Annotated in this window: 55 protein-coding genes and 1 pseudogene (2 of these 56 cut by a window edge); 12 read left to right on the forward strand and 44 right to left on the reverse strand. The window is 39.7% G+C overall.

From position 1 onward, the window contains the following. From ACLNCS_RS05895 to rpsL, 15 genes and pseudogenes are all read right to left on the reverse strand, one after another. Positions 1-228: the beginning of a thiol-disulfide isomerase gene (locus tag ACLNCS_RS05895; protein ID WP_424847755.1), read on the reverse strand. The gene continues 306 nt to the left of window position 1, outside the view; the window shows 228 of its 534 coding nt (coding positions 1-228); its start codon is at positions 226-228; the stop codon falls past the left edge of the window. A 57-nt stretch (positions 229-285) separates the two neighbouring features. Then, positions 286-1,239: a hypothetical protein gene (locus ACLNCS_RS05900; protein WP_074324527.1), complete on the reverse strand. Its 954-nt coding sequence runs from the start codon at positions 1,237-1,239 to the stop codon at positions 286-288. Positions 1,240-1,245: 6 nt separating this feature from the next. Further along, a pseudogene (locus ACLNCS_RS05905) lies at positions 1,246-1,341 on the reverse strand (beta-carotene 15,15'-monooxygenase); the annotation flags it as partial. A gap of 48 nt (positions 1,342-1,389) precedes the next feature. Then, the gene (locus tag ACLNCS_RS05910) at positions 1,390-2,049 is read right to left on the reverse strand and encodes a hypothetical protein (RefSeq protein WP_424847757.1); all 660 of its coding nucleotides are present in this window, start codon (positions 2,047-2,049) and stop codon (positions 1,390-1,392) included. A 133-nt stretch (positions 2,050-2,182) separates the two neighbouring features. After that, positions 2,183-2,743 (reverse strand): hypothetical protein, encoded by a 561-nt coding sequence (locus ACLNCS_RS05915; protein ID WP_424847759.1) that lies wholly within the window; start codon positions 2,741-2,743, stop codon positions 2,183-2,185. Between the two features lie 68 nt (positions 2,744-2,811). Next, positions 2,812-3,375, reverse strand: coding sequence for an ABC transporter substrate-binding protein (locus tag ACLNCS_RS05920; protein WP_424847761.1), 564 nt, complete (start codon positions 3,373-3,375; stop codon positions 2,812-2,814). Positions 3,376-3,562: 187 nt separating this feature from the next. After that, entirely contained in the window at positions 3,563-4,600 is a 1,038-nt protein-coding gene (queA, locus tag ACLNCS_RS05925) for a tRNA preQ1(34) S-adenosylmethionine ribosyltransferase-isomerase QueA (RefSeq protein ID WP_254724850.1), read from the reverse strand. Between the two features lie 28 nt (positions 4,601-4,628). After that, positions 4,629-5,537 (reverse strand): LysR family transcriptional regulator, encoded by a 909-nt coding sequence (locus ACLNCS_RS05930; RefSeq protein ID WP_424847763.1) that lies wholly within the window; start codon positions 5,535-5,537, stop codon positions 4,629-4,631. Between the two features lie 143 nt (positions 5,538-5,680). Beyond that, positions 5,681-5,911: a GlsB/YeaQ/YmgE family stress response membrane protein gene (locus ACLNCS_RS05935; protein WP_006149365.1), complete on the reverse strand. Its 231-nt coding sequence runs from the start codon at positions 5,909-5,911 to the stop codon at positions 5,681-5,683. 9 nt (positions 5,912-5,920) lie between these two features. Further along, complete coding sequence (locus tag ACLNCS_RS05940) at positions 5,921-7,162, reverse strand: aminopeptidase (protein ID WP_424847766.1); 1,242 nt, start codon at positions 7,160-7,162, stop codon at positions 5,921-5,923. Positions 7,163-7,182: 20 nt separating this feature from the next. Continuing rightward, entirely contained in the window at positions 7,183-7,329 is a 147-nt protein-coding gene (locus ACLNCS_RS05945; RefSeq protein WP_223333906.1) for a hypothetical protein, read from the reverse strand. Positions 7,330-7,351: 22 nt separating this feature from the next. Beyond that, entirely contained in the window at positions 7,352-11,746 is a 4,395-nt protein-coding gene (locus tag ACLNCS_RS05950; RefSeq protein WP_424847768.1) for a PolC-type DNA polymerase III, read from the reverse strand. Between the two features lie 113 nt (positions 11,747-11,859). Then, on the reverse strand, positions 11,860-13,941 hold the full coding sequence (gene fusA, locus ACLNCS_RS05955; RefSeq protein WP_004250723.1) for an elongation factor G: 2,082 nt from the start codon (positions 13,939-13,941) through the stop codon (positions 11,860-11,862). Between the two features lie 277 nt (positions 13,942-14,218). Next, positions 14,219-14,689 (reverse strand): 30S ribosomal protein S7, encoded by a 471-nt coding sequence (rpsG, locus tag ACLNCS_RS05960; protein WP_004250722.1) that lies wholly within the window; start codon positions 14,687-14,689, stop codon positions 14,219-14,221. Positions 14,690-14,708: 19 nt separating this feature from the next. Beyond that, a complete protein-coding gene (gene rpsL / locus ACLNCS_RS05965; protein WP_001142332.1) occupies positions 14,709-15,122 on the reverse strand; it encodes a 30S ribosomal protein S12 in 414 nt (137 codons plus the stop codon). 342 nt (positions 15,123-15,464) lie between these two features. Here rpsL and ACLNCS_RS05970 point away from each other — a divergent pair, with 342 nt between their 5' ends. Both ACLNCS_RS05970 and ACLNCS_RS05975 read left to right on the forward strand, forming a co-directional pair. Further along, positions 15,465-15,905, forward strand: a complete 441-nt coding sequence (locus ACLNCS_RS05970; protein WP_004250720.1) for a LytTR family DNA-binding domain-containing protein — start codon at positions 15,465-15,467, stop codon at positions 15,903-15,905. Next, a complete protein-coding gene (locus ACLNCS_RS05975; RefSeq protein WP_004250718.1) occupies positions 15,902-16,360 on the forward strand; it encodes a DUF3021 domain-containing protein in 459 nt (152 codons plus the stop codon). Before ACLNCS_RS05970 ends, ACLNCS_RS05975 begins: the two co-directional genes overlap by 4 nt. Before the next feature lie 39 nt (positions 16,361-16,399). On the opposite strand, the gene mutS is transcribed toward ACLNCS_RS05975, so the two are convergent. Together mutS and argR are read right to left on the reverse strand one after the other, a co-directional pair. Beyond that, a complete protein-coding gene (gene mutS, locus ACLNCS_RS05980; RefSeq protein WP_424847772.1) occupies positions 16,400-18,934 on the reverse strand; it encodes a DNA mismatch repair protein MutS in 2,535 nt (844 codons plus the stop codon). A 46-nt stretch (positions 18,935-18,980) separates the two neighbouring features. Then, a complete protein-coding gene (gene argR, locus ACLNCS_RS05985; RefSeq protein WP_004250715.1) occupies positions 18,981-19,427 on the reverse strand; it encodes an arginine repressor in 447 nt (148 codons plus the stop codon). Between the two features lie 153 nt (positions 19,428-19,580). Between argR and argS the strand changes: the two genes are divergently transcribed. After that, on the forward strand, positions 19,581-21,272 hold the full coding sequence (gene argS / locus ACLNCS_RS05990; RefSeq protein ID WP_424847775.1) for an arginine--tRNA ligase: 1,692 nt from the start codon (positions 19,581-19,583) through the stop codon (positions 21,270-21,272). Positions 21,273-21,553: 281 nt separating this feature from the next. Next, positions 21,554-21,802: a MarR family transcriptional regulator gene (locus ACLNCS_RS05995; protein WP_424847777.1), complete on the forward strand. Its 249-nt coding sequence runs from the start codon at positions 21,554-21,556 to the stop codon at positions 21,800-21,802. A gap of 34 nt (positions 21,803-21,836) precedes the next feature. Here the strand turns inward: ACLNCS_RS05995 and ACLNCS_RS06000 are convergent, their stop codons facing one another. The 6 genes from ACLNCS_RS06000 to ACLNCS_RS06025 all read right to left on the reverse strand — a co-directional run bounded on the left by ACLNCS_RS06000 (position 21,837) and on the right by ACLNCS_RS06025 (position 26,806). Beyond that, a complete protein-coding gene (locus tag ACLNCS_RS06000) occupies positions 21,837-22,046 on the reverse strand; it encodes a hypothetical protein (protein ID WP_414266684.1) in 210 nt (69 codons plus the stop codon). Positions 22,047-22,116: 70 nt separating this feature from the next. Further along, positions 22,117-22,584, reverse strand: coding sequence for a class Ib ribonucleoside-diphosphate reductase assembly flavoprotein NrdI (gene nrdI / locus ACLNCS_RS06005; protein ID WP_070678690.1), 468 nt, complete (start codon positions 22,582-22,584; stop codon positions 22,117-22,119). 75 nt (positions 22,585-22,659) lie between these two features. Further along, positions 22,660-23,190, reverse strand: coding sequence for an ABC transporter permease (locus ACLNCS_RS06010; RefSeq protein WP_070678687.1), 531 nt, complete (start codon positions 23,188-23,190; stop codon positions 22,660-22,662). A gap of 61 nt (positions 23,191-23,251) precedes the next feature. Next, a complete protein-coding gene (locus tag ACLNCS_RS06015) occupies positions 23,252-24,538 on the reverse strand; it encodes a response regulator transcription factor (protein ID WP_424847780.1) in 1,287 nt (428 codons plus the stop codon). A 2-nt stretch (positions 24,539-24,540) separates the two neighbouring features. Continuing rightward, complete coding sequence (locus ACLNCS_RS06020) at positions 24,541-26,214, reverse strand: sensor histidine kinase (protein ID WP_424847782.1); 1,674 nt, start codon at positions 26,212-26,214, stop codon at positions 24,541-24,543. Then, positions 26,192-26,806, reverse strand: a complete 615-nt coding sequence (locus ACLNCS_RS06025) for a YesL family protein (RefSeq protein ID WP_004250700.1) — start codon at positions 26,804-26,806, stop codon at positions 26,192-26,194. Before ACLNCS_RS06025 ends, ACLNCS_RS06020 begins: the two co-directional genes overlap by 23 nt. A 284-nt stretch (positions 26,807-27,090) precedes the next feature. Here ACLNCS_RS06025 and ACLNCS_RS06030 point away from each other — a divergent pair, with 284 nt between their 5' ends. From ACLNCS_RS06030 to ACLNCS_RS06040, 3 genes are read left to right on the forward strand one after another with little or no spacing between them, the layout of a single operon-like run. Continuing rightward, the gene (locus tag ACLNCS_RS06030; protein ID WP_004250686.1) at positions 27,091-27,462 is read left to right on the forward strand and encodes a zinc ribbon domain-containing protein; all 372 of its coding nucleotides are present in this window, start codon (positions 27,091-27,093) and stop codon (positions 27,460-27,462) included. Between the two features lie 7 nt (positions 27,463-27,469). Further along, positions 27,470-29,062 carry an ATP-binding cassette domain-containing protein gene (locus tag ACLNCS_RS06035; RefSeq protein ID WP_424847785.1) on the forward strand — a complete coding sequence of 531 codons (1,593 nt, stop codon included), beginning with the start codon at positions 27,470-27,472 and terminating at the stop codon, positions 29,060-29,062. A gap of 1 nt (position 29,063) precedes the next feature. Then, complete coding sequence (locus ACLNCS_RS06040) at positions 29,064-29,876, forward strand: ABC transporter permease (protein WP_424847787.1); 813 nt, start codon at positions 29,064-29,066, stop codon at positions 29,874-29,876. An 871-nt stretch (positions 29,877-30,747) separates the two neighbouring features. On the opposite strand, the gene ACLNCS_RS06045 is transcribed toward ACLNCS_RS06040, so the two are convergent. From ACLNCS_RS06045 to rpmF, 7 genes are all read right to left on the reverse strand, one after another. Beyond that, complete coding sequence (locus ACLNCS_RS06045) at positions 30,748-30,954, reverse strand: CsbD family protein (protein WP_004250682.1); 207 nt, start codon at positions 30,952-30,954, stop codon at positions 30,748-30,750. A 36-nt stretch (positions 30,955-30,990) separates the two neighbouring features. Then, positions 30,991-31,611, reverse strand: a complete 621-nt coding sequence (locus tag ACLNCS_RS06050; RefSeq protein ID WP_004250680.1) for an Asp23/Gls24 family envelope stress response protein — start codon at positions 31,609-31,611, stop codon at positions 30,991-30,993. Between the two features lie 11 nt (positions 31,612-31,622). Next, positions 31,623-31,793, reverse strand: a complete 171-nt coding sequence (locus ACLNCS_RS06055; RefSeq protein ID WP_004250679.1) for a DUF2273 domain-containing protein — start codon at positions 31,791-31,793, stop codon at positions 31,623-31,625. An 11-nt stretch (positions 31,794-31,804) separates the two neighbouring features. Beyond that, positions 31,805-32,368: an alkaline shock response membrane anchor protein AmaP gene (gene amaP, locus ACLNCS_RS06060; RefSeq protein ID WP_004250677.1), complete on the reverse strand. Its 564-nt coding sequence runs from the start codon at positions 32,366-32,368 to the stop codon at positions 31,805-31,807. A gap of 85 nt (positions 32,369-32,453) precedes the next feature. Beyond that, the gene (locus ACLNCS_RS06065; RefSeq protein ID WP_004250675.1) at positions 32,454-32,693 is read right to left on the reverse strand and encodes a GlsB/YeaQ/YmgE family stress response membrane protein; all 240 of its coding nucleotides are present in this window, start codon (positions 32,691-32,693) and stop codon (positions 32,454-32,456) included. A gap of 293 nt (positions 32,694-32,986) precedes the next feature. Next, positions 32,987-33,136 carry a 50S ribosomal protein L33 gene (gene rpmG, locus ACLNCS_RS06070; RefSeq protein WP_001265622.1) on the reverse strand — a complete coding sequence of 50 codons (150 nt, stop codon included), beginning with the start codon at positions 33,134-33,136 and terminating at the stop codon, positions 32,987-32,989. 15 nt (positions 33,137-33,151) lie between these two features. Further along, complete coding sequence (gene rpmF / locus ACLNCS_RS06075; protein WP_000290417.1) at positions 33,152-33,334, reverse strand: 50S ribosomal protein L32; 183 nt, start codon at positions 33,332-33,334, stop codon at positions 33,152-33,154. Between the two features lie 218 nt (positions 33,335-33,552). On the opposite strand from rpmF, the gene ilvD reads away from it, so the two are divergent. Beyond that, positions 33,553-35,256 (forward strand): dihydroxy-acid dehydratase, encoded by a 1,704-nt coding sequence (ilvD, locus tag ACLNCS_RS06080; protein ID WP_424847791.1) that lies wholly within the window; start codon positions 33,553-33,555, stop codon positions 35,254-35,256. Between the two features lie 119 nt (positions 35,257-35,375). On the opposite strand, the gene ACLNCS_RS06085 is transcribed toward ilvD, so the two are convergent. The 6 genes from ACLNCS_RS06085 to tgt all read right to left on the reverse strand — a co-directional run bounded on the left by ACLNCS_RS06085 (position 35,376) and on the right by tgt (position 45,285). Further along, a complete protein-coding gene (locus tag ACLNCS_RS06085; protein WP_074324507.1) occupies positions 35,376-37,973 on the reverse strand; it encodes a YfhO family protein in 2,598 nt (865 codons plus the stop codon). Between the two features lie 20 nt (positions 37,974-37,993). Then, positions 37,994-40,612 carry a YfhO family protein gene (locus tag ACLNCS_RS06090; protein WP_254731280.1) on the reverse strand — a complete coding sequence of 873 codons (2,619 nt, stop codon included), beginning with the start codon at positions 40,610-40,612 and terminating at the stop codon, positions 37,994-37,996. Beyond that, positions 40,602-41,552 (reverse strand): glycosyltransferase PgfS, encoded by a 951-nt coding sequence (gene pgfS, locus ACLNCS_RS06095; protein WP_004250666.1) that lies wholly within the window; start codon positions 41,550-41,552, stop codon positions 40,602-40,604. The genes ACLNCS_RS06090 and pgfS overlap by 11 nt, the downstream gene beginning before the upstream one ends. A 180-nt stretch (positions 41,553-41,732) precedes the next feature. After that, positions 41,733-42,074, reverse strand: a complete 342-nt coding sequence (locus ACLNCS_RS06100) for a metal-sulfur cluster assembly factor (protein ID WP_004250665.1) — start codon at positions 42,072-42,074, stop codon at positions 41,733-41,735. Between the two features lie 117 nt (positions 42,075-42,191). After that, complete coding sequence (locus tag ACLNCS_RS06105; RefSeq protein ID WP_424847794.1) at positions 42,192-44,009, reverse strand: acyltransferase family protein; 1,818 nt, start codon at positions 44,007-44,009, stop codon at positions 42,192-42,194. Positions 44,010-44,142: 133 nt separating this feature from the next. Further along, the gene (gene tgt, locus ACLNCS_RS06110; protein WP_004250663.1) at positions 44,143-45,285 is read right to left on the reverse strand and encodes a tRNA guanosine(34) transglycosylase Tgt; all 1,143 of its coding nucleotides are present in this window, start codon (positions 45,283-45,285) and stop codon (positions 44,143-44,145) included. 116 nt (positions 45,286-45,401) lie between these two features. On the opposite strand from tgt, the gene ACLNCS_RS06115 reads away from it, so the two are divergent. Beyond that, complete coding sequence (locus tag ACLNCS_RS06115; protein ID WP_424847796.1) at positions 45,402-46,259, forward strand: DUF975 family protein; 858 nt, start codon at positions 45,402-45,404, stop codon at positions 46,257-46,259. A gap of 46 nt (positions 46,260-46,305) precedes the next feature. Here ACLNCS_RS06115 and ACLNCS_RS06120 read toward each other — a convergent pair whose 3' ends face one another. The 8 genes from ACLNCS_RS06120 to ACLNCS_RS06155 form a co-directional block, all read right to left on the reverse strand. Next, positions 46,306-46,668: a DUF1304 domain-containing protein gene (locus tag ACLNCS_RS06120; RefSeq protein WP_424847798.1), complete on the reverse strand. Its 363-nt coding sequence runs from the start codon at positions 46,666-46,668 to the stop codon at positions 46,306-46,308. A gap of 10 nt (positions 46,669-46,678) precedes the next feature. After that, positions 46,679-47,104 (reverse strand): MarR family winged helix-turn-helix transcriptional regulator, encoded by a 426-nt coding sequence (locus tag ACLNCS_RS06125; protein ID WP_424847800.1) that lies wholly within the window; start codon positions 47,102-47,104, stop codon positions 46,679-46,681. Positions 47,105-47,263: 159 nt separating this feature from the next. Further along, positions 47,264-48,127, reverse strand: coding sequence for a DUF2262 domain-containing protein (locus tag ACLNCS_RS06130; protein ID WP_424847802.1), 864 nt, complete (start codon positions 48,125-48,127; stop codon positions 47,264-47,266). Between the two features lie 150 nt (positions 48,128-48,277). After that, complete coding sequence (locus ACLNCS_RS06135; protein ID WP_424847804.1) at positions 48,278-49,471, reverse strand: LysM peptidoglycan-binding domain-containing protein; 1,194 nt, start codon at positions 49,469-49,471, stop codon at positions 48,278-48,280. Positions 49,472-49,648: 177 nt separating this feature from the next. After that, entirely contained in the window at positions 49,649-50,263 is a 615-nt protein-coding gene (locus tag ACLNCS_RS06140) for an HAD family hydrolase (RefSeq protein ID WP_424847806.1), read from the reverse strand. A 3-nt stretch (positions 50,264-50,266) separates the two neighbouring features. Further along, positions 50,267-51,547: an MATE family efflux transporter gene (locus ACLNCS_RS06145; RefSeq protein ID WP_424847808.1), complete on the reverse strand. Its 1,281-nt coding sequence runs from the start codon at positions 51,545-51,547 to the stop codon at positions 50,267-50,269. 60 nt (positions 51,548-51,607) lie between these two features. Beyond that, positions 51,608-53,092 (reverse strand): threonine synthase, encoded by a 1,485-nt coding sequence (gene thrC, locus ACLNCS_RS06150; protein WP_414312138.1) that lies wholly within the window; start codon positions 53,090-53,092, stop codon positions 51,608-51,610. A 74-nt stretch (positions 53,093-53,166) separates the two neighbouring features. Continuing rightward, positions 53,167-54,444 carry a gamma-glutamylcysteine synthetase gene (locus tag ACLNCS_RS06155; RefSeq protein WP_414312139.1) on the reverse strand — a complete coding sequence of 426 codons (1,278 nt, stop codon included), beginning with the start codon at positions 54,442-54,444 and terminating at the stop codon, positions 53,167-53,169. Between the two features lie 370 nt (positions 54,445-54,814). Here ACLNCS_RS06155 and adhP point away from each other — a divergent pair, with 370 nt between their 5' ends. The 3 genes from adhP to ACLNCS_RS06170 form a co-directional block, all read left to right on the forward strand. Continuing rightward, complete coding sequence (adhP, locus tag ACLNCS_RS06160) at positions 54,815-55,834, forward strand: alcohol dehydrogenase AdhP (RefSeq protein WP_049495231.1); 1,020 nt, start codon at positions 54,815-54,817, stop codon at positions 55,832-55,834. 434 nt (positions 55,835-56,268) lie between these two features. Beyond that, a complete protein-coding gene (locus tag ACLNCS_RS06165; RefSeq protein WP_070678630.1) occupies positions 56,269-57,258 on the forward strand; it encodes a PTS sugar transporter subunit IIB in 990 nt (329 codons plus the stop codon). Positions 57,259-57,287: 29 nt separating this feature from the next. Continuing rightward, positions 57,288-57,671 carry the 5' end (the start) of a PTS mannose/fructose/sorbose transporter subunit IIC gene (locus ACLNCS_RS06170; RefSeq protein ID WP_004250648.1) on the forward strand. It continues 429 nt past the right edge of the window, so the window shows 384 of its 813 coding nt (coding positions 1-384); its start codon is at positions 57,288-57,290; its stop codon lies beyond the right edge, outside the window.

Here is a 57,671-nt window from a genome sequence, read left to right on the forward strand (position 1 = left end):
ACGAATAGCACCATCAGATGGAATGATGTACCCCGCTTCACGTATTTGAGATGCGTACTTTTCCGACCTCATTAAATAATGAAGAGCTTCAATTCTATCCTGTTTTTCAAAAGCTGTTTTTAGAGTACTAGATTCTTGAAAATTTTTATTAGTGAGATAAAAAGAAATGACTAATAAGATAAAAGATACTATTATCAACCACTTAAACTGTTTCATTTTATCTAACATTATTCTTACCACCTCTTTCTAAATAGTCAAAGAAGGCTTTCTGATTCTTCTTTCTCTCTATCTCTTCTTTTTAATCTGATAATAAATAAAACTAATAGTGGTATCCAAAAGAATTGAATAACCAAAAGTTCTTATTGTCCATATAAGCCAAATCGGGCTATTTTCAACATTTATCTTAAGTATCTTCAAACTTACTGCAAGAGTCAAAAATAAGACAACTTCTGTAGTTAAGCGGTGCTTGGCCTTTTTAAGGTCTATGGTTTTCAAAAAGGACTGACTCTTGGTTTCCTTAGGTACTTCTTCCCAATAGGTCTTATCCTTACTTCTTAGATAAAGTAGATAACCAACTTCGACGATTAATCTTGAAAAAGCTGAAATAAACACTATATTGCTCACAATCCCAAATGTTTGCACATAATACCCGGATAAACTAGCCAATCCCCCGCCTAGCAAAGTAACTCCTAGAATAATCCAAAGGGATGGTTTACTGTAAACACTTGAAAAGGCTATATAGTTAGCAGTTGTTCGTTTTTCTGAAAATCCTTTTCTTAGTTGCTTTTTTAACCAACTGGCATTATAAACAATTAACCCCATGAATAAACCAATGGAACTTAACCAATAAATCAGCGAGTAGATCAGCGAATTTTTTAGAACCTCATTCGTTAAAATAGTGAGGATATAATCCATTAAAACCAATGAAAGATGAATCCCATTGATTAGTACAAAGAGCATCGCAGTACTAAAGAGTTGATGTTTATAGATGAATGTCTTGCTGAATGACATAATCTGACAGCCCAGCATGAGCAATAGAAGGAGACATAGAAAAAGAAAAGGGACATTAGAAAAGGGATCTACTGTGAACTGCTCCTTGATAAAAAAGTATACATGAGTCAGGTCGATGCTCAATACAAACAAACCAGCCCAGGCCAAACTCAACATTCTAACAGAAGCTCGCGTGGAACCCAGCGCTTGAAAATATTCCTTATTTAATGCTTCTGACTGACGGTTCATATCCCACTACTCCTCTTCTAGTTGACTGCTTTTGTTCAACTTCTTATAATAGCGTTTGCTGTACCATTCGCGGTCGCTAATTCCCAGATATTCTTTGTATTCCAGACGACGTCCTAAAAAAAACATCTTTACCTCTTTCTATTTCCTTTGTTATATTTCCTTCTTAACTCTACTATTTCTGTACCGTTCAACTGCCTTCAGCCATCGAATCATATTATTTTGCCACAGCAATAGAGCTGCGACAGCCGGCAAAATCCCCATCAGGCTTAAAGGGAATAGCTCACTGCCGATTGGTGTTCCCATCATCTTTAAAACGAGCATGGAGAAGATAGAAATCGGACCAGCTAAGCCCATGACAGCCATAAAGACTGTGAAAACCCAAGCAATTAGCTTCTTGCCAAGGGTAACCTTCTTATCTGAAAAATTATTCCAAAAGAGATTGCTATCGACGGCTCTTCTGAAGTTTTCCTTGCTGGTAGGTTGCGCTAAGGCAACATTTTTGTAGAGTGCTCGCTCCACGATCACCAATAGTAAAATGTCTTCCAGCAACCAAATTAGCAGAAAATAAATCAGAGTTCCATAGCTATAGACACCCGTAAAAAAGCGTGTTGCCGGGAAAAGCTGCATGATGCTACTGAATCCTAAAAGGCCACAAATCAACCAGACAATGTGTTTTCGATTTCCACGGGATGCCTCAGTATCTAAAAATTTACTTTTAGGAGCTGCTAGAGGATTTCGTGGCTCATCGACATGGACATAAATAGCCTGACCTTGGCTCTCCCCTATATAAATCACTTTCCTAAAAAACATGCTTTTATTTCCCCTCTAAACGACTGATTTTCTTAAAACTTGCCTGAAAAAGGGATTTTTTCTTCATTTAATCCTCCAATTTTATGACACAATTGATAGATTTTTTCCCAAAGAGAGATAAAAAATGAAAGAATTATAAACCTTGAACAATATTTCCTAGTTGGTTCACTCGATCATGAATGGTTTCCACATTTAAATTTCCATGTTGGTATTCACAAAGAAAGCCATTTTCGTAGAAAACTTGCTCTGAAAGCTGACCTTTTGGTGTATTTGGGCATTCAATCATGACAACATTAAAAACACCACCTGCTCCTGTACCCTCGATTGTATTGCCTCTAAAATGATAAGTGAAGGCCCGGAATTGTTCCCCATTGTAGTTACCAGAGATGACATAGGCAACTTTCCTCTCATGACCACACCCAAAAGGATAATGGCTGAAATTAGCATATTTTTCTACATATGGACTTTGTGTAGGAGTTATAGTGAGCGTATTAGATATCGTTCTGCCTGAGTAATCTCTATAGTTGTCTCTACCTTGAGCTTGGTCAAATTGATAGCCGTGAGCAGTTGCAAATGCTTGGTATTCTTTGTTGTTTTTATTAGCGTAGTTAATAGCCCAATAAACAATCCCTGCTACAAAAACAAAGATTAGTAACATAAAGATGATAAAGAAAATAACAAAAGCCGTACTCATTTTATACTCCTTTTAAAATTGGTTAGAACGCAAGGACATTTCACCACCCTTACTTCTGATTGATCTTCTTAGTTACGGTAAAATTGGTTATCTTTGTCACTTACAGATTGACCGATAGACAAGACATCTTGGCTACCGTCTGTACCTGTCACTTCGTTTTGGACTCCGGCTGGGGTAAAGATCAGTCGTGCACCTTGTCCACCACCGACAAGATGAATACCTGTTGAGTAGTAGCCATCTTTTTCCACTACTTGACCCATCTCGTATTTAAAGGTTCCATTTGCGCTTTGGATTGTTACAATTCCATCTGCTGTGACTGTTGCAGTTGTTCCCGCGTAGTTTTCCCAAGTTCCTACAAATTTAGCGTAAGCCTCTAATGATTTTTGCTTATCTTCCGTTTGTTCCGCTTGAGTGGTTGTAGCTTCTGTCGCACTATTTGTTTCTGACTTCTGCTCCTCTTTTTGGCTTACTTCAGTTTTACTTGCGGACTCTGTAGTCACCTTGCTTGTTGTTTCTTTTTGGTTTGAAGCTGAAGTGTTCTTGTTAGTCTTTCCACCACAGGCAGCCAAGGTCAAGGCAGCCAACAAGGTCAGGACTGATAGGCTCGTATAGCGCAATGTTTTGTTTTTCATAAAAATCTCCTTTGAAATAGATACAGATAAAAGTAGCTCGTCAGATTTTGCATATATTTGACGGCTGTATCGTAGTCTTCAGTGTATCATTTATTTGCTTTTAATTCAATAGCTATCATATATCGAAAAAAGGCTAATCCAAGTAGGAATTAGCCCTTTTATTTCTAGTTTTGATTTGCTCGTTTTTTTAGTAGATAAACATGGCATCGCCAAAGCTAAAGAAACGGTATTTTTCATCGATAGCATGCTGGTAGGCTTTGAGGACCAATTCACGGCCTGCAAAAGCTGAGACAAGCATGACCAAGGTAGACTTCGGCAAATGGAAATTAGTAGAAAAAGCATCCACCACCTTCCAGTCATAGCCTGGCTTGATAAAGATATTAGTCCAGCCAGAATCGGCCTGGATTTGGCCGTCAAACTTGCTTCCGATAGTCTCTAGCGTACGGATAGAGGTTGTCCCCACAGCAATGACACGGCCACCATTTTCTTTGACCTGACGCAAGGTCGCTGCAGCTTCCTCAGACAATTGGTAAAACTCTGAGTGCATCTCGTGCTCATCCAAATTATCTACTGAAACAGGTCTAAAGGTCCCAAGTCCAACGTGCAAGGTTAAGTAGACTAGATGAACTCCTTTTTGCTGAATTTCCTCTAGTAATTCTTTGGTAAAATGTAGCCCTGCAGTTGGGGCTGCTGCTGATCCACTCTCCTTGGCATAGACTGTCTGGTAACGTTCACGGTCAGCCAATTTTTCGTGAATATAAGGAGGCAAAGGCATTTCTCCAAGACTTTCAAGTACCTCTAAGAAAATCCCCTCATATTCAAAACGGACAATACGGCCGCCATGGGTTAATTCCTCGGTCACAACCGCGCTAAGTCGACCATCACCAAAAATAACACGGGTGCCGACCTTGAGACGTTTAGCTGGTTTAGCCAAGACTTCCCACTCATCTCCAGCTGTATTTTTCAAAAGCAAGAGTTCAACATGGCCCCCTGTTTCTTCTTTTTGACCATGAAGTCGAGCTGGCAATACACGGGTATCATTCATAACCAGGGCATCACCTGGCTCTAGCATTTCGATAATAGAGTGAAAGTGGCGATCTTGAAATTCTCCAGTCTGGCGATTGACCATCAAGAGTTTAGAGGCATCGCGCTTTTCCAAAGGTGTTTGTGCAATCAACTCCTCAGGCAAGTGAAAGTCAAAATCATTTGTATTTAATGTCGTCATTCTTCTTTTCTCTTCTCATTTATGCAAATTACTTATCAAAGCGAACTTCTTCAAGTAGATACTCGATGAAGCGTTCACCCATCTTAGACAAGCTAGTTTTCTCATGCTGGATATAAACCAGTTCAATGGGATCATCAATATCAAGTGGAATCGAAACGATATTGTCTCCATTGAGGTTACTATTAAGGATACCAGTCGCGATGGTATAGCCGTCCAAACCAATCAAGAGATTGAACAAGGTAGCACGGTCACTAACAACGATGGATTTCTTGTGGTGTTCCTGAGACAAAATCTCCTCTGAGAAATAGAAAGAATTATGGGTACCTTGGTCATAGCTCAAATATGGGAAGTCTTCTAGATCTGCCAACTGCACCTTGTCTCTTTTAGCAAGAGGGTTGGTCTTGCTGACAAAGATATGGGGTTGGGCTGTAAAGAGAGGGTGGGCAACGAGATGGTTGTCATCCAACATCTTCGAAAGAACGTCCCGGTTATAGCTATTTAAAAAGAGGACCCCCACTTCACTTCGGAAGTTCTTGACGTCGTCGATAATCTCCCAAGTTCTCGTCTCACGCAAAAAAAGCTCGTACTTTTCCATATCGCTTTTCTTGAGCAAGGAAACAAAGGCATTAACTACAAAAGCATAGTGTTGCGAAGACACACTAAAAAGCTCGCGATGAGCGATTGGATTCTTATAACGTTCTTCTAGAAGTTGCGTTTGCTCGACAACCTGACGGGCATAGGATAAAAACTCCATCCCATCGCGTGTGAGGGTAATTCCCTTAGGATTTCGGATAAAAATCTCAATTCCCATCTCATTTTCTAGGTCACGAACTGCATTTGATAGACTCGGTTGTGTAATAAAAAGTTGCTTGGCAGCCTCATTCATCGAACCAGTCTCTACAATTTTGATAATATAGTGTAATTGTTGAATTCTCATGTTTTTATTGTACCATACTTGACGCAATATAAAAAGGAACAGTCACTGAAAGCCAAGCTAGCCGCATAACAGTCTTTTTTTACAGCTCATAAAAAAGAGGTTGGATAATTTCCAACCTCTTTTTCTGTTCTAGCAAGTTAAAACTAGCTGTCTTTTCTCCAAAAGATGGCTAATAAAATCATGGCTCCTAAAACTGATGGGATAATAGCCGTATCAGCTAAGATAGGCCCCCAAGTTCCAAAAAGCATTTGACCCAGGAAAGCACCAATCCAACCCAGAAACATTTTCCCGAAGCATCCCATCCGTTCTCCACGATTGGTGATAGCTCCTGCTAATAATCCGATCAAAAGACCAACAAACATACTTCCAATCATAGTTTCTCCTTAAATTGCCCAATCTCCATTGCGGAAGAGTGGTACACGTGTTCCATCCTCACGGATACCATCGATATCCATTTGGTTCGAACCAATCATAAAGTCAACGTGAACATCTGAACGATTAAGTCCTGCAGCTTCCAGCTCTTCTTCGCTCATCTCAGCTCCACCGACAACGCTCGTTGCATAGGCTGCACCAATAGCCAAGTGGTTAGAAGCATTTTCGTCAAAAAGGGTGTTAAAGAAGGTAATGCCTGACTGAGAAATTGGGCTTGGATCTGGTACCAAGGCACATTCACCCAAGGCACGCGCACCAGCATTCTTAAAGACGAGGTCCTTCATTACTTGATCACCCTTTTCAGCTGTGATATCAACGATTTGACCATTTTCAAAGGTCACCTTGATGCCTTCGATGATATTTCCATTGTAGCTAAGAGGTTTTGTAGACGTTACATAACCATCTGCACGACGGAAATCAGGAGCTGTAAAGACTTCTTCTGTTGGCATATTTGGCAAGAAACCTTCGCCTTGAGCATTGATCGCTCCGGCAGATTCCCAAACGTGGTTCTTCGGCAAGCCAAGTGTCAAATCAGTTCCAGGAGCAGTGTAGTGAAGGGCTGAGAATTGCTCTTTATTGAGCATTTCCGCCTTGCTCTTGAGGATAGCAGCATGTTCTTCCCAAGCCTTAACTGGATCTTCTTCGTAGATACGGCAAGTCTTGAAGATTTGGTCCCAAAGGAGGTCCACTGCTTCTTCGTCGCTTGCAGCATTTGGAAAGACCTTCTTAGCCCACTCAAGTCCAGCAGCAGCTGCTACAGTCCAGCTAACCTTGTTAGATTGAGTTGTGATACGCATTGGCTTCATAGCAATTCCCATAGCTTTAGCAGAAGCTGAGAGCTTTTCAGCATCCACTCCGTTCAAGGCACCTGGGTCAGAAGAACGAACACCGAGACGACTTGCTTTGTTTTCAAGAAGGTAGTTCATCTCAGCAATCTTGTATTCTGGTACATTGTCCAAACGCTCCATCGGCGCGTGAAGGAATTTCTCACGGTTCACAAAGTCATCTGCCCATTGAACGATAACTTCGTGCGCTCCAAGTGCATAGGCTTCTTTGACGATTAAGTGAGCCAACTCACGTTGCTCCACATCGATAGAGAGAGCCAAGGTATGACCAGGTTGCACGTTCACTCCGTTTGCAACCAAAAGCTTAGCGTATTTTTCTAGATTTTCTTTAAAATTTGGTAAAACCATCTTGTTTCTCTTTTCTATTTTTATTTCAAAGCAGAAAGTAGCCCTGCTAGTGCAATAGTACCTGACAAGAGTGCTGTCGATAGAAGGATTGTCTGATCAGCAAGTTCCAATTGGTACTCAAAGACTTTTTCAGCTGGCTTGTCTTCCGCAAAAATTCTTAGTTTCATGAAATGTCCTCCGTTCTACCTCTTAAAACAAATCATCAAACAAACTCAACTGATTATCCTCTGGCATATTGCCGAGAATGCCCATTTCATCCATCTTTTCAACCAAGGTTGATGAGAGTCCACCACGCTTGCGGAGTTCTGTTTTAGAGAGGAATTCTCCCTCTTGACGGGCACGAACCAGTTGCTTGGCAACGTTCTCGCCTAGCCCATCCATAGCGACAAACGGTGGGATGAGGGTATCTCCATCGATGATGAATTCAGTCGCATCACTGCGATAGAGGTCCAATTTGCCGAACTTAAAGCCACGTTCCCACATCTCATTGACGATTTCAAGTGTTGTGTAGAGGTCAATTTCTACGTTGGAAGCTTCATTGTTCTTACGCTTTTCAGCAATTTCTTGTATCTTACGTTTAATGGCATCCAAACCTGCCCCCATGGTCTTAATATCAAAGGCCTTAGCACGGATGGAGAAGTAAGCACAGTAATAATAAATCGGATGGTGAACCTTGAAGTAGGCTACACGAAGGGCCATCATAACGTAGGCTGCCGCATGGGCTTTAGGGAACATGTACTTGATTTTCCCACAAGATTCGATATACCACTCAGGCACATTATTGGCCTTCATGGCTTCGATATAACCGTTGCGCTCTTCTTCTGAGATTTTAAGCCACAAGCCCTTACGCACTCGTTCCATGATGGTAAAGGCCATCTTAGGATCTAAACCTGCGTGCATGAGGTAAACCATGATGTCATCCCGACATCCGATAACGGTTGAAAGGTCTGCAATTCCAGTCTTAATCAAATCCTGGGCATTTCCCAACCATACATCGGTACCGTGAGACAGCCCAGAAAGCTGAAGTAACTCTGCAAAGGTCGTCGGATGGGTTTCATCCACCATGCCTCGAACAAAGTTAGTTCCAAACTCTGGAATACCAAGCATACCAGTCGAAGTCCCAATTTGTTCAGGCGTCACTCCCAGAATATCGGTTCCCGAAAAGAGAGCCATGACATCAGGATCATCCATAGGAATATCATTTGGATCAATGCCTGACAAGTCCTGGAGCTTGCGAATCATAGTCGGATCATCATGTCCAAGGACATCGAGCTTGAGGACGTTCTCATCGATATCGTGGAAGTTAAAGTGAGTGGTCTGCCATTCAGCCGTTACATCATCTGCAGGATACTGTACTGGAGTAAAGTCATAGACATCCATATAATTAGGGATAACAACGATTCCTCCTGGGTGCTGACCGGTCGTCCGTTTGACACCAGCAGCTCCTTGGGCTAGGCGTTCTACTTCAGCTTCTCGGTAGAATTTGCCATAGTCACGCTCGTAACCCTTGACAAATCCATAGGCTGTCTTAGCAGCCACCGTACCAACCGTTCCTGCACGGAAGGCATATTCTTCCCCAAAGATATCACGAACATCCAAGTGGGCGCTCGGCTGGTCTTCACCTGAGAAGTTCAAATCGATATCAGGTACCTTATCCCCATCAAAACCAAGGAAGGTCTCGAAAGGAATGTCCTGTCCATTCTTGCTGAGCTTGTGGCCACAGTTTGGACAGTCTTTATCTGGCATATCAAAGCCTGAACCGTAGGAACCATCCGTGATAAATTCACTGTACTGACACTGACCACAGACATAGTGAGGAGAAAGCGGATTAACCTCGGTAATTCCAATCATGGTCGCAACGAAACTGGATCCAACAGACCCACGTGAACCAACCAAGTAGCCTCGTTCGTTTGAACGGTGCACTAGCATTTGCGAAGCCAGATAAATCACGGCGAACCCATTCCCCAGGATAGAAGTCAATTCCTTTTCAATCCGTAAATCAACGATATCTGGGAGTGGATTTCCATAGATTTCAAAAGCTTTTTTATAGGTCAACTCGGCGACTGTTTCTTCAGCCTTGTCAATGAAAGGCGTGTATAAATCACCCTTTACAACCTCAACAGGCTCAAAGATTTCTGCCATGGCGTTGGTATTTTCAATGACAATCTTGCGAGCCAAGTCTTCCCCTAAAAAGGCAAATTCATCCAACATTTCATTAGTTGTTCTAAAGTGTGCCTTTGGTAGCGGAGCTGGTTGGGCAGCTTCTCCATGACCGATCGTTCGGTTAATCATGGCTCCCTGACCTAGACTACGGACGATGATTTCTCGATAAATTTCATCTTCAGGTTCGATATAGTGGACATTTCCTGTCGCAAGAACGGGCTTACCGAGACGGTCTCCGACCTCTATCAAACTCTTGATAATAGTGTGGAGCTCCTCCATATCCTTGACCTGCTCTTTGGCAATCAGAGGTGCATAGATAGCCGGAGGCATCACCTCGATAAAATCATAGTATTTGGCTACTTCGACTGCCGCATCTACACCTTGTGATACGACTGCATCAAAGACTTCCCCTTCCGTACAGGCTGAACCTAAGATCAAACCTTCTCGATGGGCATCTAGTACCGTACGTGGAATCCGTGGAACTCCTTCAAAATACTGGGTATTAGAAAGGGAAACCAGCTTAAAGATATTTTTCAAGCCCACTTGATTTTTCACATAGATGGTCGCATGCTTGACTCGAGCTTTTTTATAAGAATTCGGACTGATTAAATCAAGGTTTAATCGTGCTAAGTCCGTCACACCGTGTTTTTCTGCTACTTCTTTGATAAAGATAAAGAGCAGACGACCAGTTGCTTCCGCATCATAGTTGGCCATATGGTGGTGTTCTAGAGCTACGCCAAAACGTTTGGTTAAGGGACCCAAACCATGGCGTTTGTACTCAGGATAGAGATTTCTAGCGAACTCTAGCGTATCGATGACAGGTTGAGTAATTTTTGGAAGACCGTGACGCTCATAGTTGGCATTCATAAAACCAACGTCAAAGCTTGCATTATGGGCTACAAGAACGGTATCTTTACAGAATTTTTGGAATTCTTTCAAAACTTGAATCAAGGGTTTAGCGTTTTTTACATGATCATCAGTAATCCCTGTCAATTCCGTAGTAAAGGCTGATAAGGGGTGCCCAGGATTGATAAATTCATCAAACTCAGCAATGATATTGCCCTTATACATCTTGGAAGCTGCCACCTGAATCAAATCATTATAGATAGCAGATAGACCAGTCGTTTCCACGTCAAAGACTACATAGGTAGCTTCAGAAAGATCCATCTCCACTTCGTTGTAGACGATAGGAACACGGTCTTCTACGATATTGGCTTCCATTCCATAAATGAGCTGAATACCAGCTTTCTTAGCAGCCTTATAGCCGTGGGGGAAGGATTGAACATTGCCATGGTCTGTGATTGCCACTGCTTTGTGGCCCCATTTGGCTGCTGTTCCAACGATTTCTTCGACCTCAGGCAGAGCATCCATGGTCGACATGTTGGTATGGGCATGAAACTCAACGCGACGCTCACCTTCTGGCATCAAGTCCTTACGTTCATAGTGAACAACTTCCTGCACATCTTGCACATTCATGGTCAAATCTCGTGTGAAATTATTGACCTCGACATTTCCACGAACACGGAGCCATGAATTTTTCTTGATGATATCAAACTTCTGAGCTTCCTCTTCATTTTTGACCCATTTTTGCATGGAGAAACTAGACGTATAGTCCGTCATCTTGAAGTTAATCAAGACACGACCTGTTCTAGTCACTTTATGCTCTACATCAAAGACAACCCCTTCAAAAACCAGTCGATTTTCTTCGGTATTGACCTCAATCATTGGAGTTACCTCTGCTTTGTCGAGTTTAGGCTTAGCAGCTGCCTTCTTGGCTTGGAAATCAAAGACAGGCTTGTCCTCAACTGGAGGAGGCGGTGCCATCTGTTCTAACTGTTCCATAGCTCGAAGGGTCTCATCATTGGCAGCCTGAACAATCATTTGATTCTCTGTATAGAAGGCTTCTTGTTCTTCCTTGGTCAGGTCCTCATTTTTTTCCAATCGGAAGGTTAATTTAGGAAAACCAAAGAGCTCAAGTTGTTTGCTAAGATTTGGCAAATGGTTTTTTCTGAAATGCTCTGTATCTGCTGCTTCAGAGGCCTCAATAATCAATTGATCATTTTCAAATCGAACCTGAAAATCCTGATACATGGTCCGAAATCCTTGGCTAGAACAAGGCCCATCTGAAAAAGCCTCCCGATAGTAGGCCTGTAAAAGCTCTCTTGAAAAATCTTGATCTTTCGTTTTAATCTCGAAAGTCGCTTGATTTCCCGTTTTTGAAAATTCTTCTTTCAATCCCTTCTTCAATGCTAAAAAGAGTTCAAAGGGGAGGATATTCTCAAATACAAAACGAAACTCCCAAATGTTACTTTGTTTGTGTACAATAACTTGTTCAATTTCAGCCCGGGAGAAGGCCTCATAATTTCTTATCTCAGCAGGGATACCCAACTGATTCATTAAAATTTCAAAAGTGGTTGACATCCATTTTCCTCACAATATACTCCTTCTATTTTACCATATTTGAGGCAATTTTAGCTATTTCTACCAAACAGAAAAAGAAGCCACAAAGTGACTTCTTTTAAAGTGACGGTGAATTATTCTTCACCTTTGTTTTTCTTAATGATTTCTTCTTGTACTGACTTAGGTACATCTTCATAGTGGTCGAATACCATCATGAATGTACCACGTCCTTGTGATGCAGAACGAAGAACTGTTGCGTAACCAAACATTTCAGCAAGTGGAACGTAAGCACGAACGATTTGGCTGTTACCGTGTGCTTCCATACCATCTACACGTCCACGACGAGCAGTTACGTGACCCATAACATCACCAAGGTTTTCTTCTGGAACAGTGATTGTTACAAGCATCATTGGCTCAAGGATAGCTGGTTGTGCAGTCTTAGCAGCTTCTTTAAGTGCAAGAGATGCAGCGATCTTGAAGGCAGTTTCAGATGAGTCGACATCGTGGTATGAACCATCGTAAAGCTTAGCTTTAACGTCAACCATTGGGTAACCAGCAAGAACACCGTTAGCCATAGATTCTACCAAACCTTTTTCAACCGCTGGGATAAATTCACGAGGAACCACACCACCGACGATTGCGTTTTCGAATTCGAATCCTTTACCTTCTTCGTTTGGAGTAAATTCAATCCATACATCACCGAATTGACCTTTACCACCAGACTGACGTTTGAAGAATCCACGTGCTTGAGTAGAAGCGCGGAATGTTTCACGGTAAGATACTTGAGGAGCACCTACGTTCGCTTCAACTTTGAACTCACGACGCATACGGTCAACAAGGACGTCAAGGTGAAGCTCACCCATACCAGAGATAACTGTTTCACCAGTTTCAACGTTAGTTTCAACGCGGAATGTTGGATCTTCTTCAGCCAATTTTTGAAGGGCGATACCCATCTTGTCTTGGTCTGCTTTAGATTTAGGCTCAACCATCAATTGGATAACTGGTTCTGGAACGTTGATTGACTCAAGGATGATTTTAGCTTTTTCATCTGTCAATGAGTCACCAGTTGTAGTGTCTTTCAAACCAACGGCAGCAGCGATATCACCTGAGTAAACAGTGTCGATTTCTTGACGGCTGTTAGCGTGCATTTGAAGGATACGTCCGATACGTTCACGTTTACCTTTAGAAGTATTCAATACGTAAGAACCTGATTGAAGAACACCTGAGTAAACACGGAAGAATGTCAAACGACCTACGAATGGGTCAGTCATGATCTTGAAGGCAAGAGCTGCAAATGGCTCTTCATCAGATGCTGGTCGAGTTTCTTCTTCTTCAGTATCTGGGTTGATACCTTTGATCGCAGGGATATCAAGTGGGCTTGGAAGGTAGTCGATAACCGCATCAAGCATCAATTGAACACCCTTGTTCTTGAAGGCAGAACCACAAAGTACTGGGTAGAATTCAACGTTGATAGTCGCTTTACGGATACCAGCTTTCAATTCCTCGTTAGTGATTTCTTCACCTTCGAGATATTTCATCATCAATTCTTCATCAGTTTCAGCAACTGCTTCAACCAATTTTTCACGGTATTCTTGAGCTTGGTCAAGGTATTCAGCTGGAATATCTTCTTCAAGGATATCTGTACCAAGGTCGTTAGTATAGATTTCAGCTTTCATCTTGATCAAGTCGATGATTCCACGGAAGTCATCTTCAGCACCGATTGGCAATTGAATTGGGTGTGCATTTGCTTGAAGACGATCGTGAAGTGTGCTTACTGAGTAAAGGAAGTCAGCACCGATTTTGTCCATTTTATTGGCAAATACGATACGTGGAACCCCGTACTCAGTTGCTTGACGCCAAACTGTTTCAGTTTGAGGCTCAACACCTGATTGTGAGTCAAGAACTGTAACCGCACCGTCCAATACACGAAGAGAACGTTGTACTTCGATTGTGAAGTCCACGTGTCCTGGTGTGTCGATGATGTTTACGCGGTGGTTGTTCCATTGAGCTGTTGTTGCAGCAGATGTGATAGTGATACCACGTTCTTGCTCTTGCTCCATCCAGTCCATTTGAGACGCACCTTCGTGAGTTTCACCGATTTTGTGGATTTTACCAGTGTAGTAAAGAATACGCTCAGTTGTAGTTGTTTTACCAGCATCGACGTGAGCCATGATACCGATATTACGAGTTTTTTCAAGTGAAAATTCGCGTGCCATGAGGTTTGTTTCTCCTATATTTTTTATTTCTATTCTATTATAACACGATTTCAATAAAAACGGATAGGCAGGACCCACCCGTTCTCAATGTTTATCTTGTTTAGTTGGTTTCAACTTGTGAGATGGGAAGTTGAATTGTACTCGGGCTAAAGTTAGTTAGCCGATTTGAGCCGGAATGGGATGCTGTGTGAAAAAGATAAACTTCCTTGTATTCGTCGAATACTGCGTCAGTTTCCTATTTTCACCTTGCATCCTTACCATTCCTAGCATCATTTTATTACCAACGGAAGTGTGCGAAGGCACGGTTAGCTTCAGCCATACGGTGAGTGTCTTCACGTTTCTTAACTGCTGCACCAGTGTTGTTAGCAGCATCTAAGATTTCTTTTGCAAGACGGTCTTGCATTGTGTGTTCACCACGAAGGCGAGCAATTGTTACCAACCAACGAAGTCCAAGTGTTGTACGACGTTCTGGACGAACTTCAACTGGGACTTGGTAGTTAGATCCACCAACACGACGTGCACGTACTTCAAGTACAGGCATGATGTTTTCCATAGCTGTTTCAAATACTTCAAGTGCATCGTTACCAGTAGCTTCTTTGATTTGCTCAAAAGCACCGTAAACGATTGAAGCAGCTGTACCACGTTTACCATCAAGCATAACGCGGTTGATAAGACGAGTAACTAATTGTGAATTGTAAAGCGGATCTGGCAATACTTCACGTTTTGGAGCTCTATTTTTACGACTCATTTCTCTTTATCCCCTTTCCTTATGCTTTTGGACGTTTAGTACCGTATTTAGAACGGCCTTGTTTACGATCGTTAACACCTGCAGTATCAAGTGCACCACGGACGATATGGTAACGTACCCCTGGAAGGTCTTTTACACGTCCACCGCGAAGAAGCACCACGCTGTGCTCTTGCAAGTTGTGTCCGATACCTGGGATGTAGGCAGTAACTTCGATAAGGTTGCTCAAACGTACACGAGCAAATTTACGAAGGGCAGAGTTAGGTTTTTTAGGTGTCATAGTTCCAACACGAGTTGCTACACCACGTTTTTGTGGTGAAGAAACGTTTGTTTGAACTTTTTTATGACTGTTGTAACCAACGTTCAAAGCTGGTGATTTAGATTTTTCTACTTTTGATTTACGCGGTTTGCGAACCAATTGGTTAATTGTAGGCATCTACATTCTCCTGTGTTTTTTTATTTTTGGTGATGATACACTTGGTGACAGCTATCATCTGTGTATACTTTTGCAACATTTGTCAGCACGTCCCTGTACACTCTTGAGAGACCAAAAGTAAAAAGTACCGTCTAACATTGTACCACTTTTTTTCTATTTTTGTCAATATATTTCTTCTTATTTTTTGACTTCTTTGCTCTAAAATCTCTTTGAAAACGCTCGCCTGCCAGATAGTCTCTTCAACCGACCACATAGACATAGCTTCTTGTATTTGTCGACAAAATGGTGTTTAATAGATTTGTAAGTAAGAGATCTCTATTACAACTTTATAAAGGAGAAATTATGAAACTCAGACTTGATATTGATCAGCAATACACCGAAGAGCAAATCATCATAGAGGCACCGACCTTGTCCCCTAGAGTTCAAAAGGTTCAGGACTTTGTACAAAATCTTGAACAAAAAGAAACTCTTAAAGGAAAATTCCAAGACCAGGTCTACTTGATTCAGATTAGCAAAATTCAGCGTGTATACATTGAAAATCGTAAGGTTCTGGCCGAAACGGATAGCCAAACCTATGCACTTGACATTCGTCTCTACCAAGCAAGTGAAATTCTACCTGCTTCCTTTATCCAAATTTCCCAATCGGAAATTGTCAACATTGATGCAATTAGTCATCTAAAACTAACCTCTAACGGCTTGATTGAAATCTATCTAAAAAACGAAAGTTTTACCTACTCATCTCGCCGTTACCTCAAAACTATTAAGGAGAAATTAGAACTATGAAAAAACAAGTATTCCACGATGCCACAACTGGTATCCTCATCGGCCTCACCCTATCTATTATCTTTTCTTTTATCTATTCACCAAGCAACTACGCACCTCTCAGCCCTGAATCTCCTGTTGGTCAATTCATGAGCAGTCATCAGGTTCACGGTGCTCTAGTTTTACTCTACTGTACACTTATCTGGTCAGCTATTGGAGTCCTCTTTAGTTTTGGTAGCCGTCTATTCGCTCAAGATTGGAGTCTTCTTCGTGCGACTGTCACTCACTTCTTCCTTATGTTGCTAGGTTTTGTACCTCTAGCAATCCTAGCAGGCTGGTTCCCTCTTCACTGGACTTTCATCCTCCAACTCATCCCAGAGTTTGCCATCGTCTACCTCATCATTTGGGCGATTCTCTATAAAAGAGAATCAAAGAAGGTTGCCCACATCAACCAACTATTAGCTCAGAAAAAATAAGACCTAAAAACCCACTCCGTTTTGTGAGTGGGTTTTTGCTTATAATTTTTGTTTCAGCTCTAATAAGAGATTCATGGCTTGCATCGGTGTCATATTGTACACATCTACTTGGGCCAACTCTGCTAGGATAGGATTTTCTTCTTTTTCATCAAAGAGAGACATTTGCTCATTGACAATATTCCTTTGATTGATAGAAATTGGATTTTCCTGACTTTGGCTCTCTAGTTGAGTTAGAATCGCATCCGCTCTTTTTAGCAAATCTGCTGGCAATCCTGCAATCTTAGCAACGTGAATACCGTACGATTTGTCTGCTGGACCTGGTTCAATCTTATGAAGGAAAGTGACCTGACCATTTTGCTCAAGCGTAGCCACGTGTACATTTACTAGATGTTCAAGACTAGCTTCCAGACTGGTTAATTCATGGTAGTGCGTGGCAAAGAGAGTCTTGGCACCAATATGCTCATGGATATACTCGATAATAGACTGGGCTAGAGCCATACCATCATAAGTTGCGGTTCCTCGACCAAGCTCATCAAAAAGAATCAATGAATCCTTTGTCGCATGACTAATGGCATTATTAGCTTCCATCATCTCTACCATAAAGGTAGATTGACCTGAAACCAAGTCATCTGCCGCACCGATACGGGTAAAAATTGCATCAAAAATTGGCAGTCGAGCACTTTCTGCAGGGACATAAGAACCCATCTGAGCCATAACCGCTGTAATGGCTAGTTGACGCATGTAGGTTGACTTCCCGCTCATGTTCGGACCTGTAATTAGTTGAATGCTAGTATCTTCATCCATCTGGATACTATTGGGAATATAGGTCTGAGCTCCCATGACCTTTTCAACAACTGCGTGACGACCATTCTGGATATCAATCCGCGACTCTTGCCCAAACTCTGGTCGAATCAGGTGTTGTTTTTCTGCAACTACTGCCAAGCCTTGCAAGACATCGACAGCAGCAATTCCTTGAGCCAGAGCCTGTAGACGTTGGATATACTTGCCAACCTCCTCACGAATACGCATAAAGATTTCGTACTCTAGGTTTGCTGATTTCTCACGCGCCTCTAACATTTCTCCTTCGATACGCGCCAACTCCTCTGTCCCAAATCGCTCAGAGTTTTTCAGCGTAGCCTTGCGGAAAAAGTGAGCTGGTACGTTACCTAGCTGCGAGTTGGTTACATGGAAATAGTAGCCATCTTTTTTATTGTAGTCAATCTTGAGAGTATTGATGCCAGAGTTTTCTCTTTCCTTGACCTCAATCTCAGCAATCCAGCTGGTCCCTTCTCTCAGCACACGACGGTATTTATCCAAGGTCTCATCAAAGCCCGTTCGGATAATACCACCTTCGGTAATCACGTGAGGGGCCTCAGGAGCAATGGCTGCGCTAATGAGATTTTCCAACTCAGGAATAGCATCCAGTTGTTCAATCAGATAAGCGAGAGCTGGTTGCTCCATTCCTTCTAAAATGGCGCGAATTCGTGGAACACTTCCCAAGGTAGTCGCTAATTGCAAGAGGTCTTTGGGGTTGCTTTTGCCAAAAGATACTCGACTAGCCAGACGTTCGATATCGTAGACTCCCTTAAGGCTTTCTGTTAAATCACTGCGCTCAAAGAAATAATCCAGAAAGACTTGCACAACCTCCTGACGTTCTATGATACGATCTAAATCAATTAAGGGGCGTTGAATCCAAGAACGTAGAAGACGCATACCCATTGCAGTTTTAGTCTCATCTAGCAACCAGAACAGACTCCCTTGTTTCTTACCTGAGCGAGCATTTTCAACCAAATCAAGACTAGCCTTGGTCGCAAAATCCATCTGCAAGAAATCTTTGATTTCATAACGAATAACTGGCTTCAAGTGGCTGAGCTCTCTCATCTGCGTCCGATGAACATACTGAAGAAGTTTCCCACTAGCTGCTCCTTCAACAGTTGCCAATCTTGAATCCAACAGATGGACGTCTTCATATGTTTCTTGTTCATAGGAAAGCACTAGATTCATTTGACGACTGAGAATCTGTTCTTCCACTTCAGACAAGTCGTAACCAATCACCACTTCTCTGGCCTTGAGGTTACGGATTTCACCACAGACTAGAGAGAAATCTGATAATCCCGTTACATAGAAATCACCTGTCACTAGGTCCATATAGGCTAGTCCATACTGGGAACCTTCACGATCAATAGCTACTAAAAAGTTATTGTGACTATCTGGCTTACTACTATCAACCACTGTTCCTGGTGTAATGACCTGAACAACCTCGCGCTTAACGACACCAACAGCTTGCTTAGGGTCTTCCATCTGTTCAGCGATGGCAACCTTGTAGCCACGTTCAACTAGAACATCAATATACTGTTGGGCAGAATGATAAGGAACTCCAGCCATGGGAATAGGATTTTCAGCATTTTTATTGCGACTGGTTAGTGAGATTTCTAGTATCTGTGCAGCATTGACTGCATCTTCATAAAACAACTCATAAAAATCACCCATACGAAAAAGCAAAAAAGCATCTGGATATTGTTTTTTGATATCCACATACTGTTGCATACCAGGTGATAATTTTTCAGTAGTCATTTACTCTCTCCTTGTAAAAACAGTCCTGAGAGAAGCTCTCAAGACCTTATCTATCTTCCATTAACTCTAGCAAGCGTTCTTCCATGACTTTAGCTGCATGTTGATCCTTACAGATAACCAACAAAGTATTCGCTCCGGCAACAGTACCTAAAATCCACCCATCTTTATTTGAATCTACTACATTGGCTAAAACGGATGCTTCTCCAAGTTTAGTGTGGAGAACCAAGGTGAATTCGGCTCTTGCAACACCCTCTAAGTGATGTGAAAGGAATTCGACCAAATCAATCTTCTCTGTCTCATTTGCTAACACATAGTAAACAACATCGTTTTTCTTAACTTTGGTTAAGCCAAGCTCTCGCAAATCACGAGATAAGGTTGTTTGTGTCACAAAGACATCACAGGCTTCCAATCGATCTTGAATTTCCTTTTGAGTTCCTAATTTTTCTTCTGTAATCATTCGCTTGATGAGCTGATGACGTTCTCTTTTTCTCATAAGATCCTTTCAAGTGTATATTTATAACATTTTACATTTTTTTAGTAAGAACATTATATCAAAAAAACTGGATATTTCAAAAAATATCTCTTCTTTCAAAAAAAATGTAGTAAATTGTGATAAAATAGTAAAAAAGCCCTAAAGGAGCCTTAAATGAATACAAAAGAATTGATTGCTAGCGAGTTGGCTAGCGTCATTGATAGCCTGGACCAAGAGGCTATTTTAAATTTACTAGAAACACCTAAAAACTCAGATATGGGAGATATCGCCTTCCCTGCCTTCTCATTGGCAAAGGTTGAGCGTAAAGCTCCTCAAATGATTGCTGCTGACATCGCTGAAAAGATCAATAGCCAAGCCTTTGAAAAGGTTGTAGCAACAGGTCCTTACGTAAACTTCTTCCTTGATAAGGCTGCCATTTCTGGCCAAGTACTGCAAAACGTTATCACTGAAAAAGAGCACTACGCTGACCAAGAGATTGGCAATCAAGAAAATGTTGTCATTGACATGTCTAGCCCTAATATCGCTAAACCATTTTCAATCGGTCACCTTCGTTCAACAGTTATCGGAGATAGCTTGTCACATATCTTCCAAAAAATCGGCTATAAAACTGTCAAAGTCAACCATTTGGGAGACTGGGGTAAACAGTTTGGGATGTTGATTGTTGCCTACAAGAAATGGGGTAACGAAGAAGCTGTCAAAGCTCATCCAATCGATGAACTCCTCAAGCTCTATGTCCGCATTAATGCTGAAGCTGAGAATGACCCAAGTTTGGATGAAGAAGCACGCGAATGGTTCCGCAAACTTGAAAACGGCGATGAGGAAGCTCTCGCTCTTTGGCAATGGTTCCGCGATGAAAGCTTGGTAGAATTTAACCGTCTCTACAATGAGCTACAAGTTGAATTCGACAGCTATAACGGGGAAGCATTCTACAATGATAAAATGGATGCAGTTGTAGACATCCTTTCTGAAAAGGGACTATTGATCGAATCAGAAGGTGCTCAAGTTGTTAATCTTGAAAAATATGGAATTGAACACCCAGCTCTTATCAAGAAATCTGACGGCGCAACTCTATACATCACGCGTGACTTGGCTGCAGCCCTTTACCGTAAAAACGAGTATCAGTTTGCCAAATCTATCTATGTCGTTGGTCAAGAACAATCTGCTCACTTCAAACAACTCAAGGCTGTCTTACAAGAGATGGGTTACGATTGGAGCCAAGATATTGTCCATGTTCCGTTTGGCTTGGTTACAAAAGAAGGAAAAAAACTTTCTACTCGTAAAGGGAATGTTATCTTACTAGAGCCAACTGTTGCAGAAGCCATCAGCCGTGCTAAAGCGCAGATTGAAGCCAAAAATCCAGAACTTGAAAACAAAGACCAGGTCGCTCATGCTGTTGGAGTTGGGGCCATTAAATTCTATGACCTTAAAACTGACCGTACAAATGGATATGACTTCGACCTTGAAGCTATGGTATCCTTTGAAGGAGAGACTGGCCCTTATGTTCAATATGCATATGCTCGTATCCAATCAATCTTGCGTAAAGCCGGTTTCAAACCTGAAGCAGGTGCCAACTATAGTTTGAACGATGCTGAAAGCTGGGAAATCATTAAGCTAATTCAAGACTTCCCACGTATTATTAAACGTGCAGCTGATAATTATGAACCTTCTATCATCGCTAAATTTGCAATCAGCTTAGCGCAAGCCTTTAACAAATACTATGCCCACACTCGTATCTTAGATGAAAGTCCAGAACGTGACAGCCGTCTAGCCCTTAGCTATGCAACAGCAGTCGTCCTCAAAGAAGCACTTCGTCTGTTGGGTGTAGAGGCGCCAGAGAAGATGTAACTCGTTACAAGAGACTGGAACTAAAGTTCCTAGTCTCTTGGCGGCAATCGCTATCGGGCGATTTGCCTAAACGCCTTACTAATGCATCCAAATAAATAATATCGACTTATTTGGATGCATGTCGTGATCTATTAAATTAATTTATTACTAAGCAAGCTAAGTAACTAACGCCAAATCCTATTCGGACTTTGGCTAGGCGCTTACAATACTATCACTCGAAAGGCGAAGGATATTCGTTTTTCTCTAACCACTTACTTCTTTATCACCTAGGGAGAATTTTTATGAGCCAGTATGCTTATATTCTAGTTGTTATCAGTCTTCTTTTTCTCTTTCTTGTCAACAAATATGAAAAAGAGAAACTTCAAAGACTGCTTCAGGACCAACTATTGAAAGATCAAGATTTTCGTGCAACTATCAAAGAAAAAATCCAAACGATAGAAAATATCAATGATGTCATTGACTACATCAACAAAGGTTACCGTTTAGGAATTCCAATTGCAAAAGAAATCGTTGACGAAATTCGCAACTAACAAAAAGACTCGAGATGACGTTTCTCGAGTCTTTTTATTTATTTCTGACAGCTAAGATTCCTACCAGGATAACAATTCCTAAGGATACCATGGTTCCAACTGGTGCTACATTTTCATCAAAAATTTTCTCAGAGAACAGTAGCAGAGCAATCGCTAGTAGTAGCAAAGCACTGCATAGCATAATATCCTTGAAGCTTGGTTTGCGTTTTAAATACTTTAAAAATGATCTCTGTAATTTACTCATTTGAACTGTTCTCTTTTGAAATAATTCTATGATCCATGGGATAAAAATCTAGCCCAGCAACTCTATCCTCTTACAAGGATTCAAGTTCATAAAGCTCTGCAATAATCCCAGCAACCTTCTTAATATCTCCTAGCATTCCGCGCATTTCAAAGTCAGCTAGGACTGGAAAACCAAAGCGCTGGCTATATTGCTTGGCGGTCAAACAGTATTGGTTGTTAAAATTGCGGTTACCCGATCCTACGACACCAAAACACTTGCTAGCATTATCACCATATGCGATAAAGTCACCTACTGGAGTGGTCAAGATTTCCACATCTCCATTGTCAACTCCATTTCCACCTTCGAGGTAAGTTGGTAGAAAAGCCACATATGGGTTGGTCATCTCAAAGAAGTCTTCTCCTTCCTTGACCAAGTCTTTAATATGAATTTTTTCCACATCAATATTCGCATACTGCTCCAACAAATAAGCTTTCAAACGTGTTACAAAGCTCTCCGTGTTGCCGCTTAGACTGATATAAACTAAGGAAATTTTTTTCATCTTTTCCTCCCTCTTTCTCGAATCCAAAAAAATAACTACCAAGATTGTATCTTGATAGTTATCCTTTGTCAAATCTTAGGCGAGTTCTTCCTCTTGAGATTCTGTTAATTCTTTTTGCTGACGCCATATTTTATAGAAGACGATTCCCAAAAAGATAACATTGATGACGATGAAAATAATAGTGGTTGCTTTTGACATGACTTCCATTCCTAAACGTAGGGTGTCATCTTTAATCAATTGCATAGCATCTTGTAGATTCATATTGTCATGGACTAGTCCAACAATAGCTAGTAAGGCATATCCAACATAAGTGTAGTTCGCCAACTGCAAGTTCTTACGAATTAAGAAAACAAAGGCTACTACAACTAGGATAGCGGATAGAATAATGAGTATCGTGTTAAAAATAGAGTGAGATGACTCTGACACTTGGTGGGCATAGTTAACAGCATCTTCTATTTGTTGAGCACTAAGTGTCCCAACATTTTCTTGGCTAGCACGAAGGGCGTCCTTACTAGGTACTGGAGTGAATATTCCAACTATTGCCAAGGCTGAATTAATCGCTGATAAGACTAATAAAATCCATAGATAGATTGGTTTCTTTTTCATAAAAGTAACCTCCTCATAATTTTTAATTTATTATAGCATATTTTAACAAGTAAAACAAATTCTACAAGTTTACTTCCACCTGCTTACGGTATGCTTTCGGAGACTTCCCACATAGTTTTCGAAAGACCTTATAGAAATAGCCTACATTACTGTAACCAACCGTATAGCAAATATCCTCAATACTATCATTTGTAGATAGTAAAAGTTGCTGAGCTGCCTTGATGCGTTGCTTATTGAGAAGCTCAGCAAAGGTTGAATTGGTTTCCTTCTTGATTAACTGACCTAAGTAAACAGGATTGATAAAGAGGTCCTTGCTGATATCCTTGAGAGATAGCTCTTTTTTGTAGTCTCTACCAATAACTTCGAGTACACTGACAACATTCTCATTCATGCGGTATTGGCCAAAGAAGGACGTCAAGGTTTCCTTGGTATAAGCCACTAAGTCTTCAAAGTTTGTGATGGCATGAATATTCTTGACAATATCTGTCATATCATCTGCTTTCAAATGTTCAAAGAGATGGAAGACATCCATAACAAACTGAGTAAAGAGTTGCTTGGTGATGGATACCCTCGGTGTGTTTTCTAAGACAATCTTCTCGAGTAGGTTCAACTCCTCGATAATCTGCTGAAGATTTCCTTGGATAATAACTCGATAAATGGGTTCATAATAAGAAAAGAGACTTTCAGATTGATCGAGGTTTACAGTTCCATAGAAGAGGGCTTTTTCAACGTCAAATTTCCATTTTTCAAAGTTGGCCTGATAAGGTAACTCAAGAGGCATGACCAACAAGCCCTCAAATTCCTGATCAGCAAGGACGATCTGCCAGTCTTGACCTAGGACGTAGTAAGGAATGACAAAATTCCCTTGTTTTTCTTTTGAAAGCCCAATCCACCAGTTTTCTTTTTGGCTGAGATGAGTCTTGAATGCTTCTTCATCTAGTTGCTGACTCAATATTTCGGGCTCATGAGATTTTTCACCAAGCTTACTGGCAATCTTTTCAAGCAAGCGTTCAAGCTCAACCTTATCAACTGGTTTGACAAGATAATCTACAACATTGAGGTTCATGGCTTTCTTGACATATTCAAATTCTTGATAGCCGGAAAGAAGGATATAGTAAGCCTCTGGCAAGAGTTCCTTCATTTCCCCAATCATTTCAAGTCCTGTCTTGCCAGGCATGTTGACATCAGAAATGACGATATCTACGGGATGTTCTCGAACATAGTCCAAAGCGTCGTCAGCATGATTGGCTGTTGCAACGACTTCCATATCCCATTTTTCAAAAGGGATCAAACGCTTAAGTCCTTCTGTAATCATGTACTCATCGTCAACTAATAGTACTTTATACATCTTTATCCTTTCTCTTCATCCTGAATGGTGATTCTATATTGAACACCTTTTTGTTCAGCTGATTCTACATTGATGTTATAGCGGTCTCCAAAATAGAGCACAAAGCGTTCGTGGATATTAACAATCCCAATAGACTGTCGTTGCCCCTTATAATCTGCTGTGTGTTCAAAGGTTCTTTGAGCCAGTTTAGCTTGAATTTCTGCTAGTTTTTCAGCAGACATCCCACGGCCATTATCGGTTACTAAGATTTCGACATAGCCATCTTTTTTCAAAGCCTTGATACTGATAACATTATCTGTTCTTCTGTGATCAACTCCGTGGGCAAAATAATTTTCCACTAACGGTTGGAGGGTGAATTTTGGAATGCGCATTTCTTCCAAGCCAGGGTCAATCTTAAATCCGTAGGCAATGGATTTTGGATAGCGAACCATACAGAGATAACTGTACTTCCGACAAAACTCCACTTCTTGTTTGAGGGTCGTTTCTCGCTCGTCAGAGATATTGTTGCGCAGGAGACTACTGAATTCATAGATGATATCTGCTAGTTCATTTTGATTTTCCATCACCGCGTACATCCGCAAAAATTCCAGAGTATTGTACATGAAATGCGGATTAATTTGAGCTTGTAAGGCTCGCATGTTGGCATCTTTTTGATTGAGTTCCAGTTGATAAATATCGTGAATATTACTTTCTAGTCGATCCAACATATCATTTGTCGACTCAGCAATTAGTAGCAATTCCTGGTCCTTTTTATCTGTGTCGATTCTCTTGGTCTGCTCTCCCTTAGTAATGGCTTGGATAGAGTCCACCAAGTCCACAACCTGACTTTGATAGTCAGAAAAAGTCCTTCTTAAGGTCATATACAAAATGATGATAAAGAGAGCGCTCAAACCTAAAATAAGTGCCGAACTCGCTAAAGTCCCACTCCAAACATAATCCTTTGGTACAGCTACTCGAACTTGATAACCATGGGCAGTTGTTCCTACCAACCAAGACTCATTCGTTCCCTTCGCTCCAATATAGAACATATCTGTTTCATATGGTGCAATGACCGTTACGGCAACAGGAATTGTTCCCCTGGTATTGTCAATCGCCTTATAGAGGAATTCTGGTTCTACGGAAATATAAATGACCCCTAGAGCTTGATCCGAGATGGGATCAGACACTGGAACAGCGAAACTATTGGCATCTGGTTTAAAGCTCTCAGCTGGAATCTTCTGTCCACCTCTGTTTCCTCTTTTGGAAACAAATACATCCGTTGAATCCTGTAGAACAATCGAAATACCTGTTACAAAATCGTTTCGCACGTATATATCATCGATATTTTCATAAATAGAAACGGAAATATAGGGTGACGCCTTGCGCTCTAACTGCCAGTAAAAATAATCCGGCGTGCTGAGGCTAAAATACTTGTAAATCCCTTCAATGCGGGCTTGATTCTCGACCAATCCCTGAGCTAGGCGGGTTGACTCCCGATAGTAGTATTCAACCTCATCAACTGTTCGAGCGAGAACACGCTGACCGACACGATTGGCTTCCCTTTCACGCATATCCCAGTCTGCATAAGAAATCAAGAGAGCAAAGCAGGAAATGATGACAATCATTACCAGACTATAGATTCTTAGGAGTGAGTGGAGGCGAAATTGTCTGGTCTTATTTGGTTGCCAATTTTTCATGAATACTTTCATAAACAGGCTCCAATAAATCACTAATAAAGAAGTGCCACATCCCAATACCTACAAAAGCGATGAGGGCCGGCATATAGAAGCCAATAATGGCTAACAAGACGCTACCAAATAGAACTTTGGCCACTGCTGATAAATTCATAAAAATTCCGATAAAGGCAAGCTTTAAGGTGTTTTTATAGGACAATTCAAAGTAAACCTGTAACTTTAAAGATACCGTATAGGCCAAAAATACCAAGGCTACTAAAAAGATATTTAGAAATGTTGCTGCCAAGTGGATAATGGTCTGGTTGGGCAACTGAATCATCAGATACAAGCCATAAATCAAGATTAAGTCAATCCCTATAAAGGTGTAGAAACTGAGATTACTTTTGACAAAATTGCTCTTAAATAAAGCCCATGCTTCCTTGAAACGATAAGCACGGTAAGAATAGCCATTTTCAGCAAATAAACTCATAAGAGTTGCACTAGCGGGTGCTATACCAAAAATCACTCCTCCTGCTAGTGTCAATAACCAAAAATAAGCCGTCGCAATCATCCCCAAAAAGAAACGATGAAAGACTAGCTCAATGAAATTCCCCACGGTTTTCCTCCAAAAATTTAATCTAGTTTTATTATAACATATTTCAAGCGCTCTCAAAAACAGGAGCAATAAATATAAATAGAAAAAAGCTAGATTGGAATTGTGTCCGTTACAACCATCACTTCTCTAAATACAAGCTTGATTAGAAATTATGAATCTCAATATCAAACTATTTTCTATTAGCTTTTAAAACGGTATATGAAAATTTTGATAATGTTATCATATGTGTTATACTGGAATCAAGTGAAATATATACTTACAATAAGCATAGATAAGGAGAACAGATGGCTTTTTTAGATCAATTGAAAGATGGAGCTAGACTTGTCAAAGAGACAACAAGCACTGTTATTTCAGAAGGAAAGCAAAATGCAGAAAATCTTCGCAAGAAAAAGGAAATTCAAGTACTACAAAATCAAATCAATGACTTGTATAGATTAATAGGCATCAAATTTGTTGAAGAACATTTAGAAGAAATAAAGGAAAATCCTCTCTATTCAACTGAAATCGCTGAAATCACTAAGCTCTTTCAAGAGCAGATTTCTCTTCAAAAATCTATTGATTCATCTGGTCAAGACTTAGTTTCTTGTCCCCATTGTGGAACAAGTCTATCAAAAAGCTTCGAATTTTGCATCAATTGTGGAAAAGTAGTAAAGTAGAGTCGAAATGAAGGATTATATTGTAAAATCAAAATGTCCTAGCTGCTTCAAAAATATTGGAATCGGTTGGAAGTTCTGTCCTTTTTGTGGAGAATATGTAGATAATACAAAACCCAAGGTGGACTTAAAGTATGTCGATAAAATTTATAGAGACAATGATCAAGAAAACAAAAACATTCCTTTCAAAATGCCATCAACCCTCAAACATATGGGTGATAGGATAAAAGAAACGATCTCTGAAAAATTAGACAAAGGAGAGGAAGTTCAAGATCATACAATTTCCTTTTTTACCTTCGTTCTCAAAGAAGCTAGTGTTGTGACCAAGGAAATAACTGAAATTTTGAATGATGATGAGAATATTTTATTAGAAAAAGATCATATTGGTTACTATTTACAGAGTGATTCAGAAATCATCTATATAAACAATGCAAAAATTGATATCGGTAAAAAACACTACCTAAATAATCGAGATACCCTTCGTGTTGATGATACTATTTATATTTTTAGTGTCATGAACCAGAAGGATATCGAATGGAAGAAAAAGGAAATCAACACAAGTCTAGCAGAGAAAGTAGACAAGCATTTTGAAGTCCTAGACAACGGTAATATATATGTCCACCCTCTCGGAGACATGGTTTATTTGAATAATCGTCTAATTAAGGATAAAACATACCTAAATAACTATGATTTAGTATCCATAAACCATCGACTCTTCGTCGTTTATAATAATTCCTTAGTTTTTCAACATGAATTAACTGAAAGTCAAGAAAAGAGTCTCGCAGATAATATCAATAGGATTGAACAAAATACACAGTTATCTGTTCGAATTCGAAAGCGTCTCGCAGGAGAGAAACTTTTATTATCAGAGATTGACTTTCAAGTATCCTCTGGCGAAATCGTGCTCATTTTAGGTGGTTCAGGAGCAGGAAAAACCACATTAATCAATGCAATCATGGGCATAGAAAAAGCGGATGCTGATATCTTATTAGGAAATATAAACATCTATAATCAATTTGACAAAGTTCGAAGAATGATTGCCAATGTCCCTCAATTTAGTCTTCATCGTGAAAAAGATAGTGTTTATATGACTCTGAAAAATGCCGCAGAGATGAAACTAGTACGAGATTTTACTAAAGATCCTGCTTTATTAGAAGAAAAAATTTCAAAAGTATTAGAAACAGTCAAACTAACAAAGAAAAAAGAGGCTTTGGTCTCTGAATTAAGTGGTGGAGAGAAAAAAAGATTGAGTATTGCTACTGAGTATATTGCAGATCCAGTTGTATTTGTTCTAGATGAACCAGATTCTGGAGTAGATGGCAGTAACGCTCGTTCAATTATGGCTAGCTTAAGAAGTATCGCAGATGACAATAAGATTGTTTTTGTTATCTCACATAGTCCAGATCGAACTCCAGAATTATTTGATAAAGTATTAGTTCTCGCTAAAAGCGAGGAAGAATCGTGTGGTAAACTAGCCTTCTATGGCTCTGTAGAAGATACTCTGGGATTCTTTAATGTCAATCAACTTGAACTTGTGGTGTCTAAAGTAGAGCAAACTCCAGATTACTACATCGAAAAATATAAAGAATATAAAGGAGATTAAAATGAACTACGCATCGAATAAAGAACAAATTTTGATCTATTTGGGTAAATTTAAACGAAATTTTTTAAATTCTAACGGATGGTATTCTTTTATAAGTACTGCTATCATTGCCCTTATTACTTGCATTGTAGCTGGAAAAGACGGATTTTCAACCAGCTTAGGTGCAGAAGTGAAATCCACTTCATTCATTATTGTTTGTGCCTGTATTTGGATAGGAGTTTTTAATTCTATTACATTGATCTGTAAAGAAAGAGATATTATTAAACACGAATACCGAGGGGGCATGAACCTATCATCGTATATGTTCGCCCACATGTTATTCCAAGCCCTTGTTTCTCTAATTCAAGCTATTATTTTCTCCAGTATTTTATTCTTATTCTATCACCACTCGATTTCAGAATTTAAGACTATCTTTGATAATGATAGTTTACGATTCATCTCTTATTTCTTAACTATATTTTTAACCATTTATTCGGCAGATGCTTTGGGTCTATTTGTCTCTTCAATTGTTAAAAATGTTGAGAAAGCAATGACTGTTATGCCCTTTGTCATTCTCCTTCAATTTCTCTTTGCAGGAAATATCCCCTTAAATGGCTTTTTGCAGTTCTTATCTTATTTTACACTTAGTCGTTATAGTTTTGATGGGCTTTTAGACTTAGCCGGCTTTAAAGAAGGAGGATCATTTTTCAGTACCTCAACCAAGGTACAAGTAAATTTATTAGTTGCTTGGATTCTACTCATTGCTTTCTCTATCCTATTAGCCTATCTAGCAAGTAAACTATTAAAATCAGTTGAAAAAGATACTAGAGGTTAACATTGCTTGAATTAGTTTAGTAAACTAGATTTATAGTTCAAAAAAGGTAGTAAGATTTTCCCTTACTACCTTTTCTATCATAAGATGTTTAAATTAGTAAAATTGGGATCCATATTAGCTACGATATTGTCTCTGACAAATGTGCATTAATAAAAATAAATAACAAAAACAACCCAAAAGTTAGATTTTTTTCTGTCTAACTTTTGAGGTGCAATTCATATAACTAAATCGTTTTCTATATATCTGAACACCTAATTTATATCACGAAAAAATGTAGTTATTTTATCTAGTTGTTAGTTCTGAAATTTTTTGATAAATATCAACTGCTTTAAATTGCTTTTTTAGGAGTAAATTCAGAGCAGGTATCCTTCGTTTTCAAAATTTTACAGATGCCAAACTATAAAAATAATTACGTTTATTGGTTTAATAATGACGTTTGTACTATAATAAAGATAGATAGAGATACCGATTAATAATCAAAGAACAAAGGCTTTACCAGGGCAGATGGATATGTTTGAAAATTAGATAATTACTATTCAACTTATTTACTGGTTCAACAAAATAACGAAAGGAGTATGGACCATGACTACTCAAACTTTAAGCACTGTGTTGATGTGTGTTGCGCTTATATTGACTCTTTTCTCTGAAAAATTGTTCAAGCAACATGAAAAAATCGGAAAAATAATTTGCACTATAATCATATTAGTCGCTGTTTTGTTAATGCTGCTCTAAGTTATTTTAAGAATACAGGAATTTGTTTGTCCTGTATTCTTTTTTTCTCTATAAAACGTGCATTGATAAAAATGAATAACAAAAACACCCCCAGTTAGGGAGTGTTCTCAAGGAAAATAGCAAGATTACCTAAATTTTACTATTTAGCGTCGTCTTTTTTAAAGATGTTTTTAACACCTTCAACAGCGCCTTCAATAGCGTCTTTTGCATCTTCAGCGACTTCTTTAACTTTAGAAGCAACTTTTTCAGCAGCTCCTTCGCTTTCAAGTCCTTTGTCACCTACCAATTTACCAACGCCTTCTTTAACAGCTCCTGCTGCTTGGTTGAATTTTTCTTCTGTAGACATAAGTATGTCCTCCTTTTATTTTTTCTAAATTAGTAATTATTGAACACGTGGTTCTGCTTTGGCTGCAGCGTCTTTAACATTATCAACGCCTTGGCCAACTTTTTCTTGAACGAATTCAGCGCCTTCACTAATTTTTTCTTGTGCTGCTGCGACACCTGAACCGATACCAGATTTCACTCTAGACAATTGTTCTGACGCGAACTCGCCTGTTGATTCTGCCACGTCAGTTACACGATCTTGAAGGCTAACTGAGTCTGCTTCATATTGTTCTTTAGTTTTGATGTCAACAACATTAACGTTAACTTCAACTACTTCTAGATCAGTCATTTTCGCAACTTCTGATACGATAACGTCTTTGATTTCCTTGTATAGAGTTGGAACGTTTTTTCTGTACTCTACGATAACGTTCAAGTCAACTGCTACTTGTTCTTTACCAACTTCAACGTTAACACCGTGTGTTACATCATTAGTATTGACAAGTTTTTCTGTAAGATTTGAGAAGAATCCGCCGTCAACATGTAATAGTCCTGGGACTCTTTCTAGTGAAAGACCGATAATTTTTTGAATAACTTTATTTTCGTAAGTTAATTCTCCTCGAACATCTTTAGAAACAACAACATCTTTTTTTTCAGTTACATTTTTTTCTACGTTTGACATATGAAACTCCTTTATTTATTTAAATAATTCTTCTGTACATAGTATCCCAACCAAATTCCTAAGGCTCCACAGATTAAAACGAACAATGTTTTAAAGAAACCGAAGGATAGGATGAAGCAGGCTAGAATAATACCTACTACACCACATAGAATTGGGTATTGATATTTTTTAAACCATTCCATTTTTTACTTCCTTACTTTACACGACTAACAATTTTCTTAGCTGCTTTTTGAGGGTCATATTCTTTCACTGAAACTTCCAGTTTAACCTCTCGATCAATACCAAAGAATTCTTTCAGTCCTTGAGTGATTTCGTTTTGAACTACTTCAAATTTGTTAGCAATGTTATCTGAAAGAACAGCTGTACCTTCTACATAAACGAAACATTTCTTTTTCCGAGTATGTACCTGAATTTTGGGATTTTTGACTATCTTGTGTTCATCCAATAAACATCGAACAAACCCTTCAATAGCTGAATTTTTTAGTTTTAATTTATCGTCTTTAGTTCCAAGTTTTATTTCCAGATATTGTCTAGGATAAAACAGGATTACTAACATCCATAATAAAACTAAGATAGACAGGCCTAGAAGCCCCCAAAATACATATCTAGCGAGATAATATTCAAATGATGTCTGTCGCCAGCTAGTCAATTGAATTCCTAAATCACTAACCTGGTGGTAATCTATCAAAATAGGAAGGAAAATTGTCAAGATTAAAATACAGAAAATAAACAATAATATTTTCTTTGATTTTGACATATAAAATCCTTTCAATTAGTGCAACAAACCATAGCTTTACCCGTCATTATAAATTAAAAGCTATAGTCTGCTTTCGAGTAAAACATTAACCTTTTTTACCCAAAAAGAACGATACCACAGAAACTACAATCACTGCACCAATAATAGATGGAATGATAGCCATACCAGCTAGTGAAGGTCCCCAAGTACCAAGGAGTGATTGACCTACTGATGAACCGATTAAACCGGCAAATATATTAGCAATTACTCCCATTGAGCCACCTTTTTTAGTGATTGCCCCTGCTGCAAGGCCGATAAAACCTCCTACAATAATGGACCACAACATAATATGCGCCTCCTTTCATAGCCCCAATATATCTGGGTTAAATTTAGTGTATCATAATATGAGAGCGCACTCAAATTATATGCTCACGAATATGTGCTTTAATAAATTTTAAAACAATACAAAAACGCTCTAGTCATTGTGACTAGAGCGTTTTCTATATATCCGAACATCTAATTTATTTCACAAAAAATGTAGTCATTCAGTTGATTTTTATTGCAATACATTGAAATTGAAAAATTCAACAATCGCGTTAAATCAAGGTTGTTTCGTTTCTAATGAAACGTAATGACCCACTATTTAACCTCTGTAAACACAACGTGTTTGCGAAGTTTTGGTGAGTATTTCTTCAATTGAAGACGGTCTGGAGTGTTACGTTTGTTTTTAGAAGTAAGGTACAAGCGTTCACCAGATTCTTTGTGTTCAAGTGTAATATTTACGCGCATGGTATCTCCCTTCTATTATTCAGCTGATGCAGCTTTAGCGATCTTACGTCCTTTGTAGTATCCTTTAAGTGATACACGGTGAGAACGTGAGTAATCTCCAGTAGTTTCGTCAAAGTTTACAGATGGAGCTGTTACTTTGTAGTGTGTACGACGTTTGTTTTTCTTCGCTTTTGAAGTGCGACGTGCAGGTACTGCCATTTCGTTTTTCTCCTTTTAAGATATAAATTCAATTAGGTTTGATTTTCATCAACTTTAATAGTATATCAAAACTTTTTTGTAAAGTAAAGTTACTTGACAAAAAAAGTTGTATTTTTTTATCGTACACTGCTAAATTGTCTGAAAATTTAAAAATTTTCTTCTGTTATTCATGTGAAAATTGTGCTATAATGGAACAAACTGAAATGGGAGGGACTTGAATGACAGAATTAGATAAACGTCACCGCAGCAGCATCTATGACAGCATGGTAAAATCACCTAACCGTGCCATGCTTCGTGCGACTGGCATGACAGATAAGGACTTTGAAACACCGATTGTTGGGGTCATCTCGACTTGGGCAGAAAACACACCGTGTAATATTCACTTGCATGACTTTGGGAAATTGGCTAAAGAAGGTGTTAAATCTGCGGGTGCTTGGCCTGTGCAGTTTGGGACCATTACCGTAGCCGACGGTATTGCCATGGGAACGCCGGGTATGCGCTTCTCCCTAACGTCTCGTGATATCATCGCGGACTCTATCGAAGCAGCTATGGGTGGTCATAACGTCGATGCATTTGTAGCTATCGGTGGTTGTGACAAGAACATGCCTGGTTCTATGATTGCCATTGCCAATATGGATATCCCAGCTATTTTCGCTTACGGTGGTACCATCGCCCCTGGAAAACTGGATGGCAAAGACATCGACTTGGTTTCTGTATTTGAAGGAATCGGTAAGTGGAATCACGGCGATATGACTGCTGAGGACGTGAAACGTCTGGAATGTAATGCCTGCCCTGGCCCTGGTGGTTGTGGTGGTATGTATACTGCCAATACTATGGCTACTGCTATCGAAGTTTTGGGGATGAGTTTGCCAGGTTCTTCTTCTCACCCAGCTGAATCGGCTGACAAGAAGGAAGACATCGAAGCAGCCGGTCGTGCAGTTGTCAAAATGCTTGAACTTGGTATCAAACCTTCAGATATCTTGACTCGTGAAGCCTTTGAAGATGCTATTACAGTGACAATGGCTCTCGGTGGTTCTACTAACGCCACTCTTCACTTGCTTGCTATTGCCCACGCAGCTAATGTTGACTTGTCTCTTGAGGACTTTAATACTATCCAAGAACGTGTGCCTCACTTGGCCGACTTGAAACCTTCTGGTCAGTATGTCTTCCAAGACCTCTACGAAGTTGGTGGTGTGCCTGCGGTTATGAAGTACTTGCTGGCAAATGGATTCCTTCATGGAGACCGCATCACATGTACTGGTAAAACTGTCGATGAAAACTTAGCTGACTTTGCAGACCTCACACCGGGTCAAAAAGTCATCATGCCACTTGAAAATCCTAAACGTGCGGACGGTCCGCTTATCATCTTGAACGGTAATCTTGCTCCTGACGGTGCAGTTGCCAAGGTATCAGGTGTTAAAGTGCGTCGTCACGTTGGTCCAGCCAAGGTCTTTGACTCAGAAGAAGATGCTATCCAAGCGGTCTTGTCCGATGAAATCGTTGATGGCGATGTTGTCGTTGTTCGTTTTGTTGGACCTAAGGGTGGCCCTGGTATGCCTGAGATGCTCTCACTTTCATCAATGATCGTTGGTAAAGGCCAAGGAGACAAAGTTGCCCTCTTAACAGATGGACGCTTCTCTGGTGGTACTTATGGATTGGTTGTTGGACATATCGCTCCTGAAGCTCAGGATGGTGGACCAATTGCCTACCTTCGTACAGGAGATATCGTTACGGTTGACCAAGATACTAAAGAAATTTCGATGGACGTTTCTGATGAAGAACTTGAAAAACGCAAGGCAGAAACAACCTTGCCACCACTCTATAGCCGTGGTGTCCTTGGTAAGTACGCCCATACCGTATCTTCTGCATCACGTGGTGCTGTTACAGATTTCTGGAATATGGAACAATCTGGTAAAAAATAAGCTCTCATATTATCCTATAAAGAATTACCTTATTACAGTGGTATAATAGGCACACAAAAAGGATGAAGTTCTTACGAACTTCATCCTTTTTCATTGGAATAGGCAACAAAGTATGTTATCTACTCCACTTTTTTCTTTTTCCACAAGTAAATGAGTACGATGAGGGAAGTCATTGAAAGTACTATTCCAGTGTTTAACCCTGGTGGGCTATAACTCCATATAATCTCGTGTTCTCCTTCAGTTAGTGAAACACCCATAAAGAAACCAAGAGATTTTTGAACTTCTTGAGCTTGACCATCTACTGTTACACTCCAACCTGAGTGATATGGAATAGTGAAGGTTGCGAAGGATTGTTCACTATTTGGAACATTGACATGTGCTTTCACCGTTGAATTTGAATAGGAATCAATGGTGATATCATGTGTTTTTTTAAACTGTTCCAATGCATTTGTTAGCGTTGGTATATCAATTGAATAAAATTTAAAACCTCGAAAATCCCATTCTTTGGCTTTTCCTTCTTCAAAAGTGAGAGTAATCGTTTGATCTAAGTTTCCATTGCCAAGCATCCAAAATTGATTATCTCGGAATCGATTTTCATAGGGATAACTTAATCCGTTGAGCTTCACCTTTGACTTATTTACCGAACCAGCTTGTCTTTCTGGAATTTCAACAAAGTACAACTTATTTGGTTCAAGAGTCAACTTCCATTCAATGTTAGAATATTCTCCTTCATTTGATAGAGTGTATTTGTCTCCCGACTTTGTTAAATTCGAGGTAACTGGTTCCCCAACACTCACTTCGCTTAGTGCATTTGCTCCAGATAATCCAATCACTTGTAATAGCTGATTCAAATTGGCAGCGGGTTGATGTGCTTCAAATGAGATATTCGTCGCTGAACTTTCATTAGTTAAATATCCAAGAGAAAAGGCATATGGATTACGATAAACAGCAAAGTTCTTTAACGTACCTACTTTCTCATACAATCCACGAACGTCTGAAAAAATACGTTTTTCATCTCCATCCATCATAAAGTTTGAGATTCCAAAGAATGAATCCAGAATGACATTACGACTTGTATAGTTAACAACTGATTGCGATGACGGCAATCCTAGATAGCTCAATTCCTCAATCAATGAATACTCGAGACTCGAAGTGAAATGTGATACCCCATTATAATTATAGGCAATAGGGAAGTTGGCATGAGACAAGCCCTTATGCATTTCCATCCGTGTAAATACCTTTGAACCGCCGTAACCTTCTTGGTCAAAAGCAGTGGCGTATTCCATTTGACTCTTTAATCCTTCATTACCAATGAAAAAAGGTACCCTTTTTAATCCAACAAAAGAACTGATCATTAGTTCGATAATCACCACTCCGGCCACTAATTGTAACCTACGAACTTTATCTACTTTTCTAAAGAAAAACGCTAATAAGATGGTTGTCCAAAAGCAAAATGCGAGTATTTTCTGCGGCGTTTCAACAAATTGAAGACTTCTTTGAGTCGATAATACAAGTATTGAACCAAACCCAAAAATAGCCACTAGAAACTCGCTTAATCGAAGCTTATCTTTCCATTGTAGTAAGCTTTCTGACGCCAATACCAGCATAAAGCTGTTGGCTACCCATGAATTTCTAAAGAAGAAACCAACGGGACGTTGTCCCATATGCCAAATTTGATCGAAGCCTTGAATAGAGAATGAGAGAAACAACACAAGAAGGACGACTATCGCTGACAACTTCTTAAGGAGAGTAATCTCTTTCTTAGCAAAGAATGTAAACAACCCAAAGAGAGCCAAGCCACCAATATATAGCTGCGGTAGAGCCTTTGGATCACCCCATTCTTTTTCTCCGAAGGATCCTAGAATAAATTTTTGAGGCATTGCTACTACATCATTGACGAAGTCCCATGACCACGCGAAGGTACTCCCAGCGCTCGCTTTACTCTCTAACAAGGCACTAAAGACCGGCAATAACCAAAACGCTGCAATTCCTACACCAATTAGTGCAAATAAAGCAACTCTCCCCATTTTTAGTAGCGCCTCAATCAGAGGGTCATCCGTTGAGAAGATAATATAAAACGTATACAGTGCTACAAAAAGGCACATCATATAGCCTGTATAGAAATTCGTAATCAAACTAATAGAAAGAAAAATCGGTAATTTAAACGATCGCTTTCCACCCGCAATTTCTTCAATTCCTAAAAGAATCAACGGTACATAAATTAGATTATCTAAGAAATTAGGATTGTACTGTTGCGATACGATAAAGCCACTAAGAGCATACGACGAAGATAATCCTAACGATAACCAGTAATGTTTAGACACTCCTTGAAATTTCTTTTCCAAGAAATACCCAAAGACGACTCCCATTATCCCAGAACGAATTAGTGGGATTACATAACTCAAAATTTGAAATGTTGAAACCGGGAAGATTACGTATAAAAACGTGAATGGACTTAAACTATTAAAACCCCAAACACTTGGCATTGCTCCTCCAAGTGATTTCTCGAAGGACCAAAACAGACCGCCATAATCTCCACTCCAGAACAGTTTATGTAATCCGATATATAGCGGAAAATATTGTGCAAGAAAGTCTCCACTATGTATCGAATTTTGTGAAAAGGGAGTCAACCCTAAACAAAGGAAGACCCCTAACATAACCATAAATGGAACAAAGAACAGCGAACTATATTTTAATTTCATTTTTGAAATTTTCATTATAGTCTACTCCCACTATATTAAATCCATTTTTTGTAAATTGCAAATCCATAAAGAGCGATAGATACGGTTGAGATTATAAAACCTAAAACAAATCCCTCTGGCAAGTAACTCATTTCAACTGTATGCTCACCTGGTGTAATTTTATATGCCAACAGGCTATCCCAAACTCTTGCAGTTTCAACTACTTTTCCATCTACTTTAACAGTCCAACCTTTTTCAAATGGAATACTTGTCATCATCCAGGTACTGTCATCAGTAATATTCACTGTCCCTTTAAAACTACGATTATCCCAATGAGACAATTTTATTCCTTGAAGCTGACGTTCTTGAATGATACGATTTACTAATGCACCATTTGAACGAGCTAATCGTAATCCAGATAAGTCATATTCATTATCCGTTTCAATTTCAATCGTTAAATCTACAGGTTGGCCAGCAGAATTATGCGCAATTTGTATGAACTGTGTTTGTTGAAATTTATCTTGGAATTCGTAATTTTTGCCATTCAACAAGATACGAACTTTGTTTTTATCTGTATGAGATAATTTTTGCGGAATTGATACCCAATAATCTTCAGCAGATTGAGGTAATAAGTGATAGGTAATCGTTCCTGGTTTAGATGAATCAATTCGTTTGTAAGTTTCTGGTTTAGATGATTCCATATTATCTAACTTCAATTCATTTGCTGCTAATATAGCTAAATAATAATCGCTCGTCGCTCCCATTGCTTGTACTATCTTATTTTGATTTTGAATCGGTTGGTGGTTCTCTAATTTTACATTCACCGTTGCATCATTAACACCATAAGCAATTGGTAAAATCAAATCTGTCTCGAAAGTCTTTGTTCTAGCAGCTTCATAAACAGGTTCTTTTGTCGTAATATCTTTACGCGTTACCATATTTCCGAATACATACAACTTGGATGTATCCGGATAGTCCTCTTTAAGCACTGGTTTTGGAGTCACTAAGTATTTCACTGAGAAGAGTGCATCTTGTAGCGGAGTTCCTTGATAGTAGGTCGTTGCGTTAATTCCATTATTTCCTAAACGGTCAAATAAATCTCGCGTACTATTTTCTAAGTTGGAACTAAAAATTGATAAGCCAGGATAATCCACCATGAATGGATCATTCTTACTTAGATTAAATGATTTATTAATTCTGTAAAAATCACTGTGGTCAGGTCGAATAGGGTTAATAGCATCCTTTAATTGTAAAACAGCATCGTGATACTTGTAGGCATCTGTATAGCCAACACGTGATTGAACAAGTGCTGCATTAGCTGTTAACTCAACTACAGTCAAAGCAGCTATAATCATCCAAGCTCTTTTTACTTTAGGATAGAATAAAGCCCCAAGCAGAACCACAAAAATCAAAATCGTTGCAAGACGTTGCCAAACTGTTAAGAAAGAGTGTTGTTGTAACTGTACAATAGAAAAGATAACTGCACCGCTAATCAGCAGGAAGCTAGCTTCTCTTTTAGTAAATTTCTCCACTTCTCGTAGACTTAGATAAGCCAAATAAACTAAAAAGAAAGCAATAATCCATGAGAATCGATAGAAAAATCCAGCAGGATTTTGTCCCATATGCCACAACTTACTTGTAAATTCATGGGCACAAGAAATCAAAAACACTACGAGAACAAAACTTGCTGCAATTTTACTCCATTTTGAAATCTTACTTGAAATAAAGTAATAAAGTGTTCCTAGTAAACCAAAGCTAGCCACATATATATTTGGCAAGTTAGGTCCAGCTGGCCAAGAAGTATTATCAAAAGCTCCTAAAAAGAGTTTTGCTAAAATCTCAAACGGATTGATTTGTAACTTCCAATCAAATCTCAGAGTGCTTTGCAAGCCCCCTTTTGTTGATACCAAACTAATCAGAATTGGGAGCAATACAGCTGATACTATTCCAACAGCTAGTATAGATGCGGCAGCTAATTTCCCCAGTCTTGTTAGAATAACCTTTTTATTTCTTAAATTCTCTGAACGAATAATGTAGAACAAAGCATAAATGACCACAAAAATGCAGGTCATATAACCCATGTAAAATTGAACAAAGAGAGATAATGCCAGCATGCCAATATAGCCTCTTGGAGACTTATTATCTAGTACTTGTTCAACCCCAATTAAAACTAATGGAAGCATGATCATTCCATCATAGAAAATTGGGTTCATTTGATAACTAACATTAAACCCATTTAATGCGTAGATGGTAGCGACGATTGGAACCAAGTAGGCCTTATTCTTTAATCCATCATATCGTTTAACCAAGAAATGTGCCATGGTTAATCCCATCGCTCCATAACGTAAGGCAATAACAATTGGAACCACCCATTGGAAATTTTCTTCAGAGGTTAATAGAAAGAGTAAGTTAAATGGACTCAACAAGTTGAAGCCCCAAATCCCTAACATCCCCCCTCCAATGGATTTAGAGAAAGAGTAGAAGAAACTACTCCAATCGCCATTTAAAAATAAATGTTTGAAATAAGCATATAAGCCAATATACTGTGCGTTAAAGTCAACCGCCATGAGTGACTTTGTCCCGAAAGGAAAGAAGCCATCAATAGCCCAAGCTACAAACATAATGAGCATAGGCGCAATAAAACTTGCTAGATAGACTTTTTTCTTAGTCGTCATTTTGCTCTCCTTTCACAGTAATGTTCGTTTGGTCAACAAGATAATGTGGACGTTTCTTCACTTCATAATAAATCTTACCGATATATTCTCCGAGTACCCCAATAGAAATCAATTGAATTCCACCAAAGAGAACGACTGAGAAGATTGTAGTAAAGTATCCACTCACGAGTGAATCCGGTACTACGAGATATTGGATAAAGGTCCAAAGAACATAAACCAATGAAATTAATAAGCAGAATAAACCAAAATTAATACACATACGTAGAGGTTTATCGTTGAATGATAAAATCCCTTGAATCGCATAGTTCAATGAGAACTTCAACGAGTATTTTGTTTCACCTACAGTACGAACTTGGTTTTCATATTCGATAACTTTTTCGTTAAAGCCGATCCAAGCAAAAATTCCTTTAGAAAAACGATTGTATTCTTGCATAGATATAATGGCGTTTACAACTTTACGGCTAAACAATCGGAATTCAGAGACTCCGTCCATTAGCTCGATATCCATCATTTTATTGGCAAGTTTATAAAAATGTTTAGCTAAAAAAGTACGGTGACGTTTTTCTCCTGTACGTGTACGACGAGCACTTACAACATCGTATCCTTGCTCATAAGCTTCAATCATTTGTGGAAGCATTGCTGGTGGATGCTGCAAATCTCCATCCATTAGAATAACTGCTTCTCCTGTTGCATATTCAAGCCCTGCAATAGTTCCAGCTTCTTTCCCGAAATTCCGACTGAAGCTGATGTATTTAACACGTGAATCGCCAGCTGCGATGGCTAACATACGTTCAAAAGTACGATCCTTACTTCCGTCATTAATAAAAATAATTTCAAATTCCGCCTTTGTAATTTGATTGATTTCTTTAACCAATTCATCATACATCTTCTGAATCATATTCTCTTCGTTATAAAACGGAATTACTACAGATAATTTCATATCTATTCTACCTTATTCTTTTTATTATAATCACTTCTACTATAATAACATTTTTTTGAGTGAAGTGGTTACTCTTAACAAAAATTTTTGTTTATTGTATGAAATAAATAAACAAAAAAAAAGAAAAATATAAATCAGGTCTTTAATCCCGATTCATAATTCATCTTATCACTCTATTTTTTATCGCGGAGGCAACCCTAAGGCTATACGTCCATAACGACTAATGCGTGTAATCTTCCATGCTGGAGACCAGGTAACCTCAACCTTGACATCCTCAATCCCATCAATTTGTTTTAAACCTGCCACAATCTCGATTGGTAGACTTTCTGCACAGTCACAGGCAGTATCAGTGAAGGTCATAACAACTGTACAAAGGCCAGCCTCATCTAAATGAATCTCATAAATCAATCCAAGATTGTATACATCTAACTCTACATCTGTATCATAAACTTTTTCGAGTACTTCAATGATTTGATCTTCCAATGCTAGAGCACGGTCATTAATCTTGATGTCTTCTCTCATTGCATTCCCTCCATTTTTTGATTGTTCCTATTTTCTCATAATTCTGACAATTTGGCAAGTTTTTCCCAATTCTCGTTAAAGCAAAAAAGTAGAGATACAATCTCTACTTTTTAGTGATTATTTTGATTTGACAGGTTTGTCTGCAAGAGCTTTAACAGCAGCATTAATGGTTTCTGCGTAAAGTTTTGCTCCTTCATCCTGCTTGGTCGTATCACTACCGAAGTGAACCTGGTCTGTTCCCTTCCAAATATCTGGATGATCTTTAGCGACTTGGTTCCAATCTGCTAGTGCTATATATGAATATTTTTGTGCCAGTTCACGCGCATAGCTTGCATACTGCTCAACATAAGGTTGTGTTTCCTGCGTTGTGTCTCCCTCGTATGGAGTAACTAAAACAAGTTGATGTCCTTTTGGAAGGTTTGTTATCAGCAGATCCAAATCAGCTTTATAATTTTCAGGATTATTAACGCCAGTCGCAATGACTACAATTTTAGGCAAGGCTTTATTCTGACTGTAATTCAACATCAATTCATTTGCCTGTTTGGTATTTCGACTGATCTGACCATCAATCTGCGCATCTGGTAAGATTTCTTTTAGTCCATCTGAAGCACGTAAGGTTACTGAGTCACCAATGATGGATACACCCTCAGCTATATTATAGCGGCTGGCTTCTGCTTGATCTGCCATGGTTTTTGTTCGGTTCATATTGGTTTGGGCCTGATTGAGACCATTAACCATCAAATCCGTTTCAAATGCACCGACTTGAGGAGCTATCAATATCACGACAACGGTAATCAGACCAAGTACTCCAGCACTACCAGCAAAGACCGGTTTAATGTGCGGAATTTCTTTTGCCTTTTGTAAGAAATCAGTAGATTTTCCTGCTACTAAAGGTTCGATGACGTAGAAAGAAAGGGTTGCAAAGATATAAGAGAAGATGGTGGTTAAAATCACCGCCGGAATATTTCCCATTAACTGTGAGAAAATAATATAAAACGGCCAGTGGAAAAGATAGACAGCATAGCTTGTATCCGCTAAAAAGCTGATAATCTTTGGCTCTTTGATCGTCGGTGTTTTCTCATGCAAGACGCGTGCCGCAACAATCATCAGAAGCGCTGCTAAACTTGCAAACAAGAAGCCGAGTAAATAAGCAAAGAGATAGGTAAATTTCACAAAGAAGGTCAGTAATAGCAAGACTCCGAGCCCAGCTCCAAAGACTAGCAAAGTCTGCTTCAAATCCAAGCTTCTATTCAAACGTTTAAAAAGTGGCGTTGCATGACGAACCCCTATTACGGTAGCAAGCACACTACCTAAGAAGAAGGGATACACATGAGTTAAGCTTGAAAAGTATACTGTTGAGTAAGAACTTACAATAAAACTACCGATAAACATCGAAAGGAAACTGACGATAAAGGCAGCTGATGAAAGTAGAAAGATTGTTCCTCGTAGTTGTCCGCTTGATTTTGCTCGCTTAGATAGGAACCAGACTGCCAAGCCCCACAAGATATAATAATGAACTTCAACAGCTAAGCTCCAGTTGTGAACAAAGAGGTGAGGGATAAACTGAGATTCATAACTTCCTCCTGTCAGCATTTCATAGAAGTTCGTCATAAATCCTAGAACACCGGCAATCTGCCCACCAATTCCTGCCACATAATCTTGGCGAACCAAGAAGGTGAATGGCATGATGACAAGAATCATTAAAACAACTGGCGGAAAAATCCGATAGAAACGTCTTCTAAAAAATCCTAAGATATCAATCTTCCCTTTTTGTCCAAATTCTTCTAATAAAAGTGATGTAATCAGAAAACCTGAGAAGGTAAAGAAGACGTCAACCCCAAAGAAACCTCCTGGGAAAGTCGTTTGAAAGAAATGATACAAGAGTACCAAAAGCAAACCTGTAATCCTAATCAAGGAAAACCATTTAATACGCATACGAGTCTATTCTCCATTCATTAGATTGGCAAAAAAGCCATCTAACTTTCATTCATAGTACCTTTATTTTATCAAAAAAAACAGAAAAATCCTAAGATAAAACTTAGGATTTTTAGCTGATTTCAAGCTAAATTTAGAAATTTCGCCCTGACTTGTTATAACCATATTTTTCAACAAAATGTTCACGAAATTCCAGAAGATTATCATCCATGATAGCCTGACGAACCTGCTTCATGAGGTTGAGCAAGAAGTAGAGATTATGGTAACTTGTCAAGCGGATACCAAAGGTTTCATCAGCCTTGAGCAAGTGACGAAGATAGGCACGGGTGTAGTTCTTACATGTGTAGCAATCACACTCTGGATCAAGTGGTGTAAAGTCCTCCGCAAACTGAGCATTCTTGACTACCAAGCGACCTTGACTGGTCATACAAGTCCCGTTACGAGCGATACGAGTCGGCAAGACACAGTCAAACATATCGACACCACGGATAACACCATCAATCAAGCTATCTGGCGCTCCTACTCCCATCAAGTAACGAGGTTTATTCTCAGGAAGGAGCTGAGTAGTGAAGTCCAAAACTGCATTCATCTCCTCATGGGTTTCTCCAACTGCTAGTCCTCCGATAGAATATCCTGGGAAGTCCATACTTACAAGGTCATGAGCTGATTGACGACGAAGATCTTCAAATCCTGCCCCTTGTACAATCCCAAATAGACCTTGATCATGTGGACGACGATGAGCCTTTAAACCACGCTCTGCCCAACGGCTAGTACGTTCAATCGATTTTTTCACATAATCATAAGGTTGATAAAATTGGGGACATTCGTCAAAGGACATCATGATATCTGAGCCCAGATTGTTTTGAATAGAAATTGCCTTTTCAGGTGAAAGAAACATCTTAGAACCGTTGAGGTGGTTCTTGAAGGTTACCCCTTCTTCTGTAATATTACGGCTATCCGCTAGGGAATACACTTGAAAACCACCGCTATCTGTCAAGATTGGTTGGTCCCAATTCATGAACTTGTGAAGACCTCCAGCACGGGCAATGAGTTCGTCCCCAGGGCGAAGCCACAAGTGATAAGTGTTAGAAAGGATAATTCCTGAACCCATCTCTTTCAATTCTTCTGGCGACTGAGTCTTGACCGTTGCCTGAGTCCCTACTGGCATAAACATAGGCGTTGGGAAGGTACCATGGGGTGTGATAATCTCACCCAAACGAGCTCCTGTGTGTTTTTCTTTTTTAATCAATCGATATTTGATTGGCGAATCTGACATTTTTTACCTCCGAAGCTGGGAAAGACAGTCCCAGTTCTTACTTTGTGCCTAGGGGCATACTGTATGATTCTATCAAAAAAAACAGGAACTGTCACGAACTATGGTATAATGAAAGAATGAAGTACCCAAAAATTAATTTAAAAGAAGTTCGCGAGCAGGCTAGACAATTTCAAGCCGAGCATCCTCGCTTGCTGCTTGTCTTTTTATTACCAAGTATTCTCTTTATTCTATCGAGCTTTATCAGACCTTTATCCCTACTTGATGAAGGCATTCTTGAACAGTCCTTCTTGAGTTTTCTAGGGATTACAATCCAGTCTGCTCTCTTTCCGATAGCCGTTGGATTTACAAGTTCCATCATCCTAGCTGGTGCCCTCTTTACCACGATTAATCTTTACAGAATTTCTGAGATAGAGCTTTCCTTTAAAGATAGTCTGTCCTTGCTTGACAACCGCTTCTTTACCCAAACATTTCTAACGCTCTTACTCAAGCGTTTCTATCTCTTTTTATGGAGCATCCCTAATCTTTTTGGAGTCTTCTTGCTCTTTTATAGCAGTGCCATGGCTCGTAAATTTGTGGAACTTCATCCCGAATTTCCATCTGTTGACGTCACCAATCCAGATATCGAACACTTCCTGCTTACTTTCGCACTCTACTTCTTTGGTAGTGTCCTTGTAATGATTTTGGGAACCATTCTCTATCTGCCACAATATTATGCCTATTCCCAAGTTGAACTACTTTTATGTGACACCCTTGCAATCGGAATTGCCAAACCGAGCCGCGTGCTGCATACCAGCCGCTTTCTCATGAAAGGCTATAAGTTCCAACGCTTTGTCCTTGATTTACAACTACTTCCTTGGTATATCCTTATCTGGATTAGCTTTGGAATCGCAAGTATCTCTATCTTCCCTTATATCTATAGTAGCCAATTCTTCTTCTATCAAAGACTACTTGAAATTAAGCGGAGAAAAGTTTAAGATCAGTTATTAAAAACCAGCACCTCATAGAAAGTGTTGGTTGTTTTTATTTTAATAAGAGGATACTCAAAAGAGTTATGATCGCTGGACCACCTTGCTTTAGAATGATTTTTTTATCTGCTGTTAAAGCACCATAAGTCGCTGCTCCTATGACAAATAAAACAAAGATTGTTACGATTTCTAAGCTATGCGAGAAATAAATACCATAGATAAGAAATACCCCAATCAAGGCATTATAAATCCCTTGGTTTTTAAAAAGTGAAGTGACAGATGGTCGAGTCAACTCTTCCTTTTCCATATTAAAGACTCGGCTGGTCGCGTCTGATTGGGTTGCGATACTCTCCAAATAAAAGATATAAAAATGTTCGAGGGCAACAATAGTTGCTAAAACAGTAGTAATGATTGACATAGTGTTCTCCTTAAAATTCTATTTTTTCTAAACCTGAGACTAGTTTTGTCAGTAAGGTTGTCAGTTCTTTCTGCTCACCAGGCGATAAGATGCTCTCCATCTGTTCCTTCACTCGCAAGTGATGTTTAGGCGGATTAACTAATAGTTGATTCTTGGCTTCTTGTGTTAATTCAACTAGGACTTCTCGCTGATTGATTGGATTACGCTTACGACTGACATAGCCCTCTGACTCTAAAACCTTAAAATGACGGGTCAAAGCTGCCTGGTCAATCTGTAACTTCTCTTGAACGGCAGTTTGGTTACACGGTGACTTTTGCAATAAAAACTGCAGAATTTGATAGCGGGTCAAACTAATTCCCAATTGTTTCTCAAAAAGTTGAGTAATCGTCTGATCTACTAAATGGAGCTGGTACAGTAATTCATTTATTTCTGGCATTTCTATTCCCTTGTTAACATTTGATTTATCAACTATTGACTTATCAAGTATAATGCAAGCTGATTAAAAACGCAACTATTTTGCTTACTCACGAAAAATAGCCTCTTGGTTTCAATCCCAAAAGGCTATGTTTTTTTATATTCTAGATAAAATCCAGCACTAACCTACCAAATCTGCTCGAAGGATTTCTCCCTCTTTATCAATGACAACTTCGATGGCATGGCCTGCAAAAATTTCCTCGCTATCATCATAGTAGAGGGTCAATTCCCCATCTTCGTTGATCGATAGTTCACTCAAGGAAAGAGAGTTAGTGAAATACTCTTCTGTTAACTCCACATCATTTTCATCCGAATCTATCCAGTCTTGAGCTGCTTCCCACAGTTCTTTGACAATATAGTCTTTAATCCGAGCATCTTGGACTTGGAAGGTTTCCATAAATTTCTTTAAATCATCGAAAGAACTTGGAGGAAGACTTTCATCTGCACCCGCATCAAACATAGCATGAATCTTACCCCCTTCATAGGTGATGAAGCCTTCAAACCAAGAATAGGCTCTATTTAGGGTGAACTCCCCAATAGCGTCTCGAATGATAACAGGTTTCTGGTAGGTTTCGATCAAGGTCTCTAACCTAGCATCCGTAGATTGGTCATCTAGGTATTCCAGCAAGCGGTAGCAATTGTTCGCCACTTCTGACATATAAGGCTCTAACTCCATGAAGGGACGTTTTTGACACTTAATGCGGTGAATTTTGTAGGGTTCAAAACTAAAGCCCCAATGCTTTTCTTTAAATTCTTCCGGAGTCAGGAGCCATTCCAAACGTCCTTCAAGTTCAGAAAAGTCCTGAGTTTCGACATTGACACTAGCTTTAAAATGAACGGACGGCATTAGACACCCATCTTTTAAAGAAGCAGCCCCATTTACATTTTGGAGGGTAAAAATCAAGAGTTCGACAATTTCACCACAAAATTCCTTTTCAAAATCATCTCTTGTTTTCTCAAATGGGGGTTTTAATCGGTTTGTCATTCTTATCATCCTTTCGCTCTATGCTTAAAATCGCTGGTATGGTTTTGTATTCGCTTACATTTTATCATGTTTGATATTTTTTTTCACTTGTAAATACTATTTTTACAAAAAAAGAAGCTACACTTTTAAATGTATAGCTTCTTATTATTCTTAGTTCATAGATACGTGAACGTGGTCATAGTGGTTTCCTGTTACGCTACCACGATCTGGCATTGGATTCCAAGTGTAAGCTGGTCCGTATTTGCTATCAAATGGTGCGTAGAAACGTTGTTTCCAGATGATGTAGCTGATGCCACGGCTAGCCATATTTTGGATAGCATAATCTGCAATTTGGTCACCTAGGGCTGAACTTACTGGAACCATGAAGTCAATCGCTAGACCTTTCCCGTGGTCTCCACTATCTCCAGGACGGTATCCACTAAATGATGTGATACCAAACAAGTTCGCAACTTCTTCTTTAAATGCCGCTGTTTGTGGTTGGAGACCTGCATTTTCTGATTTTGAAGCTGCAATACTTGCATAATCAGGAGCCGCTGGCGCTGTATAAGTTGCTGATGCACCTTGGCTTGATTCAGCTTGATAAGTTGCTGGAGCTGATTGAGCTTCTGTCACTTCTTCAGTAGTAGCTTCTGTTGTAGTTGTTTCTTCAACTGTTGTAGTTGTTTCAGCGACCGTAGTTGTTTCCTCAACTGTTGTAGTTGGTTCAGCAGCCGTAGTTGTTTCCTCAACTGTAGTTGTTGGTTCAGCGACCGTAGTTGTTTCCTCAACTGTAGTTGTTGGTTCAGCGACCGTAGTTGTTTCTTCAACGACAGGTGCCGCAGCTTCAGTTGTTGCTTCTGACGATACTGTAGTTTCTGCTACAGCTTCAGTTGTTGCTTCTGTTGTAGTTGTCTCCTCAACAGTAGTCGTTGTTTCTTCAACTGGTTGTGTCAAATCTTCGACTTGAACAGTTTGTTCATCTACTGTTACTTGATTCGTTGTTAAATCTGCTGTTGCACTTGCTACATCAGAACCAACTTCTTGAGGTGTATAAACCTCAACCTCTGTTACTTCTTCATTGTCGTTAACAGTTGTAGTCAGTACAGTTTCTGGGAAAATCAAATCAATATTAGTGATTTTGTTCAAGTTTACAAGGACATTTAAGTCTACTCCCAAAGCCTCTGCAATCGTGCTTAGGGTATCTCCGTACTTAATTGTGTAACTTGTTTTATTTTCGCTTTTAGCAATATCGTTTTGAATTTGCTCAACTGTACGTGGTGACCATACAATTTCTTCTGCTTGAGTCGCCAAGGTAGGGGCAAGTGATAGAGCTACTGTTGATGCTAAAATAATTCGTTTCTTCATACTATTCAAACTCCTTTTCAAATGTAGTACCTTTCTATCATAACATAAAGAAAAAAGAAAAAAAGCCCTTTGGGGGCTATTTAATAAAACTGTCTAGTCTCTGTAACAAACCACATTAATTGAAATAGTATGTATGAATTTTGTCACAAAGCTGACATATTCTCTTTCATAAAACTTTCATAAAGAGAGAGAAGGAATATCCGCTAAACAAGAAATCTGATGATTGCAATCCACCGGAGTTCCAAGGAAATTGATACTCTGGATGCCACTGTTTTGAGCAAATTCGATATCCAAAGTACGGTCCCCTATATAAAAGGTGCGGTCTGGTTTTAAATGGTATTTACTGATAAGGTAGGTCGCTGCTTCTGGACTTGGTTTACGAGCAAAACCGCTCTGGCTTGTCAAAATTTCTGTGAAATAAACATCCAAGCCCAAATCTCGTAAAATAGTCAAGGCATTCTCGCCTTTGTGGGTGTAGACAAATTGCTTAATTCCTTGCTGATTTGCCCAGGCTAAAACCTCGCGCGCCCCCGGCATCAAGATGACCTGGGCATTCTTTTCAGCCAAGCTCTGAGCACGGACTTGATTGAGCCTATTAACATCCAAGCCTCTTTCTTCTGCCACTTGCACTAGTAAATTCTGGACAGAGTATTTCAAGATAAAAGCTCGAACTTTTTCCTTGTCAAAAGGAATGGAAAACTGTGCATAGGTCTCCTCAATTCCTGACAAAATAGCTTCATAGGAGTCCAACAAGGTTCCATCCAAATCCCAAATAAAAGCCGTTTCTTGCATTTTTTATCCTTTCAATGTCATATAAGATTTGTAACGATAGCGTAGAAAAATCCAACGGAAACCATTATCCAAAAGTGTTCCTGCCCAGATACCAGGCAACCCCCATCCAAGAACAATTCCCATCAGGTAACCAGTCCCAATACGGATGCACCACATTCCAATACTTGTCGCATAAAAGGGAAGTCGGGCATTTCCCAAACCTTGCCAGACAGCTGTATAAATGACCGTTCCCGTTGTCATAGGAGTCCCTAAAAGTGAAAAAAGAGTTACTAAAACACTGGCTTTGATAGCCGCATGATCGCTGGTGTAGAGATAGCTTAGTGGTGTCCCGAGAGCATAGATACTAAGTGTTAAAGGCAACATGAGAAAGAAAGACAAGCAAAAAGTTTGCTTACTTAGTCTGTCTACCCTTACCCAATCATCTTCTCCAACTGCTCGAGCTACCTGCATGACTGTTGCTGTCGCAACACCGAAGGCAGGCATATAGTTGAACTGAGTCAAAACTTCACCGATAGCATTTCCCGCGACTGCCTCCGTCCCAAAGGAAACAACCAAGGCAATTATGACTACATCACCAGCCCTCATCATGAGACGTTCTCCCGCTGCAGGTAAAGCCAAGGTCAGCAGGTCTTTATCCAGTCCAAACGTCGGTCTCATATATGGAAGTTTTAATTGTGACCACAAAATTACAACCCCGATCAAACGAGACAAAATAGTCCCCCAAGCTACACCAGCTATCCCCATATCAAGGATAAAAATGGCGACACTTGAAAAAAGGATATTTAAAGCATTGGATAAAAAACTAACATAAAGCGGAAGTCGAGGATTGTGGGTAGCGCGAATCAAGGCTCCTAAACTAGTCATCAAGCCCAAGAAAATAATTGATCCACCCACCAATGATAGGTATAAGCCACCACTTTCAGCCACAGCCTGTTCAGTACCCAAAAGACCAATCATCTCTTGACCTGCAAAGATGGACAAGCCACCTAAAATTAAACTCAATAGCAAGGTTATCTTGAGAGCTTCTGTCACATGATAGGCTAGTCTAGACTGATCTTTCTGTCCCACACTTTTTGATATAACACTAGAAATTGCTGCTCCTAAGGCAATAAAAATCGCTTGGTAAATGGTTATAATATTTCCAGCTACAGAAACACCCGAAATGGCGATTAACCCAAGATTAGCTACCAAGTAGCTATCTACCATCCCCATGAGCATCTGTAAGAAATTTTCACCCATGGCAGGTAAAGCTATGTTGAGAATATCCTTATTTTTCTTAAACAATCCTTCCTCCTGATGAAAAGAAACTCAGTTAGTTTCCCAACCGAGTTTACTTCCTCTGTCTTAAAGTCCTAGATAAGATTCTACTGCAGCCTGCATCTCTGCCGCTGCAACAGTTGTCTTGTGACGAACTGGAGCTGTTTCGAGGCCATCCACTGCTGGTGGCACTGCTACTCCTGAGATTTCATGTAATTGAGCCAAGGCCTCAAAGTCGCTCAAACCTGATTTCCCTGTTACAGCTTCTACTGCAACTACTGGGAATTTATATGGGCTAGCTGTTGAAGCAATCACGGTCTTAGCCGCATCGCCTGTAGCTGCTTGGTATTTTTTATATACGGCTGAGGCAACTGCTGTATGAGGGTCCTCAATATAAGCATCTGCCTCATAAACACGCTTAATTTCTGCTGCTGTTTCTGCTTCCGTCGCATACTCTGCTGCAAAAAGGTCAAGAATCTCTGCATCAAAATCTGTCAATTCATACTGACCTTGGTTATTCAAAGCATTCATAAGTTCAGCTGTCTTAACCGCATCATTTCCCAAAAGATGGAAAATCAAGCGCTCCAAGTTTGAAGAGACCAAGATATCCATAGATGGGCTAGTGGTTACCTTAAACTCACGCTTCTTGTCATAAACACGAGTTTTAAAGAAATCTGTCAAGACATTGTTGTCATTTGAAGCACAAATTAACTTGCCGACTGGTAGGCCGATTTGCTTCGCATAAAAGGCAGCCAAGATATTCCCAAAGTTTCCTGTCGGTACGGTGAAGTTAACCTTGTCACCAGCCTTAATCTCACCAGTTTTAACAAGCTGAGCGTAGGCATAAACATAGTAGACAATCTGTGGTACCAAACGACCGATATTCATAGAGTTAGCTGATGAAAACTGGAGCTTGTTGGCTGCCAATTTCTCACGAAGAGCCACATCATTGAACATATGTTTTACGTTTGTTTGAGCATCGTCAAAGTTTCCATCAATAGCGATAACATGGGTATTTTCGCCCGTTTGAGTGGTCATTTGCAACTCTTGTACCTTGCTGACACCGTCTTTTGGATAAAAGACGATGATTTCCGTACCTGGGACATCCGCAAATCCTGCCATAGCAGCTTTCCCAGTATCTCCAGATGTCGCTGTCAAGATGACAATTTTGTTTTCCAAGCCGTGTTTCTTAGCAGCTGTTGTCATAAAGTAGGGCAAGATGGACAAGGCCATATCTTTAAAGGCAATGGTTGAACCGTGGAAAAGTTCCAAGTTGTATTGGCCATCGAGTTTGACAAGAGGGGCAATAGCTGGTGTATCAAACTTGCTGTCATAGGCATTGGTGATACAATAGTCCAACTCTTCTGCTGTAAAGTCATCCAAAAAGGCTGACAAGACAAGCTTGGCCACTTCTTGATAAGAAGCGTCCTTTAATGTTTCAAAATCCAAGTCCACCTTTGGATAGCTCACTGGAGTAAACAAGCCTCCATCTGTTGCCAAGCCTTGCAAAATCGCTTGGCTGGCTGTTACGGTATTGTTCGCATCACGCGTTGATTGATAAACTAATGTCATAAATCTCTATCCTTTATCTATAGTCTCATTCATTATAACATGATTTTTCAGAAAATTCTTCCGTTATAAGAAATTTATACGTCCATTTCTTCTTTCAAAGGTTCTAAATAAGTCGTTTCACTCTGACCTCTCATCTTAAGTCCTTGCTCTGCTATCGCTAGCAAGTCTTTGGAGAACTGGACAATCCCAGCTGTTTCTTCATCTGTGAGGTGTTTCTTAGAAAATTGTCTTCTCAAAGACTTGTAGTCACGACCAAAACTTTCAAAGAAAGGAGCTATTTCTAGGTAAGCTTCAAGCTTGTCAAGATTCACCAACAAACCTAGATGAAAGGCTGCTGAAGCAAAAGTTCGGTCTAGTGGCTGAGTACAAACACTCCGAAATTCGACCGTTCCTCGAGTTGTTAAATCTTGGAATTGGTAGCTACGGTGCGTTTGGAAGTCCTTCTCTTGAGGGACAAGCAACGTTTCTTTCCCATTTAGAGTATAAGCAGGAATCTCATCAGTGGCTAAGTAATCTCTAGCCCGAATTGGAGAAAAATAGTAGGTCTCCCCATCTCGTTCTGCTGTGAAAATCGCAGAATGGTCTAAATAATCAAAGAAATCATCTTCATCTTTAAAGAGTCTGGTATTGACACCAACATTCTCTGGATAAATCCCATGCATGGAGTCTTCCCAAAAAATATCTCGTGAAATCTGGGTGTCCCAGTCTGCTCCAGAAAACTCAGAATTGGCAAACAGGTAAGCTTTGGCTCCCTCTATCTGTGTGAAAGCATTGATGACACGTAGGTAGTTATCGGTCGAAACATCCAACTGGACTTGACTCCCGCAGATGAAGGCTCCGTATTGTGGAAAGTCATGTAAATGCGCACTTTCTTGGTGACTCCCCATACTCAGATAATCCATCAGCATCTGATAGCGTGGATAAGCGACAGGTCGATTGTCATTTTGATTCCAGTTTGGATGAATCCCCCAACCCTGGATAGCATGATTCTTTTCGCCTAGCTTTTCTTGGATTACCTTCATATAGGCCTGAAAACGTCCTTCAACCTCTTGGATATTCTGAGCCCTACCAAAGGCAAATTCCAAGGTCGTGTAGGAAACCTCAAACAAAATCCGATCCTGACTCACAGGTTCTATAAGTTGAATCGGATTGCCCTCCTGGTCCTCCTTTTCAACTTTCAGACTGAGAGCATCCACCAAAAAGCGCAACAAATCCTTGCTGACTTCAATATCTGTAGGTTGGCCTTTCGTATGAACAATAGGAAACTCCAACTCAATACCGATGTAGAGATCTGGATTTTCTTTGATATTTTTTAAATAGCGGTCTTTTAATAACTGAATTGAAGGGGACATACATACCTCTCACTCTAACTTCTTATACTAGAAAATAAATTACTCTCTATTATACCAAAAACTCCTAGAGATGAATCTTAGAAAATCTGTTTGTAAGCACACTCCCTATATTTGAGACCAAATAAGTTCCTCTTTATATGAAATTTTCCATGAATACGTTAGATATTATTGTGCAAATTTCACAGTATCATCAACCAGTTAAGCGATTTCATATATTTTTACATAAATCTCCTTGCATTATATTAAATATCGTGATATAATTCACATATAGACAAAAAAGAGGGCAGTTCAAATTTGACTTCACTTGAATCACGATTTAAGGCAAGCCCCTTTTCCTCTGCACCTCAACTACTAACCAAGGAGGATAGCTATGAAAGCTGTTGTTGTAAATCCAGAAAGCACTGGTGTTGCTATTGAAGAAAAAGTGCTCCGTCCGCTCGAAAATGGCGAAGCACTTGTTGAAGTTGAGTACTGTGGTGTTTGCCATACAGACCTCCACGTTGCCCATGGTGACTTTGGAAAAGTTCCAGGACGTGTTCTCGGTCACGAAGGGATTGGTATCGTAAAAGAAATCGCTCCTGATGTTAAGAGTCTAAAAGTTGGTGACCGTGTCAGCGTAGCTTGGTTCTTTGAAGGCTGTGGCATATGTGAATATTGTACAACCGGACGCGAAACCCTTTGCCGTACAGTAAAAAACGCTGGCTACTCAGTTGATGGTGGTATGGCAGAACAATGTATCGTAACTGCAGATTATGCTGTTAAGGTTCCAGAAGGTCTCGATCCAGCCCAAGCTTCTTCAATCACTTGTGCCGGTGTTACTACCTACAAGGCTATCAAAGAGGCAAAAGTTGAGCCAGGCCAATGGGTTGTACTCTATGGTGCTGGAGGACTTGGTAACTTAGCTGTTCAATACGCTAAAAAAGTATTCAACGCTCATGTTATCGCAGTAGATATTAACAACGATAAACTTGCTCTAGCTAAAGAAGTTGGTGCTGATATCGTAATTAATGGTCTTGAAGTCGAAGATGTTCCAGGCCTTATCAAAGAAAAAACAAACGGTGGTGCTCACTCAGCTGTCGTAACAGCTGTATCAAAAGTTGCCTTCAACCAAGCAGTTGACTCTGTTCGTGCAGGTGGTCGTGTAGTAGCTGTCGGACTCCCTTCAGAAATGATGGATCTAAGTATCGTTAAAACAGTTCTTGACGGTATTCAGGTCATCGGTTCCCTTGTTGGTACACGTAAAGATTTGGAAGAAGCTTTCCAATTTGGTGCTGAAGGTCTCGTGGTTCCAGTTGTTCAAAAACGGCCCGTCGAAGATGCCATTGCTGTCTTTGATGAAATGGCTGCTGGCACCATCCAAGGTCGCATGGTTCTAGACTTTACTCATTAAGATAGATAATAAATTCCAAAACGAGGTAGGGACAAAAGACCCCACCTCGTTTTTTAGCAATAAAATTTTGACATAGCAATTTATTGAACTTAAAGTTCTTTTTTTTAACGCTCAAGAACACTATTGACAAAACGTCATTTTACTATCCACATTCTTTAAGCATCCAATGGTTGAAGTATAGGGGGCTAGAAATAAGATACCGATTTGGTTCGTCGATTTCTGTACTAGGACTTTTTTATATTAAATTTTTTTACTATTCTCTAGATAAAACCACTAGATGTTGATATATCAACATCTCTAAAACAGCCTTCTCCCTCCACTTTTTAGGATTTATTATAAGTAGTTGATTTTTTGCTGAAAACGGTTTATACTTAAAGAGTCTTAAAGTTTTCTTAAACTACAAGCCAAACATTTTATAAGGAGGAATGACAATAATGAGTATCGGAATCATTATTGCGAGCCACGGTGAATTTGCCGCGGGTATTCATCAGTCAGGATCTATGATCTTTGGTGAACAAGAAAAGGTTCAAGTTGTAACCTTTATGCCAAACGAAGGTCCAGATGACTTATACGCAAAATTCAACAATGCTGTGGCTGCATTTGACGCAGAAGATGAGGTTCTAGTATTGGCTGACCTTTGGAGTGGTTCTCCATTTAACCAAGCTAGCCGCGTAATGGGAGAAAATCCTGAGCGTAAATTTGCCATCATCACAGGACTTAACTTGCCGATGTTAATCCAAGCCTACACCGAACGCCTGATGGACGCTAATGCCGGAGTGGCTAAAGTTGCTGCAAACATCATTAAAGAAGCCAAAGATGGCATCAAGGCTCTTCCAGAAGAGCTAAACCCAGCTGAGGAAGTTGCAACTGCTGCAGCTGCTCCAGTTGCCCAAGCTGCTATTCCAGAAGGAACTGTTATCGGAGACGGTAAATTGAAAATCAACCTTGCACGTCTTGACACACGTCTCCTTCACGGGCAAGTCGCAACTGCTTGGACACCAGATTCAAAAGCAGACCGTATCATCGTTGCTTCAGATAACGTTGCTAAAGATGACCTTCGTAAAGAATTGATCAAACAAGCAGCTCCAAACGGAGTGAAGGCTAACGTTGTTCCAATCCAAAAATTGATTGAGGTTGCAAAAGACCCTCGTTTTGGTAACACACACGCCCTTATCTTGTTTGAAACACCACAAGATGCTCTTCGAGCTATCGAAGGTGGTGTACCAATCAAGACTCTTAACGTTGGATCAATGGCTCACTCAACTGGTAAAACAATGGTCAACAACGTATTGTCAATGGACAAAGACGACGTTGCTACATTTGAAAAAATGCGTGACCTTGGTGTTGAATTTGACGTACGTAAAGTACCAAACGACACTAAAAAAGATTTGTTTGACTTGATTAGCAAAGCTAACGTTCAATAATTAACATTAAATAGAAAAGGAATAAAACCATGTCAGATATTTCAATCATTTCTGCTATCTTGGTTGTAGTTGTTGCCTTCTTCGCAGGTCTTGAAGGTATCCTCGACCAATTCCAATTCCATCAACCAATCGTAGCATGTACCCTTATCGGGCTTGTAACTGGTAACCTCGAAGCTGGGGTTATGCTTGGTGGATCACTTCAAATGATCGCTCTTGGTTGGGCAAACATCGGAGCTGCCGTAGCTCCTGACGCTGCTCTTGCTTCTGTTGCTGCTGCAATCATCATGATTAAAGGTGGTAACTTTACTACTGAAGGTATCGCAGTCGCAACTGCAACTGCAATCCCTCTTGCCGTAGCTGGACTTTTCTTGACTATGATTGTTCGTACAATCTCAGTTGGTTTGGTTCACACT

The organism is Streptococcus sp. CL9.43, assembly GCF_049737935.1.
Taxonomy (GTDB): Bacteria; Bacillota; Bacilli; order Lactobacillales; family Streptococcaceae; genus Streptococcus; species Streptococcus infantis_I.

Coding starts and splice junctions, on each gene's coding strand:
- ACLNCS_RS05900 (WP_074324527.1), bottom strand. CDS start 1,239: ATGAACCGTCAGTCAGAAGCATTAAATAAGGAATATTTTCAAGCGCTG.
- ACLNCS_RS05910 (WP_424847757.1), bottom strand. CDS start 2,049: ATGTTTTTTAGGAAAGTGATTTATATAGGGGAGAGCCAAGGTCAGGCT.
- ACLNCS_RS05915 (WP_424847759.1), bottom strand. CDS start 2,743: ATGAGTACGGCTTTTGTTATTTTCTTTATCATCTTTATGTTACTAATC.
- ACLNCS_RS05920 (WP_424847761.1), bottom strand. CDS start 3,375: ATGAAAAACAAAACATTGCGCTATACGAGCCTATCAGTCCTGACCTTG.
- queA (WP_254724850.1), bottom strand. CDS start 4,600: ATGACGACATTAAATACAAATGATTTTGACTTTCACTTGCCTGAGGAG.
- ACLNCS_RS05930 (WP_424847763.1), bottom strand. CDS start 5,537: ATGAGAATTCAACAATTACACTATATTATCAAAATTGTAGAGACTGGT.
- ACLNCS_RS05935 (WP_006149365.1), bottom strand. CDS start 5,911: ATGATTGGAAGTATGTTTGTTGGTCTTTTGATCGGATTATTAGCAGGA.
- ACLNCS_RS05940 (WP_424847766.1), bottom strand. CDS start 7,162: ATGGTTTTACCAAATTTTAAAGAAAATCTAGAAAAATACGCTAAGCTT.
- ACLNCS_RS05945 (WP_223333906.1), bottom strand. CDS start 7,329: ATGAAACTAAGAATTTTTGCGGAAGACAAGCCAGCTGAAAAAGTCTTT.
- ACLNCS_RS05950 (WP_424847768.1), bottom strand. CDS start 11,746: ATGTCAACCACTTTTGAAATTTTAATGAATCAGTTGGGTATCCCTGCT.
- fusA (WP_004250723.1), bottom strand. CDS start 13,941: ATGGCACGCGAATTTTCACTTGAAAAAACTCGTAATATCGGTATCATG.
- rpsG (WP_004250722.1), bottom strand. CDS start 14,689: ATGAGTCGTAAAAATAGAGCTCCAAAACGTGAAGTATTGCCAGATCCG.
- rpsL (WP_001142332.1), bottom strand. CDS start 15,122: ATGCCTACAATTAACCAATTGGTTCGCAAACCGCGTAAATCAAAAGTA.
- ACLNCS_RS05970 (WP_004250720.1), top strand. CDS start 15,465: ATGAAACTCAGACTTGATATTGATCAGCAATACACCGAAGAGCAAATC.
- ACLNCS_RS05975 (WP_004250718.1), top strand. CDS start 15,902: ATGAAAAAACAAGTATTCCACGATGCCACAACTGGTATCCTCATCGGC.
- mutS (WP_424847772.1), bottom strand. CDS start 18,934: ATGACTACTGAAAAATTATCACCTGGTATGCAACAGTATGTGGATATC.
- argR (WP_004250715.1), bottom strand. CDS start 19,427: ATGAGAAAAAGAGAACGTCATCAGCTCATCAAGCGAATGATTACAGAA.
- argS (WP_424847775.1), top strand. CDS start 19,581: ATGAATACAAAAGAATTGATTGCTAGCGAGTTGGCTAGCGTCATTGAT.
- ACLNCS_RS05995 (WP_424847777.1), top strand. CDS start 21,554: ATGAGCCAGTATGCTTATATTCTAGTTGTTATCAGTCTTCTTTTTCTC.
- ACLNCS_RS06000 (WP_414266684.1), bottom strand. CDS start 22,046: ATGAGTAAATTACAGAGATCATTTTTAAAGTATTTAAAACGCAAACCA.
- nrdI (WP_070678690.1), bottom strand. CDS start 22,584: ATGAAAAAAATTTCCTTAGTTTATATCAGTCTAAGCGGCAACACGGAG.
- ACLNCS_RS06010 (WP_070678687.1), bottom strand. CDS start 23,190: ATGAAAAAGAAACCAATCTATCTATGGATTTTATTAGTCTTATCAGCG.
- ACLNCS_RS06015 (WP_424847780.1), bottom strand. CDS start 24,538: ATGTATAAAGTACTATTAGTTGACGATGAGTACATGATTACAGAAGGA.
- ACLNCS_RS06020 (WP_424847782.1), bottom strand. CDS start 26,214: ATGAAAAATTGGCAACCAAATAAGACCAGACAATTTCGCCTCCACTCA.
- ACLNCS_RS06030 (WP_004250686.1), top strand. CDS start 27,091: ATGGCTTTTTTAGATCAATTGAAAGATGGAGCTAGACTTGTCAAAGAG.
- ACLNCS_RS06035 (WP_424847785.1), top strand. CDS start 27,470: ATGAAGGATTATATTGTAAAATCAAAATGTCCTAGCTGCTTCAAAAAT.
- ACLNCS_RS06040 (WP_424847787.1), top strand. CDS start 29,064: ATGAACTACGCATCGAATAAAGAACAAATTTTGATCTATTTGGGTAAA.
- ACLNCS_RS06045 (WP_004250682.1), bottom strand. CDS start 30,954: ATGTCTACAGAAGAAAAATTCAACCAAGCAGCAGGAGCTGTTAAAGAA.
- ACLNCS_RS06050 (WP_004250680.1), bottom strand. CDS start 31,611: ATGTCAAACGTAGAAAAAAATGTAACTGAAAAAAAAGATGTTGTTGTT.
- ACLNCS_RS06055 (WP_004250679.1), bottom strand. CDS start 31,793: ATGGAATGGTTTAAAAAATATCAATACCCAATTCTATGTGGTGTAGTA.
- amaP (WP_004250677.1), bottom strand. CDS start 32,368: ATGTCAAAATCAAAGAAAATATTATTGTTTATTTTCTGTATTTTAATC.
- ACLNCS_RS06065 (WP_004250675.1), bottom strand. CDS start 32,693: ATGTTGTGGTCCATTATTGTAGGAGGTTTTATCGGCCTTGCAGCAGGG.
- rpmG (WP_001265622.1), bottom strand. CDS start 33,136: ATGCGCGTAAATATTACACTTGAACACAAAGAATCTGGTGAACGCTTG.
- rpmF (WP_000290417.1), bottom strand. CDS start 33,334: ATGGCAGTACCTGCACGTCGCACTTCAAAAGCGAAGAAAAACAAACGT.
- ilvD (WP_424847791.1), top strand. CDS start 33,553: ATGACAGAATTAGATAAACGTCACCGCAGCAGCATCTATGACAGCATG.
- ACLNCS_RS06085 (WP_074324507.1), bottom strand. CDS start 37,973: ATGAAAATTTCAAAAATGAAATTAAAATATAGTTCGCTGTTCTTTGTT.
- ACLNCS_RS06090 (WP_254731280.1), bottom strand. CDS start 40,612: ATGACGACTAAGAAAAAAGTCTATCTAGCAAGTTTTATTGCGCCTATG.
- pgfS (WP_004250666.1), bottom strand. CDS start 41,552: ATGAAATTATCTGTAGTAATTCCGTTTTATAACGAAGAGAATATGATT.
- ACLNCS_RS06100 (WP_004250665.1), bottom strand. CDS start 42,074: ATGAGAGAAGACATCAAGATTAATGACCGTGCTCTAGCATTGGAAGAT.
- ACLNCS_RS06105 (WP_424847794.1), bottom strand. CDS start 44,009: ATGCGTATTAAATGGTTTTCCTTGATTAGGATTACAGGTTTGCTTTTG.
- tgt (WP_004250663.1), bottom strand. CDS start 45,285: ATGTCAGATTCGCCAATCAAATATCGATTGATTAAAAAAGAAAAACAC.
- ACLNCS_RS06115 (WP_424847796.1), top strand. CDS start 45,402: ATGAAGTACCCAAAAATTAATTTAAAAGAAGTTCGCGAGCAGGCTAGA.
- ACLNCS_RS06120 (WP_424847798.1), bottom strand. CDS start 46,668: ATGTCAATCATTACTACTGTTTTAGCAACTATTGTTGCCCTCGAACAT.
- ACLNCS_RS06125 (WP_424847800.1), bottom strand. CDS start 47,104: ATGCCAGAAATAAATGAATTACTGTACCAGCTCCATTTAGTAGATCAG.
- ACLNCS_RS06130 (WP_424847802.1), bottom strand. CDS start 48,127: ATGACAAACCGATTAAAACCCCCATTTGAGAAAACAAGAGATGATTTT.
- ACLNCS_RS06135 (WP_424847804.1), bottom strand. CDS start 49,471: ATGAAGAAACGAATTATTTTAGCATCAACAGTAGCTCTATCACTTGCC.
- ACLNCS_RS06140 (WP_424847806.1), bottom strand. CDS start 50,263: ATGCAAGAAACGGCTTTTATTTGGGATTTGGATGGAACCTTGTTGGAC.
- thrC (WP_414312138.1), bottom strand. CDS start 53,092: ATGACATTAGTTTATCAATCAACGCGTGATGCGAACAATACCGTAACA.
- ACLNCS_RS06155 (WP_414312139.1), bottom strand. CDS start 54,444: ATGTCCCCTTCAATTCAGTTATTAAAAGACCGCTATTTAAAAAATATC.
- adhP (WP_049495231.1), top strand. CDS start 54,815: ATGAAAGCTGTTGTTGTAAATCCAGAAAGCACTGGTGTTGCTATTGAA.
- ACLNCS_RS06165 (WP_070678630.1), top strand. CDS start 56,269: ATGAGTATCGGAATCATTATTGCGAGCCACGGTGAATTTGCCGCGGGT.